Annotated in this window: 54 protein-coding genes, 1 other RNA gene and 1 other annotated feature (1 of these 56 cut by a window edge); of the genes, 41 read left to right on the top strand and 14 right to left on the bottom strand. The window is 44.4% G+C overall.

The window, feature by feature from the left end; translation table 11 throughout:
• Positions 1–129: 129 nt before the first annotated feature.
• From dinG to QMA01_RS03305, 8 genes are read left to right on the top strand one after another with little or no spacing between them, the layout of a single operon-like run.
• Entirely contained in the window at positions 130–2892 is a 2763-nt protein-coding gene (gene dinG / locus QMA01_RS03270; RefSeq protein ID WP_290214267.1) for an ATP-dependent DNA helicase DinG, read from the top strand.
• 24 nt (positions 2893–2916) lie between these two features.
• Positions 2917–3087 carry a YpmA family protein gene (locus tag QMA01_RS03275; RefSeq protein ID WP_191714259.1) on the top strand — a complete coding sequence of 57 codons (171 nt, stop codon included), beginning with the start codon at positions 2917–2919 and terminating at the stop codon, positions 3085–3087.
• An 8-nt stretch (positions 3088–3095) separates the two neighbouring features.
• Positions 3096–3572, top strand: coding sequence for a cell wall elongation regulator TseB-like domain-containing protein (locus QMA01_RS03280; protein WP_290214268.1), 477 nt, complete (start codon positions 3096–3098; stop codon positions 3570–3572).
• 15 nt (positions 3573–3587) lie between these two features.
• Entirely contained in the window at positions 3588–4778 is a 1191-nt protein-coding gene (locus tag QMA01_RS03285; RefSeq protein WP_290214269.1) for a pyridoxal phosphate-dependent aminotransferase, read from the top strand.
• 31 nt (positions 4779–4809) lie between these two features.
• Positions 4810–6105 (top strand): asparagine--tRNA ligase, encoded by a 1296-nt coding sequence (gene asnS, locus QMA01_RS03290; protein WP_191714261.1) that lies wholly within the window; start codon positions 4810–4812, stop codon positions 6103–6105.
• Positions 6106–6134: 29 nt separating this feature from the next.
• Positions 6135–6836, top strand: a complete 702-nt coding sequence (locus QMA01_RS03295; RefSeq protein ID WP_191714262.1) for a DnaD domain-containing protein — start codon at positions 6135–6137, stop codon at positions 6834–6836.
• 12 nt (positions 6837–6848) lie between these two features.
• Positions 6849–7529 (top strand): endonuclease III, encoded by a 681-nt coding sequence (gene nth / locus QMA01_RS03300; protein WP_191714263.1) that lies wholly within the window; start codon positions 6849–6851, stop codon positions 7527–7529.
• Entirely contained in the window at positions 7504–7842 is a 339-nt protein-coding gene (locus QMA01_RS03305; RefSeq protein ID WP_290214270.1) for a YpoC family protein, read from the top strand. The genes nth and QMA01_RS03305 overlap by 26 nt, the downstream gene beginning before the upstream one ends.
• 46 nt (positions 7843–7888) lie before the next feature.
• On the opposite strand, the gene QMA01_RS03310 is transcribed toward QMA01_RS03305, so the two are convergent.
• Both QMA01_RS03310 and recU read right to left on the bottom strand, forming a co-directional pair.
• Positions 7889–10618: a penicillin-binding protein 1A gene (locus QMA01_RS03310; protein WP_290214271.1), complete on the bottom strand. Its 2730-nt coding sequence runs from the start codon at positions 10616–10618 to the stop codon at positions 7889–7891.
• 34 nt (positions 10619–10652) lie between these two features.
• Positions 10653–11264, bottom strand: coding sequence for a Holliday junction resolvase RecU (gene recU / locus QMA01_RS03315; protein ID WP_191714266.1), 612 nt, complete (start codon positions 11262–11264; stop codon positions 10653–10655).
• A 188-nt stretch (positions 11265–11452) separates the two neighbouring features.
• On the opposite strand from recU, the gene QMA01_RS03320 reads away from it, so the two are divergent.
• The 11 genes from QMA01_RS03320 (at position 11453) to QMA01_RS03370 (ending at position 26481) form a co-directional block, all read left to right on the top strand.
• A complete protein-coding gene (locus QMA01_RS03320) occupies positions 11453–11821 on the top strand; it encodes a YppE family protein (protein WP_290214272.1) in 369 nt (122 codons plus the stop codon).
• Positions 11814–14084, top strand: coding sequence for a DEAD/DEAH box helicase (locus QMA01_RS03325; protein WP_290214273.1), 2271 nt, complete (start codon positions 11814–11816; stop codon positions 14082–14084). The genes QMA01_RS03320 and QMA01_RS03325 overlap by 8 nt, the downstream gene beginning before the upstream one ends.
• A gap of 4 nt (positions 14085–14088) precedes the next feature.
• Positions 14089–15336 carry a ribonuclease H-like domain-containing protein gene (locus tag QMA01_RS03330; protein ID WP_290214274.1) on the top strand — a complete coding sequence of 416 codons (1248 nt, stop codon included), beginning with the start codon at positions 14089–14091 and terminating at the stop codon, positions 15334–15336.
• 65 nt (positions 15337–15401) lie between these two features.
• A complete protein-coding gene (gene gpsB / locus QMA01_RS03335; RefSeq protein WP_191714269.1) occupies positions 15402–15695 on the top strand; it encodes a cell division regulator GpsB in 294 nt (97 codons plus the stop codon).
• Between the two features lie 48 nt (positions 15696–15743).
• Positions 15744–16123: RNase P RNA component class B (rnpB, locus tag QMA01_RS03340), an RNA gene on the top strand.
• 239 nt (positions 16124–16362) lie between these two features.
• The gene (locus QMA01_RS03345; protein WP_290214275.1) at positions 16363–17496 is read left to right on the top strand and encodes a THUMP domain-containing class I SAM-dependent RNA methyltransferase; all 1134 of its coding nucleotides are present in this window, start codon (positions 16363–16365) and stop codon (positions 17494–17496) included.
• A 53-nt stretch (positions 17497–17549) separates the two neighbouring features.
• The gene (locus QMA01_RS03350) at positions 17550–19457 is read left to right on the top strand and encodes an ATP-dependent DNA helicase (RefSeq protein WP_203339506.1); all 1908 of its coding nucleotides are present in this window, start codon (positions 17550–17552) and stop codon (positions 19455–19457) included.
• A gap of 53 nt (positions 19458–19510) precedes the next feature.
• Positions 19511–21016, top strand: a complete 1506-nt coding sequence (locus QMA01_RS03355; protein ID WP_290214276.1) for a carboxypeptidase M32 — start codon at positions 19511–19513, stop codon at positions 21014–21016.
• A 94-nt stretch (positions 21017–21110) separates the two neighbouring features.
• Positions 21111–21869: an SDR family NAD(P)-dependent oxidoreductase gene (locus QMA01_RS03360; RefSeq protein ID WP_191714273.1), complete on the top strand. Its 759-nt coding sequence runs from the start codon at positions 21111–21113 to the stop codon at positions 21867–21869.
• A gap of 97 nt (positions 21870–21966) precedes the next feature.
• Entirely contained in the window at positions 21967–25548 is a 3582-nt protein-coding gene (locus QMA01_RS03365) for a dynamin family protein (protein ID WP_290214277.1), read from the top strand.
• A 3-nt stretch (positions 25549–25551) separates the two neighbouring features.
• A complete protein-coding gene (locus tag QMA01_RS03370; protein ID WP_290214278.1) occupies positions 25552–26481 on the top strand; it encodes a sulfurtransferase in 930 nt (309 codons plus the stop codon).
• Positions 26482–26525: 44 nt separating this feature from the next.
• Here QMA01_RS03370 and QMA01_RS03375 read toward each other — a convergent pair whose 3' ends face one another.
• Positions 26526–27836 (bottom strand): hemolysin family protein, encoded by a 1311-nt coding sequence (locus QMA01_RS03375; protein WP_191714276.1) that lies wholly within the window; start codon positions 27834–27836, stop codon positions 26526–26528.
• Between the two features lie 170 nt (positions 27837–28006).
• Here QMA01_RS03375 and QMA01_RS03380 point away from each other — a divergent pair, with 170 nt between their 5' ends.
• The 5 genes from QMA01_RS03380 (at position 28007) to QMA01_RS03400 (ending at position 31794) form a co-directional block, all read left to right on the top strand.
• On the top strand, positions 28007–29584 hold the full coding sequence (locus tag QMA01_RS03380) for an amidohydrolase (protein WP_290186029.1): 1578 nt from the start codon (positions 28007–28009) through the stop codon (positions 29582–29584).
• The gene (locus QMA01_RS03385) at positions 29584–30333 is read left to right on the top strand and encodes an SDR family NAD(P)-dependent oxidoreductase (RefSeq protein WP_191714278.1); all 750 of its coding nucleotides are present in this window, start codon (positions 29584–29586) and stop codon (positions 30331–30333) included. The genes QMA01_RS03380 and QMA01_RS03385 overlap by 1 nt, the downstream gene beginning before the upstream one ends.
• Positions 30330–30539 carry a hypothetical protein gene (locus QMA01_RS03390; protein WP_191714279.1) on the top strand — a complete coding sequence of 70 codons (210 nt, stop codon included), beginning with the start codon at positions 30330–30332 and terminating at the stop codon, positions 30537–30539. Before QMA01_RS03385 ends, QMA01_RS03390 begins: the two co-directional genes overlap by 4 nt.
• Before the next feature lie 211 nt (positions 30540–30750).
• Complete coding sequence (locus tag QMA01_RS03395; protein WP_290186026.1) at positions 30751–31389, top strand: pyridoxamine 5'-phosphate oxidase family protein; 639 nt, start codon at positions 30751–30753, stop codon at positions 31387–31389.
• Positions 31390–31449: 60 nt separating this feature from the next.
• Positions 31450–31794, top strand: a complete 345-nt coding sequence (locus QMA01_RS03400; RefSeq protein ID WP_290186024.1) for a CPCC family cysteine-rich protein — start codon at positions 31450–31452, stop codon at positions 31792–31794.
• Positions 31795–31839: 45 nt separating this feature from the next.
• Here the strand turns inward: QMA01_RS03400 and QMA01_RS03405 are convergent, their stop codons facing one another.
• A complete protein-coding gene (locus QMA01_RS03405) occupies positions 31840–32598 on the bottom strand; it encodes an alpha/beta fold hydrolase (protein ID WP_290214279.1) in 759 nt (252 codons plus the stop codon).
• Positions 32599–32829: 231 nt separating this feature from the next.
• On the opposite strand from QMA01_RS03405, the gene QMA01_RS03410 reads away from it, so the two are divergent.
• Positions 32830–35586 carry a sensor domain-containing phosphodiesterase gene (locus QMA01_RS03410; protein ID WP_290214280.1) on the top strand — a complete coding sequence of 919 codons (2757 nt, stop codon included), beginning with the start codon at positions 32830–32832 and terminating at the stop codon, positions 35584–35586.
• 2 nt (positions 35587–35588) lie between these two features.
• Here QMA01_RS03410 and QMA01_RS03415 read toward each other — a convergent pair whose 3' ends face one another.
• Both QMA01_RS03415 and QMA01_RS03420 read right to left on the bottom strand, forming a co-directional pair.
• Complete coding sequence (locus tag QMA01_RS03415; protein WP_290214281.1) at positions 35589–35969, bottom strand: hypothetical protein; 381 nt, start codon at positions 35967–35969, stop codon at positions 35589–35591.
• 235 nt (positions 35970–36204) lie between these two features.
• Positions 36205–36672 (bottom strand): RtcB family protein, encoded by a 468-nt coding sequence (locus QMA01_RS03420; RefSeq protein ID WP_290214282.1) that lies wholly within the window; start codon positions 36670–36672, stop codon positions 36205–36207.
• Between the two features lie 246 nt (positions 36673–36918).
• On the opposite strand from QMA01_RS03420, the gene QMA01_RS03425 reads away from it, so the two are divergent.
• Complete coding sequence (locus QMA01_RS03425) at positions 36919–37626, top strand: DNA alkylation repair protein (RefSeq protein ID WP_290214646.1); 708 nt, start codon at positions 36919–36921, stop codon at positions 37624–37626.
• A 54-nt stretch (positions 37627–37680) separates the two neighbouring features.
• Here the strand turns inward: QMA01_RS03425 and QMA01_RS03430 are convergent, their stop codons facing one another.
• Positions 37681–37956, bottom strand: a complete 276-nt coding sequence (locus QMA01_RS03430) for a hypothetical protein (protein WP_290214283.1) — start codon at positions 37954–37956, stop codon at positions 37681–37683.
• Positions 37957–38131: 175 nt separating this feature from the next.
• On the opposite strand from QMA01_RS03430, the gene QMA01_RS03435 reads away from it, so the two are divergent.
• Positions 38132–39061 (top strand): phosphotransferase enzyme family protein, encoded by a 930-nt coding sequence (locus QMA01_RS03435; RefSeq protein WP_290214284.1) that lies wholly within the window; start codon positions 38132–38134, stop codon positions 39059–39061.
• Between the two features lie 80 nt (positions 39062–39141).
• Positions 39142–39333 carry a hypothetical protein gene (locus QMA01_RS03440; RefSeq protein WP_191714288.1) on the top strand — a complete coding sequence of 64 codons (192 nt, stop codon included), beginning with the start codon at positions 39142–39144 and terminating at the stop codon, positions 39331–39333.
• 23 nt (positions 39334–39356) lie between these two features.
• Here the strand turns inward: QMA01_RS03440 and QMA01_RS03445 are convergent, their stop codons facing one another.
• Entirely contained in the window at positions 39357–40148 is a 792-nt protein-coding gene (locus QMA01_RS03445) for an alpha/beta hydrolase (protein ID WP_290214285.1), read from the bottom strand.
• A 98-nt stretch (positions 40149–40246) separates the two neighbouring features.
• Between QMA01_RS03445 and QMA01_RS03450 the strand changes: the two genes are divergently transcribed.
• Together QMA01_RS03450 and QMA01_RS03455 are read left to right on the top strand one after the other, a co-directional pair.
• Complete coding sequence (locus QMA01_RS03450; protein WP_191714290.1) at positions 40247–40552, top strand: hypothetical protein; 306 nt, start codon at positions 40247–40249, stop codon at positions 40550–40552.
• Positions 40553–40744: 192 nt separating this feature from the next.
• Positions 40745–40963 carry a hypothetical protein gene (locus QMA01_RS03455; protein ID WP_191714291.1) on the top strand — a complete coding sequence of 73 codons (219 nt, stop codon included), beginning with the start codon at positions 40745–40747 and terminating at the stop codon, positions 40961–40963.
• Between the two features lie 91 nt (positions 40964–41054).
• Here the strand turns inward: QMA01_RS03455 and QMA01_RS03460 are convergent, their stop codons facing one another.
• Positions 41055–41747 carry a DUF3169 family protein gene (locus QMA01_RS03460; protein WP_290214286.1) on the bottom strand — a complete coding sequence of 231 codons (693 nt, stop codon included), beginning with the start codon at positions 41745–41747 and terminating at the stop codon, positions 41055–41057.
• Positions 41744–41950, bottom strand: a complete 207-nt coding sequence (locus QMA01_RS03465) for a helix-turn-helix transcriptional regulator (RefSeq protein ID WP_290214287.1) — start codon at positions 41948–41950, stop codon at positions 41744–41746. The genes QMA01_RS03460 and QMA01_RS03465 overlap by 4 nt, the downstream gene beginning before the upstream one ends.
• A gap of 208 nt (positions 41951–42158) precedes the next feature.
• On the opposite strand from QMA01_RS03465, the gene QMA01_RS03470 reads away from it, so the two are divergent.
• The 9 genes from QMA01_RS03470 (at position 42159) to QMA01_RS03510 (ending at position 51312) form a co-directional block, all read left to right on the top strand.
• Positions 42159–42578 carry an Rrf2 family transcriptional regulator gene (locus QMA01_RS03470; protein WP_290214288.1) on the top strand — a complete coding sequence of 140 codons (420 nt, stop codon included), beginning with the start codon at positions 42159–42161 and terminating at the stop codon, positions 42576–42578.
• 25 nt (positions 42579–42603) lie between these two features.
• Positions 42604–43536: an NAD(P)/FAD-dependent oxidoreductase gene (locus tag QMA01_RS03475; RefSeq protein ID WP_290214289.1), complete on the top strand. Its 933-nt coding sequence runs from the start codon at positions 42604–42606 to the stop codon at positions 43534–43536.
• Between the two features lie 17 nt (positions 43537–43553).
• Positions 43554–44165, top strand: a complete 612-nt coding sequence (locus QMA01_RS03480; protein ID WP_290186002.1) for a class I SAM-dependent methyltransferase — start codon at positions 43554–43556, stop codon at positions 44163–44165.
• A gap of 117 nt (positions 44166–44282) precedes the next feature.
• A complete protein-coding gene (locus QMA01_RS03485) occupies positions 44283–45665 on the top strand; it encodes a M1 family metallopeptidase (protein ID WP_290214290.1) in 1383 nt (460 codons plus the stop codon).
• A 215-nt stretch (positions 45666–45880) separates the two neighbouring features.
• Positions 45881–46330, top strand: a complete 450-nt coding sequence (locus tag QMA01_RS03490; protein WP_290185998.1) for a hypothetical protein — start codon at positions 45881–45883, stop codon at positions 46328–46330.
• Between the two features lie 151 nt (positions 46331–46481).
• Entirely contained in the window at positions 46482–46964 is a 483-nt protein-coding gene (locus QMA01_RS03495; RefSeq protein WP_290214291.1) for a hypothetical protein, read from the top strand.
• Between the two features lie 263 nt (positions 46965–47227).
• A complete protein-coding gene (locus tag QMA01_RS03500; protein ID WP_290214292.1) occupies positions 47228–47410 on the top strand; it encodes a hypothetical protein in 183 nt (60 codons plus the stop codon).
• Positions 47411–47904: 494 nt separating this feature from the next.
• Positions 47905–48118 (top strand) — a binding site (T-box leader).
• Positions 48119–48174: 56 nt separating this feature from the next.
• Positions 48175–49866: an arginine--tRNA ligase gene (gene argS / locus QMA01_RS03505; RefSeq protein WP_290214293.1), complete on the top strand. Its 1692-nt coding sequence runs from the start codon at positions 48175–48177 to the stop codon at positions 49864–49866.
• Between the two features lie 198 nt (positions 49867–50064).
• The gene (locus tag QMA01_RS03510) at positions 50065–51312 is read left to right on the top strand and encodes an MFS transporter (protein ID WP_290214294.1); all 1248 of its coding nucleotides are present in this window, start codon (positions 50065–50067) and stop codon (positions 51310–51312) included.
• 85 nt (positions 51313–51397) lie between these two features.
• On the opposite strand, the gene QMA01_RS03515 is transcribed toward QMA01_RS03510, so the two are convergent.
• The 4 genes from QMA01_RS03515 to QMA01_RS03530 are packed head-to-tail and all read right to left on the bottom strand — an operon-like array spanning position 51398 to position 55332.
• On the bottom strand, positions 51398–52219 hold the full coding sequence (locus tag QMA01_RS03515) for an ABC transporter ATP-binding protein (protein WP_290214647.1): 822 nt from the start codon (positions 52217–52219) through the stop codon (positions 51398–51400).
• A complete protein-coding gene (locus tag QMA01_RS03520) occupies positions 52219–53250 on the bottom strand; it encodes a FecCD family ABC transporter permease (RefSeq protein ID WP_290214295.1) in 1032 nt (343 codons plus the stop codon). Before QMA01_RS03520 ends, QMA01_RS03515 begins: the two co-directional genes overlap by 1 nt.
• Positions 53247–54287, bottom strand: a complete 1041-nt coding sequence (locus QMA01_RS03525) for a FecCD family ABC transporter permease (protein WP_290214296.1) — start codon at positions 54285–54287, stop codon at positions 53247–53249. Before QMA01_RS03525 ends, QMA01_RS03520 begins: the two co-directional genes overlap by 4 nt.
• Complete coding sequence (locus QMA01_RS03530) at positions 54280–55332, bottom strand: iron-siderophore ABC transporter substrate-binding protein (RefSeq protein ID WP_290214297.1); 1053 nt, start codon at positions 55330–55332, stop codon at positions 54280–54282. Before QMA01_RS03530 ends, QMA01_RS03525 begins: the two co-directional genes overlap by 8 nt.
• Positions 55333–55907: 575 nt before the next feature.
• On the opposite strand from QMA01_RS03530, the gene QMA01_RS03535 reads away from it, so the two are divergent.
• Both QMA01_RS03535 and QMA01_RS03540 read left to right on the top strand, forming a co-directional pair.
• Complete coding sequence (locus QMA01_RS03535) at positions 55908–57287, top strand: PepSY-associated TM helix domain-containing protein (RefSeq protein WP_290214298.1); 1380 nt, start codon at positions 55908–55910, stop codon at positions 57285–57287.
• Between the two features lie 22 nt (positions 57288–57309).
• Positions 57310–57671 carry the 5' portion of a FixH family protein gene (locus QMA01_RS03540; protein WP_290214299.1) on the top strand. 109 nt of this gene lie beyond the right edge of the window, so only the first 362 of its 471 coding nucleotides appear in the window; it begins with the start codon at positions 57310–57312; its stop codon lies beyond the right edge, outside the window.

The raw sequence follows: 57671 nt of genomic DNA on the forward strand, positions 1-57671 counted from the left end.
GATATGATTCGGGGCTGTTTTTCTTTTGCCTGAAGTAAAGCAAGAAGATTGAATTTTCATCTTGAAAGCGGAAAGCCGCTGGATATGTTACAATTTTTTTAGGCTAACACCTAAGAAAGAGGGGCTAAGATGAACACGCAAAAGTATGTCGTTGTCGATATTGAAACAACGGGCCATTCCCCTGCAAAAGGTGACCGGATTATTCAACTCGCAATGGTAACGATTGAAAACGGTGCAATTACCGATACATATACAAAATTCATCCATCCGGGACGCACGATTCCATTATTTATACAGGATCTGACGAATATCACTGACGAAGATGTGAAGGATGCTAAAGCTTTTGAGTTTTATGCTGAAACGGTTTTCGAAAAAATGCAGGATGCGATTTTTGTTGCACACAACACCAATTTTGATCTGCCTTTCCTGCAGGCCGAACTAAAACGCAGCGGTTTGCCGAAATGGCATGGCATTACGATGGATACGGTTGAATTAGTGCGATTGATGTACCCGACGGCATTCAGCTATAAGTTGCAGGACATCACTTCAGAGCTGGGGATTCCGCTCGAAAGTGCCCATCGTGCAGATGATGATGCGATGGCGACAGCCTTGTTATTTTTGCGTGCCAAAAATGACTTGGAATCCTTGCCGTACGATACTTTGGCATTTCTACACAAACGTTCTTTCCAATTGAAGTCGGATCTGTCCCGTCTGTTTTTTGAATTGACGCAGAAAAAAAGAAATGCACAGGGAGATGAGTTCGACCGTTTTCAGGGAGTTCCCCTGAAGCCCCGAAAATCATTTTCGGCTGATCCGGAACAGCAAAGTTCATTGCCGCGCGATTGGCGGGAGGGGCTTGAAACAGTCTTTCCGAATTTTGAGAAGCGGCCGAGCCAATATGGCATGATGGCTTCCATTGAAGATGCATTGATGCATAAAAAAGAGCTGGTCATCGAAGCATCGACGGGAATGGGGAAAACGATTGCCTATTTGCTTCCCGCGGTCAACTATGCCCTGGACACAGGCAGGCAAGTCATGATCAGCACCTATACGACACACCTTCAGGATCAGCTGGTCCTGAAAGAAGGCCGGATGGTCGAGCAATTCATTGGAGCGCCTGTGCGCATTTCGTTGATCAAAGGGTTATCGCATTACATCGATTTGGGGCGTTTTGTCGAGTTGCTGCACGGAGATGACGAATCCTATGACGAGACGTTCACCATCATGCAGGTCCTGGTCTGGCTGACAGCCACCGAAACCGGTGACTTAAACGAACTCAATTCATCGAGCGGCGGACAATTTGTACTCGACAAAATACGGCGTTCCCATATACGGAAACTGTCGAAGCAAGAAAAGAAAGCCGACTTTTACGAATTTGCCTTGAATCAGGCGAAGCATGCCCATGTCATCGTCACCAACCATGCGTTTCTGCTCAATCAGCATTTGAGCAAAAAATCAATACTGGCCAGTGTCGATGCCTATATCTGGGATGAAGCCCATCAGGTTGTCCAGGCAGCTGTTTCCCAGCATGAGAAAACCTTTGTCTATACCCAATGGAAATACATTTTCGGCCAGCTCGGCAGTTTTGATGATCAGCAATTATTCCGTGCTTTATACGATGCGGCCAACCGGACCGGCTTTTCGACTGTGCCGGAATTGCTCAAGCTGGAATCGCTGTTTTTAAAATTCACCACGCTGTTCGATGAGGTTTCGAATTTATTGGCTGATGAGTTCGCCGCTAAATTCGCCTCGAGCCGACATAAGAAAAATGCCTCGCTTTTAAGCGAACTGTATCTTGAAGACAGCCGTTTCCTGGAACTGCTGCGCTATTTGAACGAATGGATCGATTTGTCACAGCTCATCCTGCAAAAAGCAGAGCGCCTGACGGAAAAAACCATTCAAGACCAGCTGACGATCGCCGACTGGCGCTATTGGACGGAAGAAATGATGGTTAAAGCCGTTGAATTCAGTGAAATCTTCGTATTCCCTCTGACGGACGAAGTAAGTTGGATTGAAGGGGATATGAGAAGTCTGCCGACCAGCTTATCGCTCTATAAACGGCCCTTTGCAGTGGCTTCATTAGTGGATAAGGTCGTGGCTAATGCACGTCAAGATAAAGCGGTCATTTGGTTGTCCGGCACAATGACTGTACCCGCCAACGAACGTTTTATCGTCAACCAAATCGGCATTCCGCAGCATGTGCCTATCCTGAAATTTGAACCGCCAAAAGATTTTTATCAAGGTGCGCATGTATATATTGTGGAAGACATGCCGGATATCCAGCAAGTTTCCCAGCATGAATACATTGAATCCGTAGCGGATGCCGTCATTCAGACGGTGATTGTGACAGAAGGACGTTGTTTTGTGCTATTTACGTCACAGGATATGCTCCGGAAAACAGTGGATTTGATTCAGGACACAGGTTTGCTCGATGATTATATGCTGTTTGCCCAAGGCATTTCATCCGGCAGCCGTATGAAGTTATTGAAATCGTTCCAGCGCTTCCAGAAATCTGTGTTGTTTGGCACAAACAGTTTTTGGGAAGGGGTCGATGTACCAGGGGATGCACTTCGTGCGGTCGTCGTGGTGCGTTTGCCTTTCACCTCGCCGGATGAACCAATCTTCAAAGCGCGTTCTGAAGTTATTACACGTGAAGGCGTTAATCCATTTTTGCAATATGCACTGCCTGAAGCGGTGCTTCGCCTGCGTCAAGGATTCGGCAGGCTGATCCGTTCCAAAAACGACAAAGGCCTGTTCATCGTGCTGGATCGCCGGATCGAGACGAAATCCTATGGACGGGAATTCATAAGTGCTTTGCCGAAAGTCAAAGTATCGAAAGTGTCTTTAGAAAAGATGGTAACGGATATTGAAGCTTGGTATAATAAGCAGTGATATAACGAAAGGAAGGGCGCATGCATGGAATCCAAAATTGAAGTGATCTCTACAGTAGAGCTTACGTATCAGTCAGATTTATATAAAGTGGTGGACGCCTTGAACCGCACTTTAAAAGACAAGAATTTAATGTTCGGCCTGGCGCTTGACAAAGAAGACTCTGAAAAAGCAATTTTTACAATATATAAAACATAGGTGATGAAATGAAACAATGGATCACATTCATACTCGGTTTTCTGTCTTTTTTGGCCGTTGCCATCATCATCCTGATATTGTTTCTTGGCAATAAACCCTATTCCGAAACCGAAGAGCTGGCAATTGACCGCGCTAAGAGCGAGCAATTGATTGAAGAAGTGGAACGGGCCTATGTCTATACCAATACGGCCGCTTCTGTGACGGTGCTCGGCACTAACGGCAAGGGTGAACTCGTTGCAGTCTTTGTTCCGACAGGGGAAGGCAAGCTGCAGGCAATTCCGTTGGAAGATAAGATAACGGCGCAGCAAGCCAGAGAAATTGCTCTTGCTGAAATGGATGTCAAAGAAATACTGCATACCAGACTTGGGATGGAAAAAGACGGACCGGTCTGGGAGATTGCTTTTCTCAATGAAAAAGACAGCTTGAATTATGTTTATTTATCAGCAGGCGATGGAACCTGGTGGAAACGCATATTGAATTTGTGAAAGGGCGGAAAAAATTTGATCAACTTAGCGAATCGTGTACAAACTTTAACACCTTCAACAACCTTGGCAATCACTGCAAAGGCAAATGAGCTTAAGGCACAAGGAGTCAATATCATCGGCCTCGGTGCCGGGGAACCGGATTACAATACGCCAGAGAACATCTTGGAAGCTGCTTATCAGTCAATGAAAGACGGCAAGACCAAGTATACGCCAGCAGGCGGATTGCCTGCTTTAAAAGAAGCCATCATCAATAAATTACAGCGCGATCAGCAGCTGAGCTATCAGCCGAAAGAAGTTATGGTCGGAATCGGTGCTAAGCATGTACTTTATACATTATTTCAAGTGCTGTTGAATGAAGGTGACGAAGTAATTATTCCGATTCCTTATTGGGTCAGCTATCCTGAACAGGTGAAATTGGCGCAGGGTGTTCCGGTATACATAGAAGCGACAGCCAGCCAGGAATACAAAATTTCTCCTCAGCAATTAAGAGAAGCCATTACTGACCGGACAAAAGCGGTTATCATCAACACGCCTAGCAATCCGACAGGGATGATTTATTCGAAGGAGGAGTTGGAAGCACTGGCGGAAGTTTGCCGTGAATTTGATATCCTCATCGTTTCAGATGAAATCTATGAAAAGCTGATCTACGGAGACGTTGGACATACGTCCATCGCGACTCTTTCAGAAGACGCAAAGAACCGCACGATTCTGATCAACGGCGTTTCGAAATCGCATTCAATGACAGGTTGGCGCATCGGTTATGCAGCCGGAGATGCCAAACTGATCAAAGCGATGACGGATTTGGCGAGCCATTCAACATCCAATCCGACAACAACTTCGCAATATGCGGCAATCGAAGCCTATAATGGGCCACAGGATGCAGTAGAGGAAATGCGCCAGGCATTTGAAAGCCGATTGGAAGCCATATTCCCGAAACTGCAGGCAATTCCAGGCTTCCAAGTGATTCGCCCTCAAGGCGCGTTCTACTTATTGCCGGATGTTTCAGAAGCTGCAGAAAAAACAGGCTTCACATCGGTTGATGATTTTGTTGCGGCTTTATTGACAGAAGCAAATGTGGCGGTGATTCCGGGTTCTGGATTCGGTGCACATTCAACAATTCGTCTGTCCTATGCGACTTCGCTTGAAACGTTGACGGAAGCCGTGGAACGGATCCATCAATTTGTTACATCAAAATGGAAAGACTAAGACAACCTAATTCTTTGGAGGCTATCGCTGGATGAAAAAAATTACTATTGCCGAAATGGCTAAATATAATGGGGAAACAGTTAAGTTAGGGGCTTGGATCGCCAATAAGCGTTCGAGCGGAAAAATTGCATTTTTGCAGCTGCGTGACGGTTCTGGATTTGTGCAAGGTGTTGTCGTAAAAGCTGAAGTGGGAGAGGAATTATTCGCAACAGCTAAGGGATTGACGCAAGAAACATCCCTTTATGTAACAGGGGAAGTAAAAGAGGACGAACGTTCTGCGTTCGGCTATGAGCTTGCTGTTACAGGCATTGAAGTGATTCATGAAGCAAAGGATTTCCCGATTACACCAAAAGAGCATGGTACGGAATTTCTGATGGACAACCGCCATTTATGGCTTCGTTCGCGCAGACAGCATGCCATCATGAAAATCCGCAACGAAATCATTCGTGCGACTTATGAATTCTTCAACGAAAACGGCTTTGTAAAAGTAGATCCACCGATTTTGACGGGTTCATCACCAGAAGGGACATCTGAGTTGTTCGCAACGAAATATTTCGATGAAGATGCTTACCTGTCACAGTCAGGACAGCTTTACATGGAAGCCGCTGCAATGGCACTTGGAAAAGTATTCTCGTTCGGACCTACTTTCCGCGCAGAGAAATCCAAAACTCGCCGCCATTTGATCGAGTTCTGGATGATCGAGCCTGAAATGGCATTTATGGAACACGAAGAAAGCCTGGAAGTGCAGGAGCAATACGTCTCCCACATCGTCCAATCCGTCTTGAAAAACTGCAAATTGGAATTGGAACGTCTTGAAAGAGATGTATCGAAACTTGAAAAAATAAAAGCACCATTCCCGCGCGTTTCTTATGATGATGCCATCAAATGGTTGAACGAAAATGGCTTTGATGATATCAAATGGGGCGAAGATTTCGGGGCTCCACACGAAACGGCTTTGGCAGAAAGCTACGATATGCCGATTTTTATCACCAATTACCCGATTGGCATCAAGCCGTTCTATATGCAGCCGCATCCGGACCGTGATGATGTGGTCTTGTGTGCAGATATGATCGCACCTGAAGGCTACGGCGAAATCATCGGAGGATCAGAACGTATCCACGATTACGACTTAATGAAACAACGCATCCAGGAACATGGACTGGATGAAGAAGCTTATGCATGGTACTTGGACTTGAGCAAATTCGGGGCTGTGCCTCATTCTGGTTTCGGCTTAGGCCTTGAACGGACGGTTGCATGGATCAGCGGCGTTGAACACGTCAGAGAATCGATTCCATTCCCGCGTCTATTGAACAGATTGTATCCTTAAAAATAAATAAATGGAAAGGTGGTTGGGATATGAAACAACCTAATCGGCTGCAAACGTGGATCGAGCAGGGGAATGTTAACATTTCCCAGCTTTTTTTTCAGTTTTATAAAGAACTGAAGATTACAGACGAAGAAGCTATGCTGCTCATACACATTCAGGCATTCCAACAAACTGGGAACCAATTTCCAACGCCTGATGAAATTGGAGCACGTATGATGACTTCGCAAAAAAGCGTAACGACGATGTTGCAAAAGTTGATGCAGCAAGGATATCTAGCAATTGAACAAACGACAGAAAATGATGTGCTGACGGAAATCATTTCTTTGCAGCCTTTATGGGACCGACTGCTGGATTGTGTGTTCAAAGAACAACACGAAGTGAAAGAAAACACCCAGAAGGAATTGGAAGGAGAGATATTCCAATTGTTCGAACAAGAATTCGGACGTTTTCTTTCTCCGATGGAAATCGAAACCATCTCGATGTGGATGGACCAGGATGGCCATACGCCGGAAGTGATTCGGATGGCATTGAAAGAAGCGGTCATTTCACAAAAAATCAGTCTCCGTTATGTAGACCGGATTTTATTCGAATGGAAAAAGAAAAACATCAAAACTTCCACGCAAGTCACCAAACACGCAAGCTCTTTCAGAGAGAAAAATATCCGGATTCAGCCGACAGAAAACGTTGCGAAAAAAGTTCAGTTTTACAATTGGCTGGAAGACCGCAATTAGAAGGTGAAGTAGATGATGTCCAAAAAAGAATGGCTTGCCTGTCTCGAAGAAATGGATCGGATGTTTCCGGATGCCCATTGTGAGTTGGTTCACCGGAACCCGTTCGATTTGCTGATTGCCACCCTGCTGTCTGCGCAATGTACTGATAAGTTGGTGAACAGGGTGACGGCTGACTTATTCCAGAAATACCATACGCCTGAAGATTATGTATCGGTTTCTTTAGAAGAATTGCAGCAGGATATCCGTTCGATCGGCCTGTTCCGGAACAAAGCCAAAAATATTCAGGCGCTGAGCCGAATCCTGATCGATGAATACGGCAGCATCGTGCCTGCCGATCGCGATCTTTTGATGACACTTCCCGGAGTTGGACGCAAAACAGCCAATGTGGTTGTTTCCGTGGCTTTTGGCATACCGGCTTTAGCAGTAGATACCCATGTGGAACGTGTGGCCAAACGCCTCGGATTGAACCGTTGGAAAGACAATCCGCTGCAGGTGGAAGAGACGATCATGAAAAAGACGCCAGCGGACGATTGGTCCAAGACACATCACCAAATCATCTTTTTCGGCCGCTACCATTGCAAATCACAGAACCCGGGCTGCCACATCTGTCCGCTGTTTGACCGTTGCCGTGAAGGGCAGAAACGCGAGAAAAAAGGACTTGTCAAACGTGAAATCGTTACAGAAGTTAACTAAAGAACAACTCGATCCGTATTTTCTGGAATGGGACAGAATTTCAGTGGAACTGGCCGTTTTGCATAGGCAGCGCGAGAAACGCGCGAAAATGGTTCTAGAAGTTGGAATCGAGCTATATAAACGATTGTTGTCCCATTGCCGTGAAGCACTTGGAGAGCCGGATTTTGAGCCGTTGAATGGTTCGGAGCGCCTGTCCTTTATAGAAGGTTCTCCGGGTACATATGCTGCCTATCGACAGCTTGCGGAACTGTTCGCTGAATTGAAAAAAACAGTTGCCAGAAAACGCATTGAATTGAAGCGTTCACTTGAATGACAACACAAAACCCCCGAATGCATCTGCATTCGGGGGTTTTGTGTTGTCAGTTATTATTTTCGTCTTCTTGTCCATTGCCATTATCGGCATTTCCGTTGCCATTGTTGCCGTTGCCGTTATTGTTGCTTTCGGCATTGCCATTTCCACTGCTGTTGACAGAAGGCGTTTCGCTTTCCTCTTCTTCAGTTGGATCTGTCGGCTCTTCAATCGGTGCTTCTTCGGCTGGCTCTTCTACAGCCGGTTCTTCTACAGCTGGTTCTTCCTCAGCCGGTTCTTCTTCGGCTGGCTCTTCTACAGCTGGTTCTTCTTCAACTGGCTCTTCTTCAACCGGCTCTTCTTCAACCGGCTCTTCTTCGACCGGTTCTTCTTCAACCGGCTCTTCGGCTGGTTCTTCTTCCGGTTCTTCAGGAGCAGCTGCAACTTCCACTACTGTTGAAGCAGGGTCGCTGCGTTGTGTACTGTTGACTGCTACGACACGGAATGTGTAAGTTTTTCCTTCTTCAAGTCCATTGAATGTGTAGGACTTGCTTGATGAAGTGGTAAGGACCGAGCGTGATCCGTCCACTTCAACGGAGACTTCGAAGGATACGTCATCGTCTCCATGATTCCACGACAATTGGGCTGAGCTTCCACTGACATTTGCGCGCAATCCGCTTGGTGTAGCCAAATCTTCTACAACGTAGCGCTGAGATACGGAATTCGGTTCGGTTCCGCGAGCGAAAAGCTCAGTGCTTCTCATGCTGTAGGGTGTAAACGCACTAGCCAGTTTCAGTGGAACAGATCCTACTTCGACAACTTTCTCGGTAACTGAATCCGGCTGTTCAAAACGGGCCGTTTCAGGAGAAGAAATCTCAGACATTACACTTTTGAATAAACGCTGAGCTAGCAAACGTTCATCCGATGCTGTGTCAATTGGTGTTTTTCGAGTAGGGTAGCCGCTCCAGACGGAAACTGCATAGTCCGTCGTATAACCCGCAAACCAGACATCTGGTGCTGAGCTGGAATCTAGATTATAATCTTGCATTTCTTTGGCTGTATAGTTGGTGGTACCTGTTTTTCCCGCCAGGTCCAATCCGCTGATAGCCGCTTCTTTACCGGTAGCACCGGCGCGGTTGGGATCCATGACATCTCTCAAAATGTCCGTCACCATATAGGCAGTACTGTCTTTCATGGCTTGTACCGGCTCTGGTTCAACGATTTGCTCGGTCGAACCATCACGGAATACAATTTTCTTGATGGTGTGCGGTTTAATGAATTCTCCTTTATTCCCGAATGCTGCAAAAGCACCCGCCATATCGACTGTCGAAAACTCTGCTGATCCTAAAGCTGTTGATTCATAGATATTCTCCATATCGAGTCCAACATTCTTCATGAATTCGCCGGCGTTTTCAGTGCCTACTTCGGCCAGGGTTTTAACAGCCGGGATATTACGTGAACGGTAAAGTGCTTCACGGATCGTCATGCTTCCAAGGAATCGTCCATCTACATTTCGGACTTCCTGGCCATTGTCATCATAGGAGTAAGGTTCATCCACAACGGTTTGCCCAGTAGACCAGTCCAAGTATTCGATAGCTGGGCCATAATCCAGAATAGGTTTGATAATTGATCCTACTTGGCGACTGCCGTCAATTGCATAATTATGGCGTACATCACCTGTATACTCACGAGCCGCTCCGACTGCACTGATTCCGCCTGTTTTCGTGTCTACGACGGTCATAGCCGATTGGACATTATCATCAAAGAACAAATCAGAAGCCATCGCTTCGTTTACTTTAGTTTGGACATATGGTTCCAATGTCGTGTAGATGGTGAGGCCTTCGTCCAGCGAGTAGTCGCCTTCCAATGATTCAAGTTCATCCTCTACCATTTCCATGAATGCAGTGTGTTCGCTGCTGGCCGTTTGAGGCTGGCGCTCACCTTCAGGAACCAGTGAATCGGCAACAGGTGCTGCCTGCGCTTGTTCTTTTTCTTCTGTACTGATTTTTTCGTGCTGATCCATCAGGCTTAAGACGACATTTCGGCGTTCTTCAGCACGTTCTATATTTGTGAACGGGTTATAGCCGTTCGGGCTCTGTGGCATTCCTGCAAGCAATGCAGCTTCAGCAAGCGTCAATTCGCCCAATGGTTTGCCATAGAAATATTCTGAAGCTGTTCCGAAACCGTAAATGTTTCCAGACATCAGGATTTTATTGAAATACATCTCGAAAATTTCTTCTTTTTCATATTCCTGCTCCAACTTAAAGGCCAGATAAGCTTCCTGTGCTTTTCGCTTTAAGGTCTTATCATTGGTCAGGAACGAGTTTTTAATGACCTGCTGGGTGATTGTGCTGGCTCCTTGAGATCCGAAGCCACCAGTGATATTAGCGATGACAGCTCCGCCTAAACGGATGACATCGATGCCGGAGTGTTTGTAAAAACGGTTATCTTCTGTTGCCAGAATGGCATCTTCCATTACTTTCGGGATGTCTTCGTAGTTAACATATTCCCGATTCTCTGCGGTAATATACGGAATTTCCGTTTCGCCATCAGCTGCATAGAAGGTCGGGCTGATCGGGTCGCGCAGAAGTTCCTCATCAATCTCGGGTGCGCTGCTTGCGTAGTAGGCAAACAGGGATGCTCCGAATACCAGTCCCGCAATGCCGATGGCGAAGATCGCCATTAGGATCCGTTTCATCCATAAAACTACTGGGGATTTCTTTTTCTTTTTGTTGTTTGCTTTCTTTTGGCGTTCGATTGCTTTTCGGCGTTCTTCACGCGAAATTTGTTTGTCGCTCAAGATCGGTTCCTCACTTTCATATATATGATGGTGCTTAAAGCTTATTCAGAAGAGGCAAATAGTCGATGCGGGGGAATGCTCCAGGTGTAATTTCAAATGAAGTTTCTTCAATTTCCTGCAAAGTAACCGATTTTCTTCCGCCTGTTATCATCCGGTTCCAAAAAACTTCGAGTTCTGCAAAAGGCATGATGAAATAGCGCTGCCAGGAAGAGAATCGGATGATCATGAACGCCGTTCCATTTTGTTTGACCACTTGAGACATATGATGTATTTGGTGGTCGTGAATGTTCTTCAATGGAAATGAAGTTTTGTTTTCCGTTTCTTTGGCTTCAAAGTCAATATAACGGCCATTCCAGACACCGTTATAGTCAGTTGTGGAAGGAGCTTGAAAATAGGCTTCCCGAATCACAGCTGCGCTTCTGGAAGGGTATTCTACTTTAACAATCTGCAGAGGTACCGGCTTCTTATGAATGACCGCCAATCCCAATTGAAGGTAATAATCATTGGTTTCATTCAGTTCATCCTCTAAAGTTTTGCCGCGGTTGCTGAAGGAAAAATCCTTCTTCTTTTTTTTGGCCGCTTGCTCTTTGGCAGGTTGAGCAGTTGACGGAATGAATTTTTTCCCGTTCGGATAATTTATTGCCATTATGATACACCTCGCTTACTCTATCATATCACAAGCTCTTAGACGACTGATATGCTGAAAGGTTTCAACTTTATGTTCTAATAATAGCGGATTTCATCGGATGCTCCAACCCGAAAGAATGTCTGTTCGATAAAAGTCGTGTCACATTAGTGAATATGATAAACTAATGGCAATGGAGGGGTTGCACAATGACAGTTAGAGAACTCTCTTCCGCATTATACGATGAATGTGGAAAATGCCTGGACCGTTTTTATGAAATGCGTGAAAAAGACACGGTCCCTGACTTTTATAAAGATGTTAAACCATATGCCGATTACTGGCATGGAAAAATAAATGAATGGCAAAAAGAATCGCTGCTATATATCCAGCAGCAGCGTCCGAAGTATGTACACAAGCCGACAATCGACACTGCGGCAGAAGGCATGACGCAGTTTTTTGTTCAAAGCTTTTACAAGGAAACGAGCAAGAAACGCTTTATCCAAACGATTCAAGCGGCTCAATATACATTGCAGACATTCATTTTGGCCATCGATGAAAAGAGTGCTGAAAATGATTAAGCGAAAAAAACTGCCTGAATTGATGAACGAATGGAAAACGGAACCGGATATGATGGAACGGATTGTCCATTGGCATACTAGACAGGAAAAACCGCCTCAATATGCTGATTTTCCACCGGAGATGCATGACAGCCTAAAAGCGGCACTCCGCAAAAAAGGCATTGAACAATTATATACCCACCAGCGCGAAGCGTTCGATCTGGCTACAGCCGGCAAATCTTTTACTGCAGTCACTCCAACAGCGTCAGGCAAGTCCTATTGTTACCATTTGCCTGTATTGCATAAGATTCTGAACGATCCGGGCGCGCGTGCATTGTATTTGTTTCCGACGAAAGCGTTGGCTCAAGATCAGAAAAGTGATTTGCATGATTTAATCGAAAAGACGGAAGAAGAAATTTTATCCTATACGTATGACGGAGATACTTCACCCGCAATCCGGACCAAGGTGCGCAAAGCGGGCCAAATCGTCATGACCAACCCGGATATGCTGCATTCCGCAATCTTGCCGCATCATACAAAATGGGTATCTCTTTTCGAGAACCTTCATTATATAGTGATCGATGAACTGCATACGTATAAAGGCATATTCGGGACACATGTAGCGCATGTTATCCGCAGATTAAAGCGGATCTGTGAATTTTATGGAAGCAACCCGGTCTTTATTTGCACATCAGCCACCATCGCCAACCCGAAAGAGCTAGCGGAAAACCTGACCAATAGTACGCATCAGCTGATTGACCAGAACGGTGCGCCGTCCGGCAAAAAGCATATCGTTTTCTACAATCCGCCGATCATTCATCCGACATTCGGCGTACGCAGAAGCGCGATTCTGGAGGTGCGGGATCTCGCCACTCATCTGATCAAAAATGGCATTCAGACGATCGTTTTTGCCAAGAGCCGCGTACGCGTTGAAATGCTGGTGACGTATCTGCAAGCCATCACCAAAATGAAGCTGCAGGACGACTCGATCAAAGGATACCGCGGGGGTTATTTGCCGACAGAGCGGCGCGCCATCGAAAAAGGGCTTCGCGACGGTTCGATTCAATGCGTCGTATCCACCAATGCCTTGGAGCTCGGGGTCGACATCGGCCAGCTGCAGGCGTGCATCATGACAGGTTATCCCGGCAACATCGCCAGTGCCTGGCAGCAGGCAGGGCGCGCGGGGCGCCGTCAGGATGAATCCCTGGTCATTTACGTGGCACAATCAACTGCACTGGACCAATACATCATTAACCATCCTGAATATTTACTGGACCAATCTCCGGAAGAAGCGCGCATCCATCCGGAAAACATCATCATCCTGATGGACCATTTGAAATGCGCTTCTTTTGAATTGCCGTTCCGCATCGATGATCAGTACGGAGAATTCGAAGTGCAGGAGTTGCTTGAGTACCTGCAGGAAGAAGGCGTGCTAGTCCGGACTTCGGACCGCTGGCATTGGATGAGCGACCGTTTCCCGGCACATGATATTTCCCTTCGCTCCGCTTCGCAGGAAAATGTCGTCATCATCGACCAGTCTGTCCCTGCCGATACACGGGTGATAGGCGAGATGGACCGTTTCAGTGCCATGACACTTTTACATGAAGAAGCCATCTACCTGCACCAAGGTACACAATTCCAAGTGGAAATTTTGGATTGGGAAGAAAAGAAAGCCTATGTCCGTGAAGTCGATGTCGATTATTTCACCGATGCCAATTTGGCCGTAGAGCTCAAGGTGATGAGTGAAGACAAAGACAAGAAAATGAACAAATCGGAAGTATTCTATGGAGACATCGCTGTTCTGGCAATGCCAACAATTTTCAAGAAAATCCGTTTTGATTCGCATGACAATATCGGTTCCGGACCGATTTCGCTTCCGGCGGAAGAGCTGCATACTTCGTCGACGTGGCTGAGCTTCACCAAGCCGGAGGACTTCTCGGAATCGGAATTGTCGGATACGATGACCGGAGCGGCCTATGCCATCGAGTCGTTCATTCCGGTATTTGTCCAATGCGACCGCCGGGATGTCCATGTTGTGCCGCAAGTGAAGTCGCCGCATAATGATATGCCATCCTTTTTCATCCATGATTCCTATCCGGGTGGCATCGGCATCAGTGAACGGATCTACGATTTGTGGATGCCTTTGCTGGATAAGGCACAGCAGCATGTTTCAGAATGCCCATGCCTCGATGGATGTCCGTCATGCATTGGTGCACAGGATGCTGCCATCAGCATGAAAGGCCATGTCATCCGCTTGTTGGATGATCTCCGTAAAGAGGGGTGAAGAAATGTCGTTTGAAAATAAACTTCTCCAGATGAAAGGCATGCTGAAAAAGCAGCCGGCCAAAAAGCAGCAGCCAAAAGCGGTTGAGCGGCCGCTCCATGAAGACAAATGGAATAAAATCGGGCTAGAGCTCGTCGAAAATAAATTCGGTTTTGTATACCGGAAAAAAATTGTTTACCCGCTCGATACCCACCATGGTTCAGTGGTTCTGAATGAACTGGATCCTGTGCTGAAAGCTTGGGAGAATGTGGATTTTGATCATCCTTTTAAACTGAACGAACAAGATCCTTTGGTGTTTTTCGATACGGAAACCACTGGACTCAGCGGAACCGGCGCCTATATTTTTTTAATTGGATTGCTGGTGAAACGCAGTGACCATTTTGAAATGATGCAGTACATTATGCCGGACCCTTCGCATGAAGCAGCGTTTCTGTATGAAACCGGTTTGTGGAAAACCGATGATCCGATTATCTTTTCCTATAACGGCAAAAGCTTCGACTGGCCACAGCTGATGTCCCGTTGGACCATGCACCGGCAGATTCTGCCGAAATTGCCTGTTCCGCGGCAAATCGACTTGTTCCACGGCACCAAACGAATCTGGAAAAATGAATTGGCACGGATGAAGCTGAGCACCATCGAAGAAGAAAAGCTCGGTTTTGTGCGGCAAGGGGATGTGCCGGGTTACTTGATTCCAGCCATTTATCTGGATGCGGTAAAAAGTGGCTTCCCAGAAGGTTTGGCGAAAGTCTTATACCACAATGAACTGGATATCTTATCACTGGTATCGCTGTACGTGCTGTCATCCAATCTGCTGATGGAGGATATGGAGTCGGAAACAAGCGGCGCCTATACGAATATCGGGAAATGGTATGCGGATTTAAAGCAGTTCGATCAAAGTGCTGCGTATCTTGAACACGTCACTCTTGAAAGAGGCGCTTCTTCAGCATTGGCCCGTTATTTGCTCGCCATCCAGAAAAAACGGGCAGGCAATTACGAGGAAGCCGTCAAGTTATTCAAGGAAGCGGCGCCTCATCTGCGCGGCAGCGTCGAAGTGGAAGCATGGATCCATGCGGCTAAACTGTATGAACACCAACTGCGTAACCTGGATCAGGCAATGATTATGGCAGGCTTTGCAAAAGAAGCCAGCGAGCATACGACAGTACGCCCCTCACTGATTTCGGATATCCACAAAAGGATAGCCCGTCTGGAAGAGAAAAAAAGAAAAAATCGCCCGGAACTTGATGAGAACTAAACACGAAAAATACACCTTATGCTATACTTAGCGTAAGGTAGTTTTTTTATGGAAGGACGATTAAAATGGAAAATAAATTCACATCTAAAGATATACTGGAAAAAGATTTTAAAACAGGTATGCGCGGCTATAACCAGGATGAAGTAGATCATTTCCTCGACGAAATCATCCAGGATTACGAAGCATTCTCAAAACGAATCGAACAATTGCAAAATGAAAACAAACGCTTGCGCATGGAATTGGAAGACACGCCAAGAAAACAGGCAACACCGGCTCCGGGCACAACGAATTTTGATATTCTGCGTCGTCTGTCCCATTTGGAGAACCATGTATTCGGCAACAAGCTGGATAATAAGTAAAACCATTGTTTTATTGTGTCAAATGACGTATACTAGTAAAGCCATTTGAAATTCTGGCAATCGCTCCGGCTTTTTAGCTGGAGAGGAAAGTCCATGCTCGCACGGTTCTGAGATGACCGTAGTGATCGCGCTCAGTGAAACAATAAGCTGAGGCAGCTAGCAATAGCTGACGGCGGGTAGAACGCCTAAGTCTTCGGATATGGCCGAAATACCCTGAAGGTGCCACAGTGACGGAGCTGTATAAGAAATTATACAGGTGGAACGAGGTAAACCCCGTGAGCGAGAAACCCAAATTATGGTAGGGGCACTTTTCTGAGGGAAATGAACCGATGAAGAGGCAGACGCAAGTTTGCAGATAGATGGTTGCTGTCCACTAGTACGAGGTTCAAACCGTTTGAGTACGTGGAAACAAAACATGGCTTATAGAATTTCACATGGTCTTAAAATGCTTATCAAAGGCTCTCCTGTCGGGGGAGCTTTTCTTCATATTATGAGACAAACTTTTGAGCAGGACCGGTTAAATGCTGCTAATTTAACTGAATGCTTATGCTGAAATATAAAAAATTCTATAACCGCCTGGCGCGTTTTCTTCATAAGCATTTTTCTGGCGATTGATAAAAATAAACACTGAAATCCGAAATAGTGAACAACTGGAGAGGGAGTCATTATGACAACATTTAAATTGCTCGCAACAGCGGCAATGGGCTTAGAGTCTATTGTAGCCAACGAAGTTAAAGAATTAGGATATGAAACACAGACAGAAAACGGCAAAGTATTTTTTGAAGGAAACGAACGCGATATCGCCAAAACAAATCTGTGGCTGCGGACAGCCGACCGCGTCAAGATCATCGCTGGTGAATTCAACGCTTATACTTTTGATGAATTGTTTGAACAGACAAAAGCTATCGAGTGGGAAAAATTCCTGCCGGTGGATGCTGAATTTCCGGTACAAGGTAAATCGGTCAAATCAACGTTGCACAGTGTGCCAAACTGTCAGTCAATCGTCAAAAAAGCGATTGTCGAGCGTTTGAAAAAAGCGTATCACCGCAATTCATTCTTGGATGAAACAGGACCGCGCTTTAAAATTGAAGTCTCGATCCTGAAAGACAAAGTTCAATTGTCCATCGATACAAGCGGCGCTGGACTGCATAAACGTGGATACCGTCTGGATCAAGGGGAAGCGCCGTTGAAGGAAACCTTGGCTGCAGCTCTGGTGAAGTTATCAAGATGGACGCCGGACCGTCCGTTTGTAGATCCATTCTGTGGTTCCGGTACAATCGCCATTGAAGCGGCGATGATCGGGCAAAACCTTGCACCAGGCTACAACCGCGATTTCGATAGCGAAGAATGGCCTTGGATCGGCCAGGAGATTTGGGATGAAGTCCGCGAAGAAGCGGAAGAGTTGGCGAACTATGACCAACCCCTTAATATTCTGGGCACAGACATCGACCATCGCATGCTGAAAGTCGCGGAAGAGAATGCTCGGGAAGCCGGTTTTGGCGACTTGATCCGCTTCGAACAGCGGCAAGTGAAGGATTTTGTCGCAACGGAAGAAAACGGCGTAGTCGTCGGCAACCCGCCATACGGCGAACGTATCGGTGAAATTGAAATCATTGAAGAAATGATTGCTGACATGGGCCGTGTGTTTGCACAACATCCGACATGGTCCGTGTATATGCTGTCATCTATGGGACGTTTCGAAACCCTATACGGGCAGCCGGCAACCAAAAAACGTAAATTGTTCAACGGGTTTATCCGTACGGATCTTTTCCAATTCTGGGGAGAACGTTCTAAAAAATAAATGAGACGAAACGGAAGGGCAGCGGCTCTTCCGTTTCTCTGTGAGGAGAGTTTATGAGACAACCACTACCATTTCCTTTAACAAAGGACAAAACTTTCTTTGAATCACTCAATGATTGGATCGGCGATGTGTTTTACGATGAGCTGCCTGAAAAAGGCTATGATTTGCGCGATGAGCAGATTTTCATGTCTTTCCAAATTGAACAGGCTTTGAAAGAAAAAGCAGTGCTGTTTGCGGAAGCCGGAGTAGGGACTGGGAAAACCATGGCTTATTTGCTTCCTGCAATCGCTTATGCACGCTATACCGGAAAACCGGCTCTCATTTCATGTGCGGACGAAACGTTGATCGAGCAATTGGTCAAAAAAGGCGGGGACGTCGACCGCCTGAATGACCTGTTCGATTTGAACCTGGATGTCCGCCTGGCGAAATCACGTGACCAATATCTATGCCTCCAGCGTTTTGAAGGCGCAAAAAAACGCAGTGATGCTGATTTTCTGGACGATATCGAATTCAGCCTGCCGGAATTCGTCAACAAAACCTATTCCATGCAAAATACCTATCCTTACGGTGAACGCTCAAGCTATCCGGAAGTTACGGATGAAGAGTGGCAGCAGGTCAATTACCATCCGATCCAAAACTGCAATGCCTGTGATCTGCGCAATAAATGCGGACAGACCATCCACCGCAACCATTATCGTCAGGCAACCGACCTTGTCATCTGCTCTCATGATTTCCTGATGGAGCATATTTGGACAAAAGAAGCACGCAAACGCGAAGGGCAGACGCCTTTGCTTCCGGAATTCTCGCAAATTGTTCTTGATGAAGGCCATTTGCTGGAATTCTCCGCACAGCGCGCACTGACTTACGAAGTACAGGAAAGTACGCTTCAAGACGTGACGGAAAGCATTCTTTCCGATGGCATGCGTGAAAAAACATTGAACATGATCGAGCAGACCATAGATCTCCACAATGAGTTTTTCCGTCTATTGCGCATCCATACCGTCGCAAGTACTGAAGACCGCAAAGCCATCGCAAAAGCTCCGGAATTAGTCGAAGTCGGCAAATTGCTGATTCGCCACATTGATTTGATGATGGAAGAATTCGTCTTTGAAGGCGAGCTTTTCACCATTCCTGAATACGAGCTGCGCTTGGCTGAAGAGTATTTTGAGCAATACACCTTCTCGATGCGTTTGTTTGTAGAAGAAGGCGATGCGGTAACATGGCTGGAAATAAAAGATGAGATCGAGACATTGGTCATCATGCCACGCCTCGTTACCGATATTTTGGACGAAAAACTGTTTGACGGAAAAATTCCGATCATTTTTTCTTCCGCTACCTTATCGATTCAAAAAGATTTCACTTATCTGTCTGATAGTCTCGGAATCGATAAATACCAATCATTTTCTGTTTCATCTCCATTTGATTATGAAGACGTCATGAAAATCTTTAAACACCCACTGGAGCAGCAGCAGAAATTTGAACGTGTCTATGACCTGTTCAGCGCGGGTGACCAGTCGCTTGTTTTGTTCACATCAAAAATGGAGATGGACAATTTCAAGAAATCCTTGCCGCTGGATCATCAATACACCATTGAATTTGAAGGAGATCGTGAGCTGTCGACGGTCGTCAAAGAATTCCAGGAAGGCAAATTCCAGATTTTGTGTTCGTATCATTTGTGGGAAGGTTTGGATCTGCCTGGTGAAGCATTGACAAAAGTCATCATTGTGGATCTGCCGTTCCCTCCGAAAGATCCTGTTTTTGATGCCAAACGCAAATTCAGCAACAACCCGTTGGAAGAAATCGATTTGCCGTTCATGCAACTGCGTATCCAACAAGGAATCGGCCGCCTGATCCGTACTTCGAAGGATTATGGGGAAATTCATTTATTGCTGAATGAAGACGAACTGCGCGTAGAACATTTATGGGAAACAATTCTGCCGGTCCCTGCTGAAAACTTTTAAGCCATTGGTTTTGTTGTGATACAATAGTCTCATCAAGCATTGGGGGGATTCATGTGTCACTCGAAAAACAGTTTACCGAACATTTTAGCAAGATTAAAGGCTATGAAGAAGCAATCGCGTTATTGTATTGGGATTTGCGGACAGGTGCACCGAAAAAAGGCGTAGAACTTCGTTCCGAGAGCATCGGTACGTTGTCTGCGGAAGTATTCAATTTATCGACTTCAGATGAGTTTGGCGAACTGCTTTCTTCTTTAGAAGAAGATCAGGCAACACTGGATCCTTATATCCGCCGTTCCGTAGAAGAAGCGCGCAAAGAATACGATTTGAGCAAAAAAGTCCCTCCTGAAGAATACAAGAAATTCATCATTTTGAAGTCCAAAGCGGAATCGGTCTGGGAAACTGCCAAAGATGCTTCGGATTTCTCAATGTTCCTTCCTTATTTAGAGGACTTGGTGAGCAGCACGAAAAAAATGATCGGCTATTGGGGCGAGAAAAATGGCAGCCCTTATAATACGTTGCTCGATCAGTATGAACCGGGCATGACGACAGAGATTTTAGATGAAGTCTTCGGCAAATTGCGTAACCGCATCGTGCCGTTGGTGCAAAAAATTGCCGCTTCACCGAATAAACCCGAAACGGCATTTCTCTATGAGCATTTCCCGAAAGAAGCACAGGAGGATTTCAGCCGTCAAATGCTGGAACAGCTAGGCTACGATTTCGAAGCAGGCAGATTGGATGAAACGGTTCACCCATTCATGATTTCGATCAACCGCCAGGATATCCGGGTAACGACCAAGTACGACGAAGGCGATTTCCGCAATGCGGTATTCGGCACCATTCATGAAGGCGGACATGCCATGTATGAACAGAACTTGGGCGAAGCGTTGGCTGGCTTGCCGATTGAAACGGGCGCATCAATGGGGATCCATGAATCACAGTCTTTGTTCTGTGAGAATTTTATCGGCCGCAACGAACATTTCTGGCAAAACAACTTTAATTTATTGAAGGAGTACGCACCTAAGCAGTTTGCTGATGTGGAACTGGCGGATTACGTGCGGGCCATCAATGAATCAAAACCATCATTGATCCGCATCGAAGCAGACGAATTGTCGTACGCATTGCATATCATGGTGCGCTACGAGCTCGAAAAAGGTTTGTTTGATGGAGATTTACAGGTTCGTGACTTGCCGCAGCTATGGAACGATAAATACGAAGAGTATTTGGGTGTCCGGCCTTCGAATGACGCAGAAGGTGTACTGCAGGATGTCCATTGGGCTGGCGCGAGCTTCGGCTACTTCCCTTCTTATGCACTTGGCTATATGTACGCAGCCCAGTTCAAGGATGCCATGCTGAAAGACTTGCCGAATTTTGATGAGTTATTGGCAGAGCGGAACGTCAAACCGATCCGTGAATGGTTAAGCAAAAACATCCATCATCATGGGGCGTTTAAAAAACCATTGGAAATCCTCAAGGAAGTTACGGGAGAAGGATTAAACCCGGATTACTTGGCAGATTACCTGGAAGAGAAGTATTCGAAGATTTACCAATTGGATAAATAACCAACGAGCTACCGTGAAATTCACGGTGGCTTTGTTTAATTTATAAGACAATTGCCGAATTGTTTGATTATAATAGGAGCGGAGGCGATAAAAGATGTTGAAATCATTCAGTTTAGACGGCAAGACAGCAATTGTCACAGGTGCAGGCAAAGGCATCGGAAAAGCGATCGCCATGGCGCTGGCAGAAGCTGGAGCTAATGTTATGCTGGTGGCACGCACCGAATCGGACCTGCAACAGACCCAGCAGGAAATCGGCAACGGCCGCACCGCATACATACGTACAGATATTACTAAGCGCAGTGACATCCAGGCAGCGGTAGAGAAAACGATGGATCAGTTTGGAGCGATTGACATTCTGGTGAATAATGCCGGAATGAATATCCGTTCTTCTCTGACGGATGCAACCGATGGGGAATGGCATCAAATTATGGACACAAACGCGCAAAGCGTTTTTATGTTTTCACAGGAAGCGGTCAAAAAGATGGAAAGCGGCAGTTCCATCATCAATATTAGTTCAGTCGGCGGAGACCGTGCCTTGAAGACCGGCGTAATTTACGCTGCGTCAAAAGCAGCCATCATCCAAATGACCAAAGTGATGGCGATGGAATGGGGACCGAAGAATATCCGGGTCAACGCAATCGGGCCCTGGTATTTCAAAACGCCTTTAACGGAGAAGATTTTAAACGATCCCGAATACCTGGATTCGATACTGGCAGTGACGCCGATGAAACGTGTCGGGGAATTGCCCGAAGTGGCTTCGCCCGTCGTATTTCTGGCTTCAGACGCAGCGAGTTATATTACAGGGCAGACGCTTTTCGTCGATGGCGGCATGTCCATACACGGGTTTTCATAAGAATACGGACTTCCTTCCCAATTTCGGGAAGGAAGTTTTTCGTTCTCCATTAAAAATGATATGATAGAGAACAGTAAGCGGAGAAGGAGATTTCTAAATGACAGTTCTGGATCATAAAAAAGAATTACTTGAAACGGCGCATCTCTATAAGATCTTCAAAGACAATGAAGATACTGAGCGTGAAGCGAAAGCCCATTTATTTGCGAAGAAAATTCTGAAGAACAATTTCATCATCGGTTTTGCCGGACATTTTTCATCCGGTAAGTCATCCATGATCAACGCGCTGACTGGAGAGACTCTTTTGCCGTCGAGTCCGATACCAACCAGTGCCAATATCGTTAATGTCCAGAAAGCGGATACGGATTTCGCCATCGTCAATATGCGCAACGAAAAGCCTGTCTACTTTCCCGAGAATTATGATTTTAACGCCGTCAAGGAATTCTGCAAAAGCGGGGATGTTACTCAAATCGATATTGGCCACCAAGCATCGGTCTTGCCTAAAGGCATCACTGTAATGGACACGCCAGGTGTCGATTCAACGGATGACGCCCACCGCCTGTCGACAGAGTCGGCACTGCACGTTGCGGATATGGTCTTTTATGTCATGGATTATAACCATGTTCAGTCCGAATTGAATTTCAATTTCACGAAAGAATTGCAGAAATACACGGAGCTGTATTTGATTGTCAATCAAATCGATAAACACCAAAGCAGTGAAATGAGCTTTGCGGATTTCCAGCAATCGGTCTATGACTCGTTTGCGGCATGGGGAGTCGTTCCAAAAGGCATCTTCTTCACGTCCTTGAAGGATTTCGATTTTCCGGGCAATGATTTTGAGAAGGTCAAGGGCTTGGTGTCTTCGACTATGCAGGATTGGAAAGGCCATATCGGCGAAGCTTCTGATTCAGCTTTGAGCCAATTGAAGGATGAACACATCAAGTTTTTGGAAGATGAAAAAGCAGAGCGTCTTCAGGCGTTTTCCGATACACTCGATCCGGAAGAATGGGAAATGCGTGAAGACCTAAAAAATGAAAATGCATTGGTGTCCCGCCGGATGTCTGTTCAGGACTTTGAAAACTGGCAAGCCAAGTTCGAGAAGAGCCGCAAAGAACTGCTGGAAAACTCGAATATCATGCCTTATGAATTGCGCAGCGCCTTGACCAGCTACTTGGAGTCGGTGCAGCCGAATTTTAAAGTCGGCATGCTGTTCAGCGGAAAAAAGACAGAAGAAGAACGGCAGAAGCGGAAACTGGATGTGGCTGAACGGCTGGAACTGACTGTTTCCTCTCAGATCACCAACCATTTGAAAAAATTGATGAAGTCTTCATTGAAGGATGCCGGAATATTGACCGATACTGAATCACTGGCAATTGATGATATGGTGTTTGAAGTGCCGGTTTCAGTCGTTGAAGAACAAACGCCAAAAGGTGCTTCCACAACTGGAGATGCCGTATTGAACTTTGCCAACAGCATTTCGACGGCTGTGCAGCGCTGGTTTATCCGTGAAACGGATGGCTGGAAAAAAGCACAGGAAGAAAAGTTCGAAGGTTTGACGGATGATGCCAATACAGAAATCGATATGAAATCACAAATCCTGTCTCGGAAAATATTGGCCATTGAAACGCTCGAAGAGATGGACAGCAAAATCGAAAAAGTGAAAAAATCTTATTCAGCCATATTGCCGAAGCAAAAAACGGCAGCCGAAGAAAAAGTGGATCAATGGTTGGAAGAATTTGAAGTCTCTATTGAAGAAATGACGGAATTCGATCCGGCTATGCTTGAAAAGAATGAGCAGCAGCAGGAAGTACAAGAGCAGCAGGAAGAAACGCTTGAAGTGGCGTCATTCGATGAAATGGCCGTACTGGAGCGTGCCAACCGGACTGCGGAAGTAATCGACCCGATTAAAGGTTTTGCTGAAACGGCTGCCTATTTGAAACGGAAAGCGGGACGTCTGGAAGGACAGGAATTCACGATCGCTTTATTCGGTGCGTTCAGTGCCGGAAAATCTTCGTTTTCAAATGCCTTGATGGGAGAAACGGTCTTGCCGGTATCACCAAACCCGACAACAGCCACCATCAACCGCATCCGGCCGGTTACGGAACAGCATCCGCACGAAACAGCGGATGTACGTTTGAAGACGCGTGCACAGATGACAGAAGATGTGAAAAACTCTTTCCATGTCTTGGGAGTGGAAATTTCCACATTGGAAGATGCGTATGCCAAGTCTTTAAAACTGCCGGAAAATACACCAACCGAGCAACAGGTTCATAAATCATTCATTACGGCTTTCAACAAAGGCTATCCTGTGTTTAAAGACCGCTTGGGCGAAACCATCCGTACAGACCGTGAAGAGTTTGGCTTGTATGTAGCAAAAGAAGAAAAAAGTTGTTTCGTTGATGAAATCGACTTTTACTATGATTGCGAACTGACGCGCAATGGCGTGACGCTTGTGGATACACCCGGAGCAGATTCCATTAATGCACGGCATACCAATGTGGCGTTCGAATATATCCGCAATGCCGATGCCATCCTGTTCATCACGTACTATAACCATGCGTTTGCTCGAGCCGACCGGGAATTCCTGATTCAGCTTGGACGCGTCAAAGACGCTTTTGAAATGGATAAGATGTTCTTTGTCGTCAACGCTATCGACCTGGCTAACAACGAGCAGGAAAAAGATGCGGTCGTTACGTATGTAAAAGACGAGTTGCAGCGTTTTGGCATCCGTTTCCCACGATTGTTCGGCGTGTCCAGCCTTTTGGCACTGCGTGACCGGGAACATTCGGGAATGCCGGAGTTTGAGGAAGCGTTCCAGCATTTCCTGAAAGAAGAACTGAAAGGCATGGCGGTCCAGTCGCTTGCAGAAGAAGAGCAAAAAGCAGTGGACCGCTTCCGCAGCTTGATTGAACATACGGAAAAGAACCTGCTGCGTAAAGATGAACGCTTGGAGGAACTCAAGCAGTTGGAACAGCAGTTGCGCATCCTTTTCGGTGCATCGATCGCCAAACTATTGGAGCGTGAAGCTCTGCAGGAATTGGATGAATTGCTGTACTACGTCAACCAACGCGTCTTTTACCGTTTTAATGACTTTTTCAAGGAAGCATTCAATCCTTCTGTGTTTTCGAATAAATCCGCACAGCAGGCATTGGATACGGCTTTGCAGGATATGAATGAAATGACCGGTTTTGATTTCCAGCAGGAATTGCGTGTCACCAATTTCCGCCTTGGCCAGTTTATCGAAAAGAGGTTGGAATCGCGCTTCAAGGAAGATGCTGCCAAATTGAAAGAATTGAATCCCGACTTCTCGTTTACTCCATATGAAGTTCAGGAAGCCGGGACCCTGGAAATTGCCAAACCGTTCGTGGAGGCCGATTATTCTTCGGTTAAATCCTATTACAAGAACAATAAGAGCTTCTTCGAGAAGAATGAAAAAGAGAAGCTTCGTGATGCACTGCAGGCCATGATGGAACCGGATGCGTTGCGTTACCTGGAAAAAGAGAAGAAAGAACTGGGCAACTGGGCTGAATTTTGGATTGAGCAGGAAGCGGAAGGCTTGCGCCAGCATATCCTACGCCAGGCAGTCGACCAAATTGATTCAGAGCGTACTTTGCTGCAGCAATCCGAACGATTGGCACAATGGAAAGAGCTGTATTCAAATTTGATGGACGGAAGGGTGTAGACGATGTCAGTGTTTATTGAAACGACCGATACCGAAAACCATAAATGGATAGATGCACGATTCGATTTAAAAGATCCATCAGCAGGCAGAAAACTGTATGAGCTGGAGCATGTGGCAGGAGCAGTCTTTTGGGATCTGGAAAAAGACATGTCCGATATGTCATCTTCCAAAGGACGGCACCCAATGCCGTCAACTGAGCAATTGACTGGACTGATTCGAGCAAGCGGCTTGGACCCCAAGGATTCCGTTGTCATTTACGATCAAGGGGGCTCACCATATGCGGCGCGTGCCTGGTGGCTCTTAAAATATGCTGGGTTTGATCAGGTTTACATCAGCCAAAAAGGCTTTGATGAACTGAAAGAGCAGGGAATCGCCGTTTCTATTGAAATGCCGAATCCCCAGCCGACTGAGGCAAAAATCGAGTTCAAAAATGAACTTTTTGCTGACCAGACATACGTGAAAAATGTCATCAGCGGCGATGAGCTGGGTGTGCTGGTGGATGCACGTTCCGCCGCACGCTATGCAGGGCTGGAAGAACCGATTGATCCAGTGGCCGGGCGGATTCCAGGAGCACGGAATTTGGACTGGGCTCAATTTGTTTCCAAAGGGGAGTTCCAGCTGAATGAAGACATCAGCCACATCGTCCAGCAGCATGAGCCTGCAGTAGTTTATTGCGGCAGCGGCGTAACGGCAGCCGCTCTTTATGCCATCATGGCTGAAAAAGGCTATGACCAGCTGAAACTCTACATGGGCAGTTTTTCGGATTGGATTACAGACGGGGAGAACGTTGTCGAATTCGACCGGGGAGAGCACCCTGAAGCAGCAGATGAGCAAACAAAAGCGATCTTGGCAAAATTGATCGAAGAGGGTTATTCGGGTGAGATGCTGATGAAAAAGTTTGAGTACGAAAAATCATTATTGGATAGCAAATAAGAAAATCCCCGACAGCTGTTTTAGCTGTCGGGGATTTTTTTGAATCATTCTTTTCGTTCAGCGGTGCGTGTCAACAGTACACGGATAATCTGATGGTTTTCCATCTCGCGTACAGTGATGGTATGGGTCGGCAGGTAGACTGATTCGCCTTCATTGATGTCCGTGTTCTTCAATTGAATCCAGCCGCCGATGGTATCGACGTCTTCGCTGTCATCGAACTCGATGGCAAAACGCTCTTCCAAGTCTGATAACAGTACGCGTCCATTCAGTAAATAATTATTGATGTCGACGGCCTTGATCTCGTCGCGTTCGTCTTCATCGAATTCGTCGCGGATTTCTCCGACGATTTCTTCCAAAATATCTTCCATCGTGATGACGCCGGCTGTTCCGCCGTATTCGTCAACGACAATCGCCATATGGACATGCTCTTTCTGCATTTTCAGCAAGACATCCTGTATGGGGGCCATATCATGCACGAAGGGGATATCGTGGACCACAAGACTGTCGTTCAAGTCCTGTTTATAAGTATAATTGGTCAGCATTTCCTTAACGTTGATGAAACCCAGGATGTCATCCTTATCCCCATGTTCGGTGACTGGGTAACGGGTGTACTGATGGTCACGTACAATCTCCATCAAATCGTCATGGCTCATCTCAAGCGAAATGGTCTCCATTTGTGTCCGCGGCAGCATGATGTCTTTTGCCAGCCGTTCGTCGAATGAGAAGATGTTCTGCATATACGATAATTCCGTTTGATTGATTTCACCGCTTTGGTAACTTTGCGTCATGATGATCTTCAGCTCTTCTTCCGAATGGGCCTGTTCATGCTCTGCCGGCTCAATGCCGAAAGCACGCAGCAACAAACGGGCAGAACCGTTCATCAGCCAGATGAACGGGGACAAGATGATGCCGAACAGAAAGAGCGGGCGGGCGAAGATAAAGGCCATTTTCTCAGCGTATTGAATCGCCAGAGTTTTCGGAGCCAATTCACCGATCACCACATGCAAAAAAGTAATAACGGTAAACGCGATGATAAAGGAAAAGATCGACGCAGTGGGCTCTTCGATTCCAAAGTTTTCAAAAACCGGATGCAGGATCCGTTCGACAGTCGGCTCACCCAACCAACCAAGGCCGAGTGCCGTCACTGTAATTCCCAATTGGCAAGCGGATAAATAATAATCCAGGTTGCTGGTGATTTTCTTCGTCAAGATGGCGTTTTTATTGCCTTCTGATACAAGTTGATCGATGCGGGACATCCTGACGCGAATAATTGAAAACTCCGATCCAACAAATAAAGCGGTCAGCCCGATTAAAAGAGCGACCAAAAACAAATTGAGAATGAGTATACTGTCCAATTCGTCCCTCCGACTGGGAGGGTTCACCTCTGCTTTCTATAAGTAAAAACAGTATACCATAAATGAAAGGCATCATGCTTTACGGAAAGTTGAGTGAAAAATTCAAATCAAACGTATTGAATGCCGAGGCGAATAAACTTATGATGGGAAGAGAGAAAAGGAGTGGTTAGATGAAAGTGCTATGGCATGGGGGAACGATTTATACAATGGAAGATGAAGGCGCTACTGCAGAAGCGGTATTAGTGTCTGATGATCGCATAGAGAAAATTGGTACATACAAGGAATTGAAGCAATTTGCAGAACGGGAAGTCGATTTGGGCGAGAAGGTTATGTACCCTGGATTTGCCGATAGCCACATGCATATGATCGGACACGGAGAAAAACTAATGCGTGTCGACTTGTCGAAGATCGAAAGTTCGGAGGAAATGCGTGAACAATTGATCGAATCCACAAAAGGCTTAGGAAAAGATGAGTGGTTTATTGGAGAAGGCTGGAATGAAAATAATTTTGCTGACCGCAAAATTTTCCATCGCTCTGAGCTTGATGAAATCAGTGAATCGCCGATGCTGCTGAAGCGGGTTTGCCGCCATGCCATCCTGGCCAATTCCAGTGCGTTGGCTCTTGCAGGCATCACCAAAGACAGTCAGGATCCAGAAGGCGGTGTGATCGTCCGTGATGCAGACGGCGAACCGACGGGTTACTTGCTGGATGCAGCTCAGGACCTTGTCGCCAACCAGGTGCCGGAAGTCAGCGTCGAATACTTGACGCGTGCCCTGCAAACATCAGTGGACAATTTGCTGTCGCTTGGCTTAACAGGTGCCCATACAGAAGACATGGGGTATTACGGCCATTATTCACGTCCATTGCAGGCCTTTAAAAATGTCATCGGCAACGAAGTGAAATTCCGTGCGCATCTGCTTAGAGCCCATAGTGCTTTTGAAGAGATGATGGAAAACGCCACATACGCAGAGCCGTTTGTCGACCCAGGCCCAATGAAAATCTTTTCGGATGGTTCGATCGGCGGCCGTACGGCATTGTTGAGCAAGCCGTATAATGATGATCCATCAACGGTCGGTGTTGCAATCCAGTCGGATGAAGAGTTCAAACGCTTGGTGTCGATTGCGCGGAAACACGGTGAAGCGGTAGCCATTCATGTTATCGGAGACTTGGGCCTGGAAATGGCATTGGATGCCATCGAAGCGCATCCGGTGCCTGCAGGCAAGCGAGATCGCCTGATCCATGCAATGGTGGTGCGAGAAGATCTAGTGGAGCGCATGAAGAAAATCAATGTGGCTTTGGATCTTCAGCCAAGCTTTGTGACATCCGACTTCCCTTGGGTCGTGGAGCGTCTTGGTGAAAGCCGTTTGGAATGGGCTTATGCGTGGAAAAAGCTTCTCAATCAAGGCTTGATTTGTGCTGGTGGATCAGATGCGCCGATTGAAGAAGTGGATCCGTGTCTGGGCATCTATGCGGCAGTTACGCGCAGAAAGCCTTACGATTTGCATGAAGGCTATCAGCCGGAAGAAAAACTGTCACGTTTTGAAGCCATTCAGCTTTATACAAGCGGCAGTGCGGCAGCGATTTACAAAGAAGACGTGCGCGGAATCATCCGGGAAGGCTTCGACGCCGATTTCACCGTTTTCGATCGAGACCTGTTCTTAGGAAATGAAGAACAGATTCTGGAGGCTCAGGCAGTCATGACTGTCGTTGCAGGAGAAATCATGTTCCAAAAGGGTGAAGAGAAATAATGGCAAAAGAAGCCTATATCATTACTGGTGCATCTAAAGGAATCGGTTTTGAATGGAGCCGCCAGCTCAATGCTGCGGGTCATGTAGTTATTGGAATTGCACGCACTGAGCCGGACAATTGGCCGGGAGGACATTTTTTGCCGTTTGACCTGACAAGGCTGGACGCGATCGAAGAAATTATTGCGCAAGCGTTGAACTTGATTCCTGGAGAAACGGAAACCATTGTCTTGGTGAATAACGCTGGAACGATTGAACCGATTGGGCTCGCACATACTAACGATGCCACTCAGGTCAGCCAAAGCATCGTCCTTAATTTGACAGCGCCAATGCTGCTATGCGGTGCTTTTATCAGGCAGCTGAAAAGCAATTCAGCTGATAAGAAAATTGTCAACACGTCTTCAGGAGCGGGGCGTAAAGTCTATGAAGGCTGGAGTGCTTATTGTGCCGGAAAAGCTGGACTCGATCATTTCAGTTCTTGTCTGGATGCGGAAAATGATGATGTAAAAGTGGTGTCGGTGGCACCGGGAATCATCGATACTGCCATGCAACAGACCATTCGCCAAAGTGAAGCTGCCGACTTTCCATTGATTGACAAGTTTCTTGACTACAAGGAAAGCGGACTGCTCAGCAGTCCGGAAGAAACGGCGCGTCTCTTGATGGAAATGACCCGCCGTCCAGATTTCAACGAATTGCCGACCATTTTGGACATCCGCAATCTACCGCAACCAGGAAAGGGGAGCTTGAATTGAGCAAAACACCGGAACACATCCTGATGAAGCTGGCTGATGCCAACCAAGCGGGAATTGATATGGACAGCCCGAAAGCCGTTGTTACGTTCTTGCTGGCACAAGGGGAAAAAGAATCCATTCTCTTTTTCTACAAACCGAACAGCGTCGAATTCGATTTCGACAAATACAAGGCAGCCGTAACGGAAATGAATGACTGCAAAAATTAAACTCCTGATCTAGGGTTCTTATAGTAGAAATTAACCGGGTGCTTGCAACGTGACAAAACATGTTGCAGGCATATTTTTATGGAGCGAAATAATTGTGGGGCTCTTGAAAAGCAGTCTTTTTGAATCGCATGGATGTTGCATCATTGCTTAAGTTACAATAGAGAAAAAGAAAAAAGAAATAGGGCATTAGGATGAGAGGAGATTTAAAACGATGAAAACCACACAATCATTTCCGAATACAATCCAGACGATAGAAGAACTTCGCGAAATTACGGGAAACCCGAGTGAACTGGTGAACAATAAAGTGATTTCATACTTGGATGAACATTGCAGAGATTTTATCACGAAGTCACCTTTTTTGACGATTTCAACGGCTGATGAATTTGGTTCTTGCGACGTCTCTCCAAGAGGAGACGCAGCCGGTTTTGTCTATGTGTTAAATGAAAAGCAATTGATCATTCCTGAAAGGCCCGGCAATAAGCGGATGGATTCGATGCGGAATATCTTGTCGAATCCGAATATCGGTTTGCTGTTTCTCATACCGGGACTCGGCGAAACTTTGCGCATCAATGGAAAAGCCAGTGTGATCCATGATGAAGAATTGTTAGAAAAAATGGTAGTAAACGGAAAAAGACCGCTTCTTGGAATCGGCGTCGATGTGGAAGAATGCTTTATTCATTGCGCCAAGGCGTTCAGGCGCTCAGAATTATGGAGCCCTGATACATGGAGGAACAAAGGAGAGCTGCCAAAAGGCGCGAAAATATTGGCGGCTCACGCGAAGTTGCCGAATGCGGATGAAGAGGCGATTGGAAAAATTCTGGATAAGAGCTACCGGGAAACATTGTATTAGATTTGATAGGAAGAGGGATTTACCTGAAAAAGATAAATAAAACACCAAAGGAGCGTCGGAATGAGCAGAGAAAAATGTCGTTGCTGCGGAAGTCCTACATTAGAGGCGAGAGGCGATTATGAGATATGCCTGCTTTGTGATTGGGAAGATGACAATCAAAACGATTTTCAAGAAAAAGAAGTCTGGGGCGGACCCAATGGAGATTACTCTTTAGAGGAAGCCAGAATTAATTTTGCACAGAACTTAATCATGTATAGAGGGAAAAATGAAATAGATTCTCTGAGCACAAAGGTAAAGAAAACAAAGTTGCTGAAAGCTTATCAGGAATTAGAAGCAAGCAATGAAACGACTAAGAAGTGGCTGGACATTCTACTATTGGAACAAGAACTTTATATGTCTAAATAGCCGATTGGTATTCAGCTTATCTTCAGACGGCAACTCGCCAAACAGCTATTCACCATGTTTTTCATGAGGAAGGCAGTTTAGCCAATCTCTTAACAGTTGGTTAAATTCATGCGCTTTTTGCACCGGCCAAGCATGTTGGGCGCCAGGAATCAAACGCCCTACGGAATTTGGGACTAATTCAGGAGCTAGACTTACAGCTTCCAAAATACCGGGAGATTCCTGGTCCCCTGCTGTGAACAAGCAGGGAACAGCAATATTTCCATACGACTGATCCAGCTGGAACTGCATAATTTCCTTCCAAATGGTTTCATAAGTTTTGCGTGTCAGCAGCTGATAATTCGCGCGAAATTCAGCTGCTTTATCGGGAGGCAAATGATAATAGTCACGGGCGACTCTATTGAGATAACGTTCATTTTGGATTTCTCTTTGGACGATTCGGGATTGCATTTTAAGGAGAAATTGAAAGCGCATGGGTGTGGCGGTAATGCCACTGATAAAGGCGCTGAGAATTTTGTCGGGATGCCGTTTCGCCAATTCCAAGGCGACATGGCCACCCAATGATATCCCGACTACATGAACGGTCCGGTTTTTTATGACTTCTTTTGCGATCATATCAGTAGTATCCATTAAGCTGATCCATGGGACAGAAACGCTTTTTCCATGCCCTGGCAAATCCACCAGGATGATCGGGTAATCCGAGAATGCTTTTTCTTGCTGCCACCACATCCACCGGCCCGCACCAATTCCATGGATAAAGAGAATGGGCTCGTTTTCATTAATCTCTGTTTCCGAAAAATGGAGCATTGTAATCAACTCCTCTCGTTTTCTCCAATCAAAGATCCTCTCTAACCAATGAATTAAAATCCAAAATTAACCATATATAACAAACTTTTTGACCTTTAATTGAAATAAAATGGTAGAATAATGAGAAAGTCACTAAAATGAGTAGACTTCATTTCTATAATGTCATTCATGATGATAAAAATATACCTAATAGCTCTGATGCATATCTAGGAAAAGACGGAGGATCTTCAAATGCAAAAAGAACAAACTAGATATTCTCGGTTAGCTCATATAACAAAATTAATAAATTCCAAGTTCGAATTGCGGCCTTTGATGGAGCATGTCATCACGGCGATATCGGAAGAAATTGTCCAATGTGATTCTGTCGGTATTTATTTGCCTCAAGAAGATGGTAATTTCAGAGGATATGTTGGTAAACCTGAAGTAATAAACGGAATGACCTTGGATATGCACTTGATTGATACGAAATTTGATTTATTGGCAAAAGAAGTAATTGAAACTCAAAAAACAATTTACATACCTGACACAGCTAAAGACCGTCGCCCGGACCCAAGAGCAGTGGCAGGATTCGGAATAAAATCTTTGTTGGCACTTCCTATTTCCTATGAAGGAGAATTGTATGGGCTCGTTTTTTTATTTGACTATGGGATCCCAATGAATCTGTCACCTGATGAAATACAAACGGTTGAAGCCTATGTCAATATGGCAGGTGTTGCCATCCGCAACAAGAACAATTTAGCGCGCAAAGAAAATCTCATTTCCGAAAAACAATTGCTGTTGGACCTGACTCGGGATTTATCTATGAGTGCCTCGATTGCGGCTGTTATGGATAAATGTTTCCATTATATCAGCGTTGTTTTAAAAAACGATAATATTGGCGTTCATTTACTGGATCCTTTGGCTGGTGCAAAAATCAAACCTACTAATTTAAGTGAAAAAAGTGATTGGGATAAAGAAGAATGGCTGGAGAAACATGATGAGCTGCGCTTTGACCCTTCAAATGACCCGGTTTTCGACGAAGTGATCCGAACGAAAAAGCCATTGCTGATTGCAGATGTGACAAAAGACGAAAGACCGAATCAGGAAGTATGCCGCTCTTTCGGTATTGAAGGGATGCTTATGATTCCTTTTGTAGCTATGGGAGAAGTTTTGGGTGCATTGGCTCTCGTGCAGTTTGAAAAGAACGCATCGGCTTATAGTGAATCAGATATACAATTGGCACAATCTATAGCCGATGCCACTGCCTCTACACTATCTAATCTGCTGTACATGGATAAACAAGAAGTAATTATTGAAGAAAGAACTTCAGAAATCCAGACAAAAAATAATGAATTAGAAAAAGTTGTTGCTGAATTGGGAAGCTTGAGCCGGGAAAAGGAATTGATATTAAATTCAGTTGGTGAAGGTATTTTTGGGTTTGATCTGGAAGGAAAAATCACTTTCTGTAATGCGGCAACCGACTCTATCCTGGGTTATGAAAAAGGGGAACTGATCGGACATTCTTATAAATCAGTTTTTGACAAAGCTCAGCTATCTATGAAAAGTTCATCTTCGATAAAAGAAGGTGTAAAATTCCACAAAAAAGACAGCACTTCTTTTTCGGTTGAATATGTACTTTCGGCAATAAAAGAAAATGGTGAAATCATAGGAGAAGTCGTTACGTTCAGGGATATAACGGAAAGAATGCGATTAGAAGAAGAAATTCGATATTTAGCTTATTATGATAAACTTACTGATTTGCCGAACCGGATTCTTTTAGAGGATCTCTTGATACAGGAAATAAGCAGAGCAGCAAAATCAAAAGGCAATATAGCAGTTTTTTATTTGGATTTAGATCGGTTCAAAATGATTAATGACAGTTTGGGCCACAGCTATGGAGATCTTCTCTTAAGGGATGTCGCAAACCGATTAAGACGTACTGTTCCTGATGAGGCTATTGTTTCTCGGCAAGGGGGAGACGAATTCACCATTCTATTGCCGGAATTCCAATACCATAACGAAGTTTTGAACCTAGTGGAACGAATAGTGAATTCTTTTGCTGAGCCTTTTTCGTTAAAAGGAAGTGATGTCTACATTAAAACCAGTATCGGAATTAGTTTGTATCCTCAAGATGGTCAGTCAGCTGAAACCTTGATTAAAAATGCAGATGCTGCCATGTACAAATCCAAGGAAAAGTCTGGAACCTACCATCATTTCTTTAGAAGTGAAATGAGCGACAGAAGCCTCGAAAATATAATGCTGGAGAATGCGTTGTACAAAGCTTTGGAAAATGAAGAGCTAGAGATTTATTATCAGCCTCAAATTGATAGTAGAAACAATCAGATTATGGGTGCAGAAGCATTGCTAAGATGGAACCATCCGATTAAAGGAATGATTTCTCCCCTTGATTTTATTCCGATAGCTGAAGAGTCAGGGTTGATTGTTCCAATTGGAAGATGGGTGTTGTTGAATGCATGCAAACAGTTGAAAATATGGCATGAGCAGGGACATACAGATATGACTGTATCTGTAAATCTATCAGGACGCCAGTTTGAAGAAGACGACTTGCTAACGATGATTGAATCCATCTTATCTGAAACAGGTTTAGCTCCTGATTTTTTGCATATCGAATTAACGGAAAATCAGATTTTTAAAAATACCCATTTTACGATAGATAAAATGAAAGAGCTGAAAATGCTTGGCGTCAAAATAGCATTGGATGATTTTGGAACAGGCTATTCATCTTTAGGCTATTTGAAGAATTTTCCGATTGATACATTAAAGGTGGATCGATCCTTTATGGCGGATATCACAAAAGACAAAGACAATGCAGCCATCACCAGCACGATTATTGCATTAGCTCAAAATCTCGGGTTGGATATCATAGCTGAAGGCGTAGAAACCGAAGAACAATTGGTTTTTCTTACGGCTAAAGATTGTTTCACTATACAAGGCTATTACTTCAGTAAACCGTTAAAAGCCGATGCACTGACTGAAAAATATATGTGAAATCAATTATTTGCCCGCAAATAAAGCTTATTCGCAGAACAAATTCTCGGAATAGACTCTGCACATGTGTCTCCCAAGATGGCTTTTATTTCCCCTTGAACTGTAAGTTGATCCCCGGTTAGAGGGGTTTCTTGGAAGTCGGTAATGACCGTTTTATCATTCACTCGAATCCACATTACGGTTTCATTTGCTGAAATTTGTTGCGATAATTCCACCAAAACTTTATCACCCTCTATTTCAGTAATGGTTCCACTGATTTCAGTTTCCGCTTGATACTGAGTGTCTTCAGAATTTTCATCTGGGCTGGCGGAGATTTGGGGTGTTGCGTCACCTTGGCAAGCGCCCAATAAAAAGACCAGCGCTAAAAACCAAATTGCCTTCATCGGATTCACTCCTTCAACTTCTAAACTATTTCAGCCCTGTAGTGTTAGACGGAGAGAACACCTTATAGTTTCAATCAAAAAAGAGCAGTGAAAGCCGCTCTTTTATTTGTTCTTTCTCCAGCCTTGAAATTCTGGAGCCTTGAAATTGTAGACGGGCTTCAGTACAGACTGAATCTCAATGGTTTCTTTCGTATTATCGATGATCTCCTGCATCGTTTTGTATGCAAAAGGCGACTCATCGATTGTATCTTGGCTGACACTTGTGGTGTAGGCGTCTTTCATCGTATCCGTGAAATCGTGTAGTTCCAGCAGCTGTATCTCTGAAGAAGTTCGCCAAAACACGGTCCAGCTCTACATGCTTGATAAAGTCATGAGCGGCAGATCGGATGGATTGGCCAGAAGGGACGAATGCCTTTACGGCTGCATCCAACTTGGCGAAATCAACATCCTGTTTCTGAACTTCCACGCATAGCATGCCGCAGCCAATGTCCACGCCGACCAGATTCGGGACCACACGATCGATCACTTTCATGGTAGTCCCGATGACGGCACCTTTTCCGGCGTGGCAATCCGGCATGATGCGGACCTGTGCATTTGCTGTCAATTCTTCGTTTAAGAACCCCTCGATTTGCGATACCGTAACATCGTCAATATTGTCTGTAAACACTTTTGCATTACTGTACTTGCCTTTTATAACTTTCAATGTCATCCCTCTTTATTCCGTTTTAGTAAAAAGTACCTTTGCAATATAAATCTATAATATCAGCTTTATTTCTATTTGTGTAAGAAATTGGATATACATTTCGGATTTCAGTGAATATACTGAAAGTGGAGGTAGGAAGATGCAAATACTATGTCTTAGTCGGGATAATGAGCCAGCCAGAATTATATGCATTAATTACGAAGTTTACCCGGAAATGTGAAAGCTGTTGAAAGGAGAGACTAAATGATGGATTTCGAAACAGTAATGCAGGAACTTGAAGCGCTGGGCAAAGAGCGGATGAAGAAAATGTACGTATCCAATGGTGCACACGAACCGGTTTATGGAGTGGCTACGGGGGCGATGAAACCGATAGTGAAGCAAATCAAAAGAGACCAGCAATTAGCAGAACAGCTTTACACGACCGGCAACTATGATGCCATGTATTTTGCAGGTATTATCGCAGATCCGAAAGCCATGGCCGCAACAGATTTTGAGCGGTGGATCGATGGCGCATATTTTTACATGCTATCAGATTATGTTGTAGCCGTAACGTTGTCGGAATCGGATATTGCACAGGAAGTAGCCGACAAATGGATAGACAGCGGCGAAGAGCTGAAGATGTCTGCAGGTTGGAGCTGTTACTGCTGGCTTCTGGGGAGCCGGAAGGACCAGGAATTTTCCGAAAGCAAAATCGCCTCAATGTTGGATCGAGTTAAACATACGATACACGATTCGCCTGAACGAACGAAATCTGCAATGAATAATTTTTTATACACGGTTGGTATCTCTTATAGACCGCTTACTGAAAAAGCGGTTGAAGTTTCAAAAGAAGTGGGAGTAATCGAAATAAAGAGGGACAATAAAAAGAGCAGTTTTTTGAATGCCCATGAAAGCATTCAAAAGGATCTGGATAAAGGCAGAGTCGGATTTAAACGGAAGTATGTAAGATGTTAATAGAAAAGGACAATCTTCTGTGGATTGTCCTTTTTGAGTTGTTTCGGACTTTCTTTATTCCTCACGCAGTTTTTTGGATGCATAGCCAATATACAAGAATGCCAATCCATTAACCAATGTAGCAACAGCAAAAATAAAGCCGAAAAAGCTGACACCGATTCCGGCCTGTACGATAGGCGCGATGACTCCCATAAAAATGGCGTAAACCAAAAAAGGGAGCAGGAAAGCTGTCATGTATCCGGAATGCATCCATCGGTGCCGCTTGTTTCCGGCAAACTTGCTTACCGAAAAGCTTAACAGAGCAATGTATATAGCCAAAATAAGGATCATCTCCAGACCTCCAATTCATTTGATTTTAAGTGAAAGATAACACACAAGTATTTCAACTATATCCACGTACTGGTAAGATAAGGGAAAGTGTTGATGTATGTAAAAGGTAATCCTAAGCAGGCAATGAATCATCTTTCACCTAGTAGTGGATATAAACCAGTAGAGGAGCATTTCAATGAACGCTAAAGACATACTGAATAAATTCGGATTCCATGCGGAAGATGAGCCGATCAGCATTTATGCTTTTTCTCCTGTGTACCGGGTCACTCAACCTGGAGGAGAATATATCATAAAAAAAACCCAAAGTCCGATGCTTAAAGCAAATCGTCTGATGGCCTACACCACAAGTTTGAAAGAGTCGGGAATTGACGTTGTCGTGCCTGTTTCCATGACCACGGATAATCCGATGGCTATTGATGGCGCAATGTATGTCGTGTATCCGTTTATTGAGGGAAGCACTTATTCAGGACTGGACAGTGAAATCCAGGAAGCTGGAAAACTGTTGGGCCGGATCCACGCTCTTTCTTCCAATGAAAATAAATTTAATTTAAGTCACTATGATGTATATGATTTTAATGAAAAAGAAGCAGAAGACGGCATTCAAAAAATCAACCAGAATTCATCAGCATACGATATCGAAATATCTCCCAAGCTGGAAGACCGGCTTATGCAAGCGGTCCACAATCAAGAAGACTTAAATCAAGCTGCATTGCCTCACGTTGCCACGCCTTATGACTATAAAGCGAACAACCTGATCTATACTCCCGATCCTTATTTGATTGACCCGGATAATGCGGGTTGGGTCCCACGGATTTTCGATTTGGCGTTGGTTCTTTTACTGTTTCACAATGAACTGGAAACTGCACCAGATCAGCCATTTACTTCGCGCCAATGGAAATTGTTTTTAACAGGCTATGAAGAATCGGTGGTCCTGTCACCGAAAGAAAAATCCTATTGGCCGAAAGCCATTGAACATGTATTTCTTGATGAAGTGATGTGGCTGATGGCCGATACCCCGGAAGATTGGCACAATTCTGCGCAGCGAAAATTGTTCGAGAAGCTTGTCCAATTGCTGATGAATGTTGAAGAGTATGATTTTATGTAACCCGATCAAGAAAGTATATTGAGTGCTTTGAATTAAGTAGAGGAGTTATCACTTATAATTTTCCAATAAGGAGCGTTTTTATGAAAGATCGAATCATTTTAGCAATCATCTTATTTTGTGTACTCGGAGCAGCCGCAGTGAGCAACATAGATTTTTTAAGCCAAACTGCCAAGTCCGCTTTTTATATCGTCAGCATGGGCATCCTTCTTATAATAGGGATCGTCAGTCTATTTGCTTTAATAAAAAAAGGCAGAAATAAAGAAGGGATGTAACCTTGATGCATTCTTTGGACACTCTATTGTTTCAATGACATCACTAGCTCTTTAAAATGAACGGATACATAAGCAGGGTTGGTAATCGGTAAAAGGTGATGGCTTTTCGGGATAACCTTGATGATCGCCTCTGACTGTGAAAGACGGAAGGCCACTTTTTTCTCTGCTTCAGACTCGTCTTTTTCCTTATCAGCCAGCAACAACAAAAGAGGAACGCCAGATTCTTCCTTTAGACAATAGTTAGTTTTGGTAACGGCTTTAGACAGTGCATTCACTGCAACTGCATCGCTATGATGGACATATATTCCATCTCTGTTTACAAAGTTGCCGAGCAGATACACAGTAAATTTCTCTTTCATAAAAGATGGCATATCCATTGCCTCGACTTGTTCCTGGATGGCTTGTTGTAAATCTTCGAGCTTTTCAACGGCAGGAAGTTCAATTTCTTCATCTTCACCGCCGCTATAATCGCCTATGAAATAATGACCTGCATCCAACAAAGTGATGCTGAGGACTATTTCAGGAAATTTTTTATAGAAATGTTGGATGATCCAAGCTCCGATTGAATTGCCGATAAGATGGACTTCGGAAATTGATAATTCGGCTAAAAGTCTCTTAAGCTCTTCTATATAGGTTTCAATTGAAAAGTTTTTGCTTGCCTCATTATTATGGCCAGGCAAATCGATAGCCAACAACTGGAATTCCTTCAGATTTTCAGCTAAGGATTCATAGATTTCCTTCCGATCTCCGAGTGCTGGGATTGCGACGATTGTGGGTTTATTGTTTCCTTGATTGTATAAAATAGACTGTGACATTCAAGTGCCTCCCAAATATTCCTAGATAAAGTACTATTTCGTTAACCGCAAAATAATACCTGCAAATTCATTCGTTTTAATCGAAAAGGGGACAGGAAATGACAAAGTTAACTGCGTGGGTGATCGGCAGTTTTGTGTCGGCTACAATCTTATGTGTTTTCGGGCAAGGGATCGCATATTTTTTGAACGAGAATGTTGTTGATATCGCGCCAATTTACTACTTGACGGCTTTAACTGTTAGTGGCATTTCACTGTATGCACTAGCTGCAATCTTAATTTTTTTTCTGTTCAAAAAGAAAGAATTTGTTTCTGAAAATCGGGAAATCTATTTGATGATCTTGTGCATAACGGCTCCAAGTGCATCTGTCTGGGCATTTTTTGTTACGGTAATGTGGTGGGGATAGAAGCAAAGTTTCACAGAAAAGCGCGCTTTAAAGGATCTGATAGCTTTTGATTTCATAAGAATAGAAACAAATTTTATATTTATAGGACAGCACGTGCTATAATATAGAACTTAGGGCAAAACCAGCTTTTGCCGTAATTGAACGGATGCCAAAAAGCCTCCGCTTCCCGAAAGAATATGGAGGTGTAAGAAAATGAATAAACGATGGACCTTTAAAGAAATTAAAGCATTTGTTGAAAAAAACTCAGACAGCAAATTATTGTCTACAGAATATCATGGGTTTTCTCAGAAGCTGCTGTTTAAATGTGCATGCGGCAATAATTTCGAGAAAACATTTACAAAATTCAATACGAAAAACCAGCGTAAATGTGACGTGTGCCAGCCGCCGAAAGCGCCGCGTGGCCAAGAATAAATAGCAAAAGAACTGATTTCTGAATACAGAAATCAGTTCTTTTTTATGCTCAATACGAAAGATAATCCATCTCTTCGTTGCCCATAGGCAATTATTTGTTTCGAATGCTGATCTGGTATTGCGTGTTGGTGATGGCCAAAATACCAACAATGATGAAAATGCTGAACAGTTGTGATGAATCTGATGCAATCGAGTAGAAAAGAAGCAGGACAATCGCTCCCAGCAACAGGGAATTCATAGTGATATGTGTTTTATATAAACCGCCAAGCATTATATGCTTTTCGCCATCATCTGAAACATTCAACAGTTTTTCGGCATATTTCTTATCAGTAATGGAAGGCAAATCTCTTTCTGGATACATATTTTTCATCAATCCTGGCAGAATGCCGGAAATGATAAAACTGAAGGCAATCAGCACAAGACCGAAAATCAGCAGCCAAAGCGGCTGGGTCGTCAAAAGGCTTAAGCTCATTGATGCCAAACTGAACAAGATCGCCAACGTGGAAGCAAGGCTTGCGTCCGCATATTGTCTGTACATTCGCCCTTCAGCTGCATCTTCTTCGTCTCCGGTTAAATCCTGTTTGGCTAGATAGCGGATACTGACATAACGGTAAGCGGAAAAGACAACTAACACTGCAGCGGCTGCGAGAATGATCAAGTTTCCAGGGTAGGCGTAAGGCGATAAGTCGATACGGAAATCTCCATCCAAGACAACGAGCATACCGAAAAATCCAATCAATGCACCGATCACCAACTGACCGATTAAACTTCCGTATTTTTTCATTCCAGTTCCTCCTCTTCAAATTGAAAGATCTCTTCGACGGGTTCTTCAAAGACACATGCGATTTTCGTGGCGATCAGCAGAGAAGGCATAAATTCTCCTCGTTCAATCAAACTTACCGTTTGCCGGGAAATCTTTGCCCGTTTTGCTAATTCTGTTTGATTGATTCCCAATCGAGCCCGTAATTCCTTTAATCTAGTTTTCATGTCTTCACCTCACTATAGTTAAAGTGTAAATGATTCGCTTCAAAATGACAAGTATATTGGTCAAATTGAAAAAGATTATTGTCTTATTACAATTAATTTTGAGGATAAAGATTAATATAAATTGACTCAGTATTGCAGTGGTGTTATATTTTATTTAATTAGAGACAAAAAGAGTCTGTAATGTCTGTAAAAGAAATGGGAGGTCATTATGAAATATTCAAACGCGACGAACTATGCTTTGCACACGATGGTCCATCTTATCCGATTGCCGCAAAACAGTACGATAGGTGTTCAGGAACTGGCGGAATTTCAAAAACTGTCGCCAACTTATCTGTCGAAAATATTAACCAAGCTTACTAAAGCTGGCCTGATTGAATCGACTCCCGGTGCCAAAGGCGGGTACAAAATTTCCAAGTCTCCAAATGAAATTTCATTTCTGGATGTCATCATTGCCATTGAAGGAGACAGCAAGCTGTTCAATTGCTCGCTTCATCACAATGAAGGCTGCCTGATTGAAGAAGTCATGCGACAATCTGAAGAAAATATGAAATCTGAACTTGAAAGCCAATTGTTGATTGATATCGTGAAGAAGATGGAAAGCGGAGCCGAAAAAACCACCGGCAACTAAATTTATATAGAAGGAAGATGATGAAATGATAATGGATTGCGCAGTAATCGGCGGAGGGCCTGCTGGATTAAATGCTTCACTGGTTTTGGGCAGGGCAAGAAAGAAAACGGTTTTGTTTGATGACAATAAACCAAGGAATGCTGTCACTTCGGAAGCACACGGATTTATCACGCGCGACGGGATAAATCCACAGGAATTGAAACGGATTGCCCAAGATGAGCTGGCTAATTATCCAGACATCCAAATTGAAAAACAGCGGGTGCAAAACATAGTAAAAGAACAAGAGCTGTTCCATATTGAAACCGAGCAAGGCGACCACTTCAAAGCCCGAAAAGTGATTTTAGCGACGGGCTTTAAAGAAGTTCTTCCGGCCATCGACCGCTTGAACGAATTTTATGGAAAGAGCCTTTTCAGTTGTCCATTTTGTGATGGATGGGAGCTCAGAGACCGTCCGCTCGTTGTGCTTGCAGAAATCCCAGGTTCTTTTCATATGGCCAAAGTGGCTTCCAATTGGACGGATGATTTGATTGTCTGTACGAATGGAAAAACGGTCCTGTCTATAGAGGATAAAGAGATTTTGGAAAAGAACAGCATCAAAGTCAACGAGAAAAAGGTCAGCTCATTGAGTGGGACAAACGGTAAGTTGGAAGCCATTGAGTTTGAGGATGGCGAACGCCTTTTCCGTACAGGTGGGTTTGTAGCATCTGAATGGGTTCAGGCTTCTGGGTTTGGGACATCACTCGGCTGTGCGTTGAATGAACGAGGCGGAGTGGAGGCCGATCGTTTTCAACGGACCAATGTTGAGGGAGTCTTTGCTTGTGGAGATACGGTGATGGATGGGCCATCCCAATTGATCATCGCTGCTGCAGAAGGCAGTATGGCGGGCATTGGCGTAAATGGAGAGTTGCTTGAAGAAAAATTTAAAAACAAGGAAAGTTTGAAAACGATTCAAAATTAAAGAGAGGAGAAGTGTAAATGCCGAATAAACACCGCGAGCCGCAGGGAACAACACATGGCCATCACCACGGGAAAATCTCTTATCTGGAACACCCGGAAAGAAGAAAGGCATTTTCTCCCGAAACCTTGTTGAAAAGAATTCCATTGAAAAACACTGACTCTGTTTTAGACTTTGGTGCTGGCACCGGCTATTTCACGATTCCAGCAGCTAAACAAGTCGATGGTGTTGTCTATGCAATAGATACTGATTTGAGTATGCTGGAAATGATCAAAACAAAAGCCGCGAAAGAAGAGCTTACTAATATTGTGCCAATCCAAGGCGGTGAAGGAGAGCTTTCAATACCGAAAGAATCCATCGATGTGGTCATTGCATCATTAGTTTTACATGAAATTGATCCTTTGACAGAAACGTTAATGAAGATGAAAGAGTGGCTCAAAGCAGGTGGCCATTTGGCCGTCGTTGAGCTTGAGCCTAAGATACAGCCGGCGCAAAAAGCACCGAGAATTTCGTTGATCGGCATGGAAAAGGCAATAGAGGACGCGGGGTTGCGGATTACCGATAAGTTCTTTCCGGCTGACTCCTTGTATGTTCTCATTGCCCGGAAGCATGAATGGGCGCAAGGGGAGTGATGATTGATATATAGAAAGAGAATCCCGAAGTGAGCAATCTGGTAAAAAAGAAAGTCAAAATCACAGAAGATCGGTGTTTATGAACTGCAAGTTAGTTGCAGAAATGGGAGATGGACCATGAAGTTCAAATTAGGGGCGGCTATTATAGCCATAGGGATTATCGTGTTTTTAATTCTTCAAGCGACAGTGTTTTGCGAAGCATGCGGCAGTGAAAGGGCAGATATGAAGCAAGATGCTACAAATGCGGTTTATGAGTTAGATGTTCAGATGAGTGAAGACGGGAGCTTTCAAGTTGGAGCTACAATTGAAGTGACGAATGATTCATTGGATTCCTGGTCTGAAATCGGCTTTTATCTGGTGCCGAATGCCATGAATTCGGAAGAAACAGCGAACTACGAAGATGAAGACCTTGAGATTGAAGTGTCTTCAGTCTCCATTGACGGTGTGGAAACCGACTACAAACTGGACAACAATGAACTGATGGTAGAACTGGAAGACAAGCTGGAGCCCGATTCCCAAGCAATAGTGGCCGTCGAGTATGCGATGGTTTTGCCGGAAGGCGGCATGCGATTATCCCAAGTGGATGATAATTATTACCTGGCCCATTGGTATCCGATGCTCGGCATTTACAAAGATGGCTGGGACATTATCGATTATGATTCAAAAGGGGAATCCTACGATACGGATTACGGCGACTATACCGTCAGCTACGAGTTGCCCAAAGAATACCTGGTGGCCAGTTCAGGTGAAGATGGACCAATTGAGGCAACACAGAACGGTCTGGTGAAAGGTCAAAACATCAAAGATTTTTACCTGGCAATCATGGACCCGGATGGGTGGGAAACCCGAACCGTCCAAGCCAACGACACTGAACTGCGGGTGTTCACGCCCGTTTCGGCAAACATGCTGGAGGAAACCTCGGAATTGGCTGCTGAAGCTTATGTATATTTTGAAGAAAACATTGGCGATAATCCCTTTGGTGAGTTGGATATCATCGGGAACGACGGCTATATGGAATACCCGAACATCATAGAAGTAGCCGCAGATGAGGAATCCCAGGAGTCGGTTTTGGTACATGAAATCGCCCATCAATGGTTTTATTACCTGGTGACGAACGATCCGTATCAGGAAGCGTGGCTTGACGAAGGATTGACGGAATTTGCGAGTTCCCTTTTCATCAGCGAACGCTATGACGATGACGAATATGGATTTTGGAGCGCTGCCGCAGCTGAAGATTACTATCCGACAGAAACTTATGTGAACATCCCGCTCGATAAATTTGAGGATGAATTCTATTACTCAACCATTTATGGCAAGGTTCCAATGTTGCTCAAAGAATATGTTGACAGCCTGGATGGAAATGAAACAGCGCTGGAGTTCCTCGCTGCCTATTACGCAGAATTTCAATTCAAGCAAGTCGGCACCGAAGAGTTTAAAGCATTTTTTGAAATGTATTTTGAAGGGGATCAAAGCGAATTCCTGGATAGCTGGTTAAAGTAGAAAAGGATTGGGAGAAGGGGAAGGGGAACTGCAACACTACTCTTTCTTTTCCTTCTTTCAATGTAAAGCAGCAGACAAAACTCGATAAGCTGAAGCGCCAGTCTGACTCTACATCTAAAGTCTTAGTCTTAAGCACCCCTGAGCCCGATGGTTTAAATGGTAAAGCCGGTTATGCTGGTATTATTAAAGATTTACCAAAATTCAGGAGGTGCTTTATGCAGTTGAATCAAAAATTGGTTTTATCATCTATTCTTTTATTGGTTGCTCTATTGGCCGGCTCTGGATTATTCCTGAATTCATTGGAAAGGAATCAATGGGTCCACGAAACCTTGATCGAAGTGTTTCAAAACGATGCGAAAGTAAAACAGGATATGAGCAGAGGAGAAGTCACGGTTTCCGCAGATGAATTTGCGGATAATATGGTTATTTTTGTAGAAGACGTCCTAATGTATCCTTTTTACATGTTGGTCTTTGCCGTATTCCTAGGCTTGTTCGGATTTCTGATGATGGCGACCCATCCTTCGATTGCGTCAGCTTTTCTTGCGCTGGCCGGTGTATTATCCCTGTTCACTTTAGTTCCACCTGTTTTATTGTTTTTTGCTGCAAACAGTTTAGTGAAGTCGGGTGGGACTTTAACGGCGGTACCCCACAGGAACGCATTTTGATCACTGGGTAAATCGGCAGAAAAGGAGCTTTAAAAAGGCTTCTTTTTTTATGCGTATATGGCTAAAGCATAAGGGAAAAGAAGGAGTTTTCAATGAAATGGAGAATATAACCAACTAGCTTGAAATGGTGCATTCGTGAGGGAGGGACAATATGTACAAATTGCTTATGTTGTTGTATTGGCTTTCTGCATTCCTTACGCTTGCTGGTTTCTATGGCATGAATAGTTTGGGTGAACCGGTAAAAAATGATGATTTCGGAGGAGGAAATGGCAACCCGACTCTGGTTATTCCATTTTTCCTCATGCCGTTCATTTTGTATTTCTTATATGGAACGATTGAATTATCGATGAGAGCAACCAGCAGGTGGTACAGTCCTAAAGGCATTTGGACTGGAATTGCAATCAGTTTCATTTATGTGGCTGTATCCTCTGCTTATACATTGAAAAAAGCAAAAGACTTTCGGATCTATATCGTTGAGACAAAAGATGCTTTTGACAACCCCAAAGACTTTTCCTTATTCACTATTTTTTCCAATCATATTTTCTTTAACCCACTGACTTTTGGCCTGCTGGTGGTGGGGTGTTTTCTGATAGGATCGGTTTGGAGTTTAATTAGACAAGCACCTGAGAAATAAAGAGAAGATATATATTGCCGTTCGCATAAGAAAGGACATAAAAGGCATGTTAACTTACGGGTATTACGTTGTATTGCTGGTTTTAATTCTGCTAGCGGCATGGAGTACGTGGGGGGAAACCCATAAAACGATCATGTATGGAATTGCCATAGCCGGACTTTTAGGTTTAGTCGTCCTAAAAGTATTAGAAAAAAGCCGATGTAAAAACTGAAAAGACTAACAACTATGTTAAACTTAACCAATAAATACTGGAGGTGTTATAGATGTCCAATGAAGTACTTGGAATCATTGCTTTGTTGTCCATAATCATCTGGATCGCGGTTTCCAAAGAAGCGGTAAAACCGACGAAAGAGATCCAGTGGCCGAAGATGTTAACTTTGCTGTCTGCAGGAACTGCATCAGCATTCGTCATCACTTTGTCGCTTTTTCAAAGCCAGCCGTTCTAAAACAGACTCAGTGAGTTGAGTCTGTTTTTTTCTTTCTGTACTGAAAACGCCAAGCATAATAAATAATCCAGGCACTTAAAAGAACCAATGAGGAAAGATATTGGTAAGCATAGTCTGCAAAAATCAGAATGGAAAATCCGATAATCGCTGTAGGGATCATGATATAAAGAGAAACTTCAATCAGTGGGGGGTTCTACATCCCCCGCTGATTGTTAGTTGATCCAATCGGACTTTTACGGTCAGTGGATCTCCCGCTTATAAAAGCGGGAGTCTTACTGCTCGTTAAAGCGGGATATATCCACATTCTTACTTCTTTGTTTTTCAAACTCAATTCGAATCGATTCGTCATGGGCATCTCCTCGTTTCTGACAAGTTAATAAACAATAGATTTGTTTAATCATACCTTTTTTTGGCAACAGGAACAAAAAAACCTTTTGTTTTCAAAATATTTTGACTCTGCAAGCATTGTAAGCTATGATATTCCAAAACTATACAAAAATTCTGTGACGAAGAGAGTAGTTGCATACGGATACGTCAGCGAGCCGGGGACAGTGAAAGCCTGGTGGTGTCTGCTGCAATGAACCGCACTTCCGAGAAACTGCCTGAACCTTCCAGTAGGGCATGTTGGTGAAACCCGTTATCATGTTTAAGTTGGTCTGTTTAATTATGGACAATGAGAGTGGTACCGCGGGAAAGCCCGTCTCTGTATGAATGCATACAGAGACGGGCTTTTTTATTTTTAGTTAAAAGAGGAGGACTATGGAATGGAATTAAAACAAACGTATGCTGAGGAAATTGCTTTGGAGCTGAATGGGCTTGTGGAGCTTGATGAAATCGTGAATTTAATTGAACAGCCGAAATTCGACACACAAGGAGATCTGGCTTTTCCTTGCTTCACATTGGCAAAAGCAGCGAAGAAGTCGCCTGTAAATATTGCGAAGGAGCTGGCACAGGCAATTTCCCACCCATATTTTGAAAAGGTAGTAGCGGAAGGGCCATATGTAAATTGTTTTTATAATAAACCGGACGTCAGCTTAGTGGTCATGAAAGAAATTTTGCATAAAGATGCTGGCTACGGGTCTTCAGAGATTGGGCAAACCAAGACGGTAACACTGGACTTTTCTTCTCCCAATATTGCGAAGCCATTTTCCATGGGGCATCTGCGTTCAACAGTTATCGGCAATTCTTTGGCGAACATCTCTGAGAAATGTGGCTATAAAACCATTCGGATCAACCATCTTGGCGACTGGGGAACACAATTCGGCAAATTGATCACCGCTTATAAATTGTGGGGGAATGAGCAGCAATTGAAAGAGGCCCCCATCAGTGAATTGCTGAAGCTTTATGTAAAATTCCACGATGAAGCTGAAAAGAATGCGGAGTTGGCGAACGAAGCCAGACTGTGGTTCAAGAAACTTGAAGATGGAAATGAAGAAGCCCAGCACTTATGGAAATGGTTCCGTGATGAGTCGCTCCAGGAATTCGCCAAAATCTATCAACTATTGGATGTTGAGTTTGATTCCTATGACGGAGAAGCTTTTTATAACGACAAGATGGATGAAGTGGTGGAGCTTCTGGTAGAAAAACATTTGCTGATCCAATCGGAAGGGGCGGATGTCGTTGATTTGAGTGATTACAGCCTGCCGCCCCTATTGATCAGAAAATCGGATGGCGCCACGTTATACGGCATCCGCGATTTGGCGGCAGCTTTGTTCAGAAAAAGAAAATTTCAATTTGATCAATCATTTTACGTCGTGGGGCAAGAACAAACGCTTCATTTTAAGCAGTTGTTTTTGGTGCTGGAAAAGATGGGATATGAATGGCCAAAAGACATGGTCCATGTGCCGTTCGGCTTTATCTCGAAAGACGGCAAAAAGATGTCGACTCGTAAAGGCTGCGTGGTTTTGTTGGAACAAGTCATCAAAGAAGCGATCGCTCTTGCGGAAAATAACATTGCAGAAAAAAATCCAGCGTTGCCGGATAAAGAAGAAGTAGCCAAAATGGTGGGCGTAGGGGCGATCATTTTCCATGATTTAAAAAATGACCGCCAAAGCAATATAGAATTCTCCCTTTCGGACATGCTGAAGTTTGAAGGCGCTACAGGTCCTTACGTCCAGTATACCCATGCGAGAGCCCGTTCCATTTTATCGAAGTCTGCAATCGATCTTACACTGCTCAATCCGGCAGGACTGAATGATCCTTACAGTTGGCCGATTATAAAAAGATTGCTGGCGTTCCCAGAAGTGATTTCCAAAAGTTTTGATTATGCAGAGCCGTCTCAAATTGCCAAATACCTGATTTCGTTGGCTCAGGAATTCAATACCTATTATGCGCACGTGAAAATATTGAGCGAAGATATCGAACTGGAAGGAAGACTAGCCCTGGTTCAGTCCGTGGCGATCGTATTAAAGGAAGGATTAAGGTTACTTGGAATCAAAGCGCCTGAAAGAATGTAAAGAAATTTTGGATACCATGCAAGCCTAAACCAGGATAGAAAATAGTCAGATTCACAGATCTTTAACATATTCAAACTGAAATTTTTGACTAATTATTACTTATTATGGAATATAATAATGCTATACTTTGAATACATCGGAGAAGATATAATAATCTGTCAGTTAGTATGGATGGTTCTAAGTTAAGGGGGATCTGGGGTGAAACAGCATTTGAACGAATGGAAAACGCCTTCCATCCTGCTTGGTTCTTTGGGCATCGCCAGTCTGGGAGATTTCATCTACCTGGTAGCGATTAACATCATCGTATACCAAATGACCGGTTCGGCAGCCGCTGTGGCCGGGCTGTGGGTGATCGGTCCATTGACCAATATCGTGACGAAATTCTGGACAGGAAGCTTTATCGATTACCGAAGCAAGAAACATATCGTGTTGGTGACTTTGATTGCACGGGCGTTATTTATCGCTTTAATTCCTTTAGCGTCGAATCTTCTGGCGGTGTATGCGATTCTCGTTGTTCTCAGCGTTGCCAAGTCCTTTTTCGGTCCCGCTTTAATGACTTATATCACCATGCTGGTGTCTCCGCATAAGAGAAAACGATTTAACTCGCTTCGGTCATTCAGCTCATCGAGTGCATTCATCATTGGTCCAGCTATTGGTGGAACGCTTATCCTCACAACCAATATTTCGGTCACTTTGTGGCTGACGGCCGTGTTCTATCTGCTGGCCTCATTATTACTTGCTCTGTTGCCTGAAACCGAAAAAATCGAACCAACAGAAATTCCTGCTCTGACGTTTGCTCAAGTCGCAAGAGATTTTACAGTCGTCTATGCTTTTATGGCTGAAAGAAAATATGTATCTGCGATTTACCTGGGTTTTCTTGCGGTGATGTTGTTTTCTTTTGCCATGGATGCCCAGGAAGTTGTCTTTACCCAGCAGGTGATTGGTCTGACGGAAGTGGAGTACAGCCTCCTGATCAGCATCACGGGCATCGGTTCAGTGAGCGGGGCGCTGTTGCTGTCCATCTTTTCGAATAAAGTTTCTATCCGTTATATGATTGTCATCGGTTTGTTGATGATGACTTTCGGCTATGTCATATACGCATTTTCCTGGTCTTTTGCATCGGTTACTGTCGGCTTTATCATACTTGGATTCTTTAATGTCTTTTTGAATGCGGGAATTGCGACTTTTTATCAAAACAATGTACCGGTGTCTGTCATGGGGAGAGTGACAAGCATCTTCCAATTGATCCAAAGTGTATTTCAAATCTTTTTCATTTTAGGTATTGGTTTACTGGCCGATCTAGTTTCACTAAAGCTGACGATTGGTGCGCTTGCGGTGACTATGTTGGTGACCGCTTTCCTGTATGCAATAGCGGTACTGAACCCGAGGTATTCCGGCTGGTACATAGAAGAAGTTGAAATTAAAGAAGAACTCACCAGAGGTTAAAATAGAAAATCTAAATAGAGAAACCCCTCACATAAGCCACCTGATTGTGGCTTATGCGAGGGGTTTTTTAATTTAGTCTGCAATTTCACAGAACCGGTGTAAGTCCGTGATCCGTATGATAGCGCCCTCTTGGCACTGCAAAAGGAGAACCTGAGACCGGATCTTCAATTACGACGCAGTCGAGGCCGAAAATATCTTTGACCAATGGACTCGTTATTACCTCAGAAGGTGGCCCTTCAACAATCAGTTTTCCTTTTCGGAGACCGAATATGTAGTCTGCATATCGAGCTGACAAGTTAATATCATGGAGAACCATGACAATTGTCGTTCCGTGCTTACGGTTCAGATCAGTCAGCAAATCCAGAATTTCAACTTGGTAGGTGATATCCAGAAAAGTAGTCGGTTCATCCAAAAACAAAATATCCGTTTGTTGCGCCAAGGCCATCGCAATCCAGACACGCTGCCGTTGACCACCTGACAGTTCGTCGATATTGCTGTTGGCAAGCTCTGTAATGTCCATAATGCGCATCGCTTCAGCAACCGCTTCGTAATCTTTTTTTGTCCATCCGCTGAATAGGGATTGATGGGGAAATCTTCCACGTCCAACCAAATCGGCGACAGAAATGCCTTCTGGAACAATTGGAGATTGAGGCAGAAGCCCTAATACCCTCGCCAACTGCTTTGGTGGGATTTTGCTGATGGATTTTCCATCCAGCGTGATCTTCCCTGAAGTTGGCTTGATCAGCTTCGCCAAAGTTTTAAGAAGCGTGGATTTGCCGCAGGCATTGGCCCCGATAATGACGCTTATTTTGTTGCTTGGAATAACCAAACTGATTCCATGGAGAATGGTTTTGTTGTCATAACCCGCAACGATGTCTTCGGCTTGAAAAATATGTGTTGGTTTCATCATAATTCTCCTCTTTGGTTCATGCGGATCAGCAGGTAGATCAAATACGGTGCCCCAAGTATGCCGGTAATGATCCCTACAGGATATCTGGCAACAAAGGCGAATTGTCCGATCAGATCAGCCAGCAAAACCAAGTTGATTCCAACCAGTCCTGCAGGCAAAGCGTTGGAAAAACCTGCGCCGACCATTCTTTTGGCAATCGGACCTGCCAGAAAAGAAACAAAGGCGATCGGGCCGGTTGTAGCCGTGGCAAGGGCGATCATGCATACAGAACTGATGATCAGCAAGACGCGGGTTTTATCTGTGCTTACCCCGAGGGACGTGGCCGCTTGTTCGCCCAGCTCCAATATGCTCAAATGTTTTCCGAGCAGGATAATGATGGGAGTGAATACCAGAACCGATAAAATCAACGGTGGGAGCTCGTCCATTTGCGAGCCGTTTAAGCTGCCGCTCAACCATCTGAATGCTGCAGGGAGATCTTGCTCAGCGCCAATCAATAATAGGTAGGAGATCAATGCATTGAGCATCGCCTGTATGCCGATGCCGATCAGGATCAATCTTCCAATGGAAAAAGATTTTCCTTTAGATAAAAAGTAGATCAATAGTATGGTCGCCAGTCCGGCAACAACAGAAGCTATTGATACGATAGCGCCGCTTGTGTGCAGGATGACGATACAAAAAACGGCTGCGGCACTTGAACCGGCAGTGATGCCGATGACATTCGGATTGGCCAAAGGATTGCGGAGCATAGTCTGAAACGTGTTGCCGGCTATGCCAAAAGCGAATCCAGCAAATAGTCCAGCCAGCATCCTCGGCAAGCGAATTGTGGTAATGGCAAAAGTCGCGCCTTGAATATCTTCACCCAATAAGACACGGATGACATCCATCAAGGGGTAGACGGTATTTCCCATCAGCAGCATCGCCAGGCAAAGCACAACAGCCAGCACCGTCATTGAAATAGTGACCAATAGCCAGCGGCGATGCCTCTGGCGTCTTCCAGTCTGTATAAACTCGATAGCGTCGTTTCTCATAGAGACCGCACCTTCGATTTCATCGTCAATAGAATAAGAATCGGAGCACCGATAAAGGCTGTAACAACTCCCACTTCAAGTTCTCCGGGACTGCCGATAATTCGTCCACTGACATCAGATACCGTTAAAATAACAGCGCCTGCAATGGCTGACATGGGGATGACGAATCGCAAATCTGGTCCCAGAAGGAGCCGCATTACATGTGTTGATAACAGTCCGATAAAACCGATTGGTCCAGCAAGTGCAGTGGCTGCTCCACATAACAAAACAGCTCCTAAAGCGGCGGTCAATCTTAAAACACCTGTCCGGACGCCGAGGCCGCTGGCAACTTCATCTCCCAAAGCTAAAGCATTTAAAGCAGGAGATGAAATCAAGGCGATGATGATGCCAATGAGCAGAAAGGGCAGAAACGTGGAAATGGAGCTCCAGTTTCCTGAGCCCACACTTCCCACTTGCCAGAATCTGAATTGATCCATGACATGAGACTGTGGAATCATAATTGCCATGACCAAGGAAGAAAGGGCTGCACTAGTGGCAGCCCCTGCCAGTACAAGTTTGAGCGGTGTAGCGCCGCTTCGACCCATCGAGCCAATTCCAAATACGAAGAGCGCCGTAAGCGCTGCTCCAACCAGCGCTAGTGGGATATATTCATTTGCCGTACTGATATTGAAAAATGCGATTCCGCAAACAACAAATAGGGAAGCGCCTGTATTGACGCCAAGTATGCTGGGATCTGCAATCGGGTTGCGTGTCACGGCTTGCATAAGCGCACCAGAAACTCCTAACGCCGCACCGCACAGCAGGCTGAAGAGGGTTCGGGAAATTCGTTTACGGACGACATTTGCTTCATAGGAATTTATATCTGCATGAAATAAACCATCCAGTACATGGCTGACCCCAACAATGCGTGATCCAAAAGCCAGAGAAGCAACTACACATAAAATGAGCAGAATAACAGAAATCAACAGCACAATTGTAAAATGCTTCGGAATATGGAGACGCGATTCTTTAATGCCTGAAATCGTCGTGCTATTCATCTGACTTGCTGATAGCTCCTTCAATCAATTCAAGGTACTCATCCATTGTATAAGCGATGGATAATGGGTTTGGATTTCCCGAAGCAGCCAAAGGCGTATTATCTCCGATGAATACCACAGACCCTCTTTTAATTGCAGGAATTTCACCTAGAACAGGATCTGCTTTGACGGCTTCGTACAGGCTTTCGTCGCCGTAGCCGATCAGGATGTCAGCGTCGTTTAAGGCATCAGCATTTTCTGTACTCAATGAAAGAGAATAGCTTGTCGGATCTGTAATTTGCTCGGTGATGCTTTCTGGATATTCCATGCCCAACTCAATCAGAAAAGCTCCCCGCGGATCTGCCGGGGTATAAAGATGCAGCTTAGACATATCATTAGCTGAGAAATTAACCCAAGCCACTTTTTTGCCTTCCATCTCTGGATGTTTGCTGGCACTGTCTTCAATCAGTTGTTCAGTGTCTTCAATCAATTGTTCGCCTTCTTCGGCCATTCCCATACCTGTGGCATTCAAGGTGATTTGATCGCGCCATGTAGTTGCCCATGGTGCATCTTCATATGCCACAACCGGGGCAATTTCACTGAGAATATCGTAATCCTCCTGTGTTATTCCTGAATAAGCAGCCAGAATTACATCCGGGTCAGAATCAGAAATTGCTTCAAAATCAAGGCCATCTGTATCTTGGAATATATTCGGTTCTTTTTCTCCCAGTTCTGACAATTTTTCAGCAGTCCATGGCAAAAGGCCGCTGTTATCTTCAACGCCGTAGTTCGCTGCAGAAAATCCTACAGGTACCGTTCCAAGCGCTAGAGCTACATCGTGGTTGGCCCATTGAACAGTTGCAACTCGTTCCGGCTTTTCAGTGATTTCAGTTTCGCCGAAAGCATGCTCGATGACAATTGGATACTCAGTTTTAGTATCAGTAGATCCAGCAGTTTCCGCTTCAGTCGTAGAAGTTGTTTCTTCGCTGGAACATCCTGCTAAGAGCATAGCTGCAAGCGCAGAAAGAAGTACAGTTGGCAATGTTTTTTTACGGATAATCATCATTTAAAACCTTCCTTTTCATCGTTCAAATTTTGTCGTACTTCATCTTCACTGGTTGTTAGACCGGCAAAAAGTTATTTATGTATTATAGTCGTGCTTCTGGTGAAAAAATTAATCGAATAAAATTTGCCAAAGCCTGTTGAGTGAAGGAGAGGCAAGCCCAATCAAATAAAAGTAGGTGAATCTCTCTTTTTTAAATGATAACAATTATCATTCTCACTTAGTTTAATCTATAGTTCTTTTAATTCAATGTCAACAATTGTTTTAGATTTATTCAGTTTTCTGTCATGTAAAAACAAGGCAAGGTTGAAAAAATTGTGTTTTTTTTTGAGTATTACCGATACTTCCTTGCGTATTTTAGCGAAAGTTAGGAGAATTAATAATTGTGTTCATTATCGATGCAGATATGATGGATCATCTTAATGAATCTTATTTTGGTTTCTGTTGAAACCGGACATATCCGGACAGTCCTGTTAGAGGATGTTTATAAGCTTTTATGTAATTCAACAGATCTAAATCGGAATTTCAAACGTTAATTCAGTAAAGCGGCTGTATACAAAAGAAAAGAGGATGTTCAAATGAAAGACAAAAGAGAGAAAAGGGATTCCGATAAATTCCCCAAAAAGACTGTAGACAGAGATGTCTATAGAACAATGTGGAGGTGGCATTTGTACGCGGGTATTCTCTTTGCGCCGCTCCTTGTGCTCTTGGCGGTAACTGGTTCCGGTTACTTATTTAAAACTGAAATCGAAGGTGTAATATACCAGGAGTATTACCAAGTTGATCCACAGGAAGATAAAGTCGCTGTTTCTGAACAGCTGGAAGAAGTGAAACGGTTATATCCGGAAGCAGTTGTCACGAAATATCGGCCTGGTGAAGGCAGTGAGCGATCGAGTGAAGTAACCATCAGTGCAAATGAGGAATCTCTGACCGTCTTTATAGATCCGTATACAGGAAAGTCCATAGGTGAACTAAATAATGAAGAGCGGATCATGGATAAAATTGAAGAGATACATGGTGAACTTATGGCTGGAACGCTGGGTGATCGGATTGTCGAATTGGCTGCTTGCTGGGCCATTGTACTACTGGTGACGGGTTTCTTTTTATGGTTTCCTAAGAAACCAAAAGGTATGGGAGGGATTTTGTTTCCGCGATTGAAAAAAGGTGGAAAGATTTTAAGACGCGATTTGCATGCAGTTCCTGCTTTTTGGATTTCTGGTGGATTATTGTTTTTAATCCTGACAGGTTTGCCGTGGTCAGGATTCTGGGGAGCAAATTTTCAAGCAATCACGACAAATACAGGAGAAGGCTATCCGCCTTCGGTATGGATTGGAGATGCACCTGTTTCAGGAGTTGAAACACAGGATATTGCAGAAGTTCCCTGGGCTGCAGAAACCCTGGATGTACCGATATCGAGTTTGCAGGGGCTGGTACCGCAAACGCTGGATCAAGTAGTTGAAATTGCGGAGCAAACAGGCATTTACCCAACCTATTCCATCATCATTCCTCAGGAACCGGAAGGCGTCTATACGCTTTCTGTGTTCCCGCCTAAAGCCCAGGATGAAGCAACTATCCATATTGACCAATATTCAGGTGCGGTTTTGGCAGATTACCGTTACGATAATTATGGAATAATCGGTAAGGTGGTAGCGTGGGGAATTACATTGCATAAAGGGTCTCAATTTGGCTTGATCAACCAATTGGCCAGTTTAATTATTTGCATGGGAATTGTCATGACTGTAATCAGTGGCGTCTATTTATGGTGGAAGCGCAAGCCGAAAAAAGGGATAGGCGGTCCGACTGCCCCTCCACTGTTTAAAACGAAAAAGTTTCTTTGGCTGATGATCGGATTAAGTATGTTATTTCCACTTGTCGGTTTGTCGATATTGGTTGTCTGGATACTTGATCGGTTAATTGTCCAGCGTATACCAGTTCTTAAGCGATGGTTTAACGCCTAACAGGAGAAAGGTGGAAAGAAAGATGAAAAAGAAATATGTATGTGTCCTAATCATCGGTGGTATGCTGTTCCTTAGCGCTTGTTCACTTCGCAGTGATGCGGCCGATTTGTACAAGAAAGAGAATCCTCTTGAAGTTGATATAACTGTTCCCGATGTTATTTCTACAGATGAACCATTTATAGTGCAAGCTGTTTTATCAAGAGCCGATGTAAAAATAGAAAGTGCTGACTTTGTTCATTTTGAAATTTTAAAACAAGATGGTTCGTTTCGTTTGCCGATGGAAGAAGCAACATCCATAAAAGATGGGTTGTATGAAATGGAGCTTTATCTTGACGAAGATGGACTTTATTATTTGGATGTCCATGCCGGATTTAGAGGTTCGAT

Origin of the sequence: Planococcus notacanthi (assembly GCF_030407825.1) — a bacterium.
In the GTDB taxonomy this organism is placed as follows: Bacteria; Bacillota; Bacilli; order Bacillales_A; family Planococcaceae; genus Planococcus; species Planococcus notacanthi.

Bases quoted from the DNA above. Each gene is read 5' to 3' on its own strand.
- dinG (WP_290214267.1), top strand. From the start codon at position 130: ATGAACACGCAAAAGTATGTCGTTGTCGATATTGAAACAACGGGCCAT.
- QMA01_RS03275 (WP_191714259.1), top strand. From the start codon at position 2,917: ATGGAATCCAAAATTGAAGTGATCTCTACAGTAGAGCTTACGTATCAG.
- QMA01_RS03280 (WP_290214268.1), top strand. From the start codon at position 3,096: ATGAAACAATGGATCACATTCATACTCGGTTTTCTGTCTTTTTTGGCC.
- asnS (WP_191714261.1), top strand. From the start codon at position 4,810: ATGAAAAAAATTACTATTGCCGAAATGGCTAAATATAATGGGGAAACA.
- QMA01_RS03295 (WP_191714262.1), top strand. From the start codon at position 6,135: ATGAAACAACCTAATCGGCTGCAAACGTGGATCGAGCAGGGGAATGTT.
- nth (WP_191714263.1), top strand. From the start codon at position 6,849: ATGATGTCCAAAAAAGAATGGCTTGCCTGTCTCGAAGAAATGGATCGG.
- recU (WP_191714266.1), bottom strand. From the start codon at position 11,264: ATGGCAATAAATTATCCGAACGGGAAAAAATTCATTCCGTCAACTGCT.
- QMA01_RS03320 (WP_290214272.1), top strand. From the start codon at position 11,453: ATGACAGTTAGAGAACTCTCTTCCGCATTATACGATGAATGTGGAAAA.
- QMA01_RS03325 (WP_290214273.1), top strand. From the start codon at position 11,814: ATGATTAAGCGAAAAAAACTGCCTGAATTGATGAACGAATGGAAAACG.
- QMA01_RS03330 (WP_290214274.1), top strand. From the start codon at position 14,089: ATGTCGTTTGAAAATAAACTTCTCCAGATGAAAGGCATGCTGAAAAAG.
- gpsB (WP_191714269.1), top strand. From the start codon at position 15,402: ATGGAAAATAAATTCACATCTAAAGATATACTGGAAAAAGATTTTAAA.
- QMA01_RS03345 (WP_290214275.1), top strand. From the start codon at position 16,363: ATGACAACATTTAAATTGCTCGCAACAGCGGCAATGGGCTTAGAGTCT.
- QMA01_RS03350 (WP_203339506.1), top strand. From the start codon at position 17,550: ATGAGACAACCACTACCATTTCCTTTAACAAAGGACAAAACTTTCTTT.
- QMA01_RS03360 (WP_191714273.1), top strand. From the start codon at position 21,111: ATGTTGAAATCATTCAGTTTAGACGGCAAGACAGCAATTGTCACAGGT.
- QMA01_RS03365 (WP_290214277.1), top strand. From the start codon at position 21,967: ATGACAGTTCTGGATCATAAAAAAGAATTACTTGAAACGGCGCATCTC.
- QMA01_RS03370 (WP_290214278.1), top strand. From the start codon at position 25,552: ATGTCAGTGTTTATTGAAACGACCGATACCGAAAACCATAAATGGATA.
- QMA01_RS03380 (WP_290186029.1), top strand. From the start codon at position 28,007: ATGAAAGTGCTATGGCATGGGGGAACGATTTATACAATGGAAGATGAA.
- QMA01_RS03385 (WP_191714278.1), top strand. From the start codon at position 29,584: ATGGCAAAAGAAGCCTATATCATTACTGGTGCATCTAAAGGAATCGGT.
- QMA01_RS03395 (WP_290186026.1), top strand. From the start codon at position 30,751: ATGAAAACCACACAATCATTTCCGAATACAATCCAGACGATAGAAGAA.
- QMA01_RS03400 (WP_290186024.1), top strand. From the start codon at position 31,450: ATGAGCAGAGAAAAATGTCGTTGCTGCGGAAGTCCTACATTAGAGGCG.
- QMA01_RS03405 (WP_290214279.1), bottom strand. From the start codon at position 32,598: ATGCTCCATTTTTCGGAAACAGAGATTAATGAAAACGAGCCCATTCTC.
- QMA01_RS03410 (WP_290214280.1), top strand. From the start codon at position 32,830: ATGCAAAAAGAACAAACTAGATATTCTCGGTTAGCTCATATAACAAAA.
- QMA01_RS03415 (WP_290214281.1), bottom strand. From the start codon at position 35,969: ATGAAGGCAATTTGGTTTTTAGCGCTGGTCTTTTTATTGGGCGCTTGC.
- QMA01_RS03425 (WP_290214646.1), top strand. From the start codon at position 36,919: ATGGATTTCGAAACAGTAATGCAGGAACTTGAAGCGCTGGGCAAAGAG.
- QMA01_RS03430 (WP_290214283.1), bottom strand. From the start codon at position 37,956: ATGATCCTTATTTTGGCTATATACATTGCTCTGTTAAGCTTTTCGGTA.
- QMA01_RS03435 (WP_290214284.1), top strand. From the start codon at position 38,132: ATGAACGCTAAAGACATACTGAATAAATTCGGATTCCATGCGGAAGAT.
- QMA01_RS03440 (WP_191714288.1), top strand. From the start codon at position 39,142: ATGAAAGATCGAATCATTTTAGCAATCATCTTATTTTGTGTACTCGGA.
- QMA01_RS03445 (WP_290214285.1), bottom strand. From the start codon at position 40,148: ATGTCACAGTCTATTTTATACAATCAAGGAAACAATAAACCCACAATC.
- QMA01_RS03450 (WP_191714290.1), top strand. From the start codon at position 40,247: ATGACAAAGTTAACTGCGTGGGTGATCGGCAGTTTTGTGTCGGCTACA.
- QMA01_RS03455 (WP_191714291.1), top strand. From the start codon at position 40,745: ATGAATAAACGATGGACCTTTAAAGAAATTAAAGCATTTGTTGAAAAA.
- QMA01_RS03460 (WP_290214286.1), bottom strand. From the start codon at position 41,747: ATGAAAAAATACGGAAGTTTAATCGGTCAGTTGGTGATCGGTGCATTG.
- QMA01_RS03465 (WP_290214287.1), bottom strand. From the start codon at position 41,950: ATGAAAACTAGATTAAAGGAATTACGGGCTCGATTGGGAATCAATCAA.
- QMA01_RS03470 (WP_290214288.1), top strand. From the start codon at position 42,159: ATGAAATATTCAAACGCGACGAACTATGCTTTGCACACGATGGTCCAT.
- QMA01_RS03475 (WP_290214289.1), top strand. From the start codon at position 42,604: ATGATAATGGATTGCGCAGTAATCGGCGGAGGGCCTGCTGGATTAAAT.
- QMA01_RS03480 (WP_290186002.1), top strand. From the start codon at position 43,554: ATGCCGAATAAACACCGCGAGCCGCAGGGAACAACACATGGCCATCAC.
- QMA01_RS03485 (WP_290214290.1), top strand. From the start codon at position 44,283: ATGAAGTTCAAATTAGGGGCGGCTATTATAGCCATAGGGATTATCGTG.
- QMA01_RS03490 (WP_290185998.1), top strand. From the start codon at position 45,881: ATGCAGTTGAATCAAAAATTGGTTTTATCATCTATTCTTTTATTGGTT.
- QMA01_RS03495 (WP_290214291.1), top strand. From the start codon at position 46,482: ATGTACAAATTGCTTATGTTGTTGTATTGGCTTTCTGCATTCCTTACG.
- QMA01_RS03500 (WP_290214292.1), top strand. From the start codon at position 47,228: ATGTCCAATGAAGTACTTGGAATCATTGCTTTGTTGTCCATAATCATC.
- argS (WP_290214293.1), top strand. From the start codon at position 48,175: ATGGAATTAAAACAAACGTATGCTGAGGAAATTGCTTTGGAGCTGAAT.
- QMA01_RS03515 (WP_290214647.1), bottom strand. From the start codon at position 52,219: ATGAAACCAACACATATTTTTCAAGCCGAAGACATCGTTGCGGGTTAT.
- QMA01_RS03520 (WP_290214295.1), bottom strand. From the start codon at position 53,250: ATGAGAAACGACGCTATCGAGTTTATACAGACTGGAAGACGCCAGAGG.
- QMA01_RS03525 (WP_290214296.1), bottom strand. From the start codon at position 54,287: ATGAATAGCACGACGATTTCAGGCATTAAAGAATCGCGTCTCCATATT.
- QMA01_RS03530 (WP_290214297.1), bottom strand. From the start codon at position 55,332: ATGATGATTATCCGTAAAAAAACATTGCCAACTGTACTTCTTTCTGCG.
- QMA01_RS03535 (WP_290214298.1), top strand. From the start codon at position 55,908: ATGAAAGACAAAAGAGAGAAAAGGGATTCCGATAAATTCCCCAAAAAG.